General features: G+C 61.2%; 53 protein-coding genes (2 of these 53 running past the window's edge). 24 read left to right on the forward strand and 29 right to left on the reverse strand.

Translation table 11 applies throughout. The annotated features are described in order from the left end of the window. The 9 genes from AC1UK9_RS00280 to AC1UK9_RS00320 all read left to right on the forward strand — a co-directional run. Positions 1-1,237, forward strand: partial view of a CitMHS family transporter gene (locus tag AC1UK9_RS00280; protein WP_007954069.1) — the 3' portion only. It extends 71 nt beyond the left edge of the window; 1,237 of the gene's 1,308 nt are visible here — the last part of the coding sequence; its start codon lies off the left edge, out of view; it ends in the stop codon at positions 1,235-1,237. A gap of 70 nt (positions 1,238-1,307) precedes the next feature. Then, complete coding sequence (locus AC1UK9_RS00285; RefSeq protein WP_025112283.1) at positions 1,308-2,075, forward strand: TerC family protein; 768 nt, start codon at positions 1,308-1,310, stop codon at positions 2,073-2,075. A 316-nt stretch (positions 2,076-2,391) separates the two neighbouring features. After that, positions 2,392-4,050: a Na/Pi cotransporter family protein gene (locus AC1UK9_RS00290; RefSeq protein ID WP_473014044.1), complete on the forward strand. Its 1,659-nt coding sequence runs from the start codon at positions 2,392-2,394 to the stop codon at positions 4,048-4,050. A 163-nt stretch (positions 4,051-4,213) separates the two neighbouring features. Continuing rightward, positions 4,214-5,602: a M16 family metallopeptidase gene (locus tag AC1UK9_RS00295; protein WP_482578945.1), complete on the forward strand. Its 1,389-nt coding sequence runs from the start codon at positions 4,214-4,216 to the stop codon at positions 5,600-5,602. A gap of 103 nt (positions 5,603-5,705) precedes the next feature. Continuing rightward, entirely contained in the window at positions 5,706-6,734 is a 1,029-nt protein-coding gene (locus AC1UK9_RS00300; protein ID WP_025112286.1) for a DUF5924 family protein, read from the forward strand. A 55-nt stretch (positions 6,735-6,789) separates the two neighbouring features. Then, positions 6,790-7,938, forward strand: coding sequence for an ABC transporter permease (locus AC1UK9_RS00305; protein WP_025112287.1), 1,149 nt, complete (start codon positions 6,790-6,792; stop codon positions 7,936-7,938). Beyond that, positions 7,935-8,738: an ABC transporter ATP-binding protein gene (locus tag AC1UK9_RS00310; RefSeq protein ID WP_482578946.1), complete on the forward strand. Its 804-nt coding sequence runs from the start codon at positions 7,935-7,937 to the stop codon at positions 8,736-8,738. The genes AC1UK9_RS00305 and AC1UK9_RS00310 overlap by 4 nt, the downstream gene beginning before the upstream one ends. Position 8,739: 1 nt before the next feature. Then, positions 8,740-9,678 carry an MlaD family protein gene (locus AC1UK9_RS00315; protein ID WP_482578947.1) on the forward strand — a complete coding sequence of 313 codons (939 nt, stop codon included), beginning with the start codon at positions 8,740-8,742 and terminating at the stop codon, positions 9,676-9,678. After that, a complete protein-coding gene (locus tag AC1UK9_RS00320) occupies positions 9,675-10,304 on the forward strand; it encodes an ABC-type transport auxiliary lipoprotein family protein (protein WP_473014049.1) in 630 nt (209 codons plus the stop codon). The genes AC1UK9_RS00315 and AC1UK9_RS00320 overlap by 4 nt, the downstream gene beginning before the upstream one ends. 120 nt (positions 10,305-10,424) lie before the next feature. On the opposite strand, the gene AC1UK9_RS00325 is transcribed toward AC1UK9_RS00320, so the two are convergent. The 5 genes from AC1UK9_RS00325 to AC1UK9_RS00345 form a co-directional block, all read right to left on the reverse strand. After that, on the reverse strand, positions 10,425-11,654 hold the full coding sequence (locus AC1UK9_RS00325; protein WP_025112290.1) for a nucleoside recognition domain-containing protein: 1,230 nt from the start codon (positions 11,652-11,654) through the stop codon (positions 10,425-10,427). Positions 11,655-11,858: 204 nt separating this feature from the next. After that, positions 11,859-13,190, reverse strand: a complete 1,332-nt coding sequence (gltP, locus tag AC1UK9_RS00330; RefSeq protein WP_025112291.1) for a glutamate/aspartate:proton symporter GltP — start codon at positions 13,188-13,190, stop codon at positions 11,859-11,861. 700 nt (positions 13,191-13,890) lie between these two features. Beyond that, a complete protein-coding gene (locus AC1UK9_RS00335) occupies positions 13,891-14,355 on the reverse strand; it encodes an inhibitor of vertebrate lysozyme family protein (RefSeq protein ID WP_025112292.1) in 465 nt (154 codons plus the stop codon). A 2-nt stretch (positions 14,356-14,357) separates the two neighbouring features. After that, positions 14,358-14,522 carry a DUF1328 domain-containing protein gene (locus tag AC1UK9_RS00340; RefSeq protein WP_003177151.1) on the reverse strand — a complete coding sequence of 55 codons (165 nt, stop codon included), beginning with the start codon at positions 14,520-14,522 and terminating at the stop codon, positions 14,358-14,360. A gap of 72 nt (positions 14,523-14,594) precedes the next feature. Beyond that, the gene (locus AC1UK9_RS00345; RefSeq protein ID WP_482578948.1) at positions 14,595-14,876 is read right to left on the reverse strand and encodes a hypothetical protein; all 282 of its coding nucleotides are present in this window, start codon (positions 14,874-14,876) and stop codon (positions 14,595-14,597) included. Between the two features lie 427 nt (positions 14,877-15,303). Between AC1UK9_RS00345 and algB the strand changes: the two genes are divergently transcribed. Together algB and AC1UK9_RS00355 are read left to right on the forward strand one after the other, a co-directional pair. Further along, complete coding sequence (gene algB / locus AC1UK9_RS00350; protein ID WP_025112294.1) at positions 15,304-16,650, forward strand: sigma-54-dependent response regulator transcription factor AlgB; 1,347 nt, start codon at positions 15,304-15,306, stop codon at positions 16,648-16,650. A gap of 10 nt (positions 16,651-16,660) precedes the next feature. Next, complete coding sequence (locus tag AC1UK9_RS00355; protein ID WP_025112295.1) at positions 16,661-18,451, forward strand: KinB sensor domain-containing domain; 1,791 nt, start codon at positions 16,661-16,663, stop codon at positions 18,449-18,451. On the opposite strand, the gene AC1UK9_RS00360 is transcribed toward AC1UK9_RS00355, so the two are convergent. The 7 genes from AC1UK9_RS00360 to AC1UK9_RS00390 form a co-directional block, all read right to left on the reverse strand. Then, positions 18,448-20,061 carry an EAL domain-containing protein gene (locus AC1UK9_RS00360; protein WP_482580533.1) on the reverse strand — a complete coding sequence of 538 codons (1,614 nt, stop codon included), beginning with the start codon at positions 20,059-20,061 and terminating at the stop codon, positions 18,448-18,450. The two genes, AC1UK9_RS00355 and AC1UK9_RS00360, sit on opposite strands and share 4 nt — an antisense overlap. Before the next feature lie 76 nt (positions 20,062-20,137). Beyond that, a complete protein-coding gene (locus AC1UK9_RS00365; RefSeq protein WP_482578949.1) occupies positions 20,138-20,917 on the reverse strand; it encodes an N-acetylmuramoyl-L-alanine amidase in 780 nt (259 codons plus the stop codon). A 100-nt stretch (positions 20,918-21,017) separates the two neighbouring features. After that, the gene (locus AC1UK9_RS00370) at positions 21,018-23,117 is read right to left on the reverse strand and encodes a GGDEF domain-containing protein (protein WP_482578950.1); all 2,100 of its coding nucleotides are present in this window, start codon (positions 23,115-23,117) and stop codon (positions 21,018-21,020) included. After that, complete coding sequence (locus AC1UK9_RS00375; RefSeq protein ID WP_025112299.1) at positions 23,114-23,992, reverse strand: endonuclease/exonuclease/phosphatase family protein; 879 nt, start codon at positions 23,990-23,992, stop codon at positions 23,114-23,116. The genes AC1UK9_RS00370 and AC1UK9_RS00375 overlap by 4 nt, the downstream gene beginning before the upstream one ends. 14 nt (positions 23,993-24,006) lie before the next feature. After that, on the reverse strand, positions 24,007-24,648 hold the full coding sequence (gene dsbA, locus AC1UK9_RS00380; RefSeq protein WP_025112300.1) for a thiol:disulfide interchange protein DsbA: 642 nt from the start codon (positions 24,646-24,648) through the stop codon (positions 24,007-24,009). Between the two features lie 200 nt (positions 24,649-24,848). Then, positions 24,849-25,460 carry a c-type cytochrome gene (locus AC1UK9_RS00385; RefSeq protein ID WP_025112301.1) on the reverse strand — a complete coding sequence of 204 codons (612 nt, stop codon included), beginning with the start codon at positions 25,458-25,460 and terminating at the stop codon, positions 24,849-24,851. 32 nt (positions 25,461-25,492) lie between these two features. Continuing rightward, positions 25,493-25,798 carry a c-type cytochrome gene (locus AC1UK9_RS00390; protein WP_025112302.1) on the reverse strand — a complete coding sequence of 102 codons (306 nt, stop codon included), beginning with the start codon at positions 25,796-25,798 and terminating at the stop codon, positions 25,493-25,495. 191 nt (positions 25,799-25,989) lie between these two features. Between AC1UK9_RS00390 and yihA the strand changes: the two genes are divergently transcribed. After that, complete coding sequence (gene yihA / locus AC1UK9_RS00395) at positions 25,990-26,640, forward strand: ribosome biogenesis GTP-binding protein YihA/YsxC (protein WP_025112303.1); 651 nt, start codon at positions 25,990-25,992, stop codon at positions 26,638-26,640. A gap of 412 nt (positions 26,641-27,052) precedes the next feature. Here yihA and polA read toward each other — a convergent pair whose 3' ends face one another. Then, the gene (gene polA, locus AC1UK9_RS00400; protein ID WP_482578951.1) at positions 27,053-29,857 is read right to left on the reverse strand and encodes a DNA polymerase I; all 2,805 of its coding nucleotides are present in this window, start codon (positions 29,855-29,857) and stop codon (positions 27,053-27,055) included. A 74-nt stretch (positions 29,858-29,931) separates the two neighbouring features. Between polA and AC1UK9_RS00405 the strand changes: the two genes are divergently transcribed. Both AC1UK9_RS00405 and AC1UK9_RS00410 read left to right on the forward strand, forming a co-directional pair. Next, a complete protein-coding gene (locus AC1UK9_RS00405; RefSeq protein WP_025112305.1) occupies positions 29,932-30,222 on the forward strand; it encodes a DUF2782 domain-containing protein in 291 nt (96 codons plus the stop codon). A gap of 60 nt (positions 30,223-30,282) precedes the next feature. Beyond that, positions 30,283-31,236 carry a homoserine kinase gene (locus tag AC1UK9_RS00410; RefSeq protein ID WP_473014054.1) on the forward strand — a complete coding sequence of 318 codons (954 nt, stop codon included), beginning with the start codon at positions 30,283-30,285 and terminating at the stop codon, positions 31,234-31,236. 113 nt (positions 31,237-31,349) lie between these two features. Here the strand turns inward: AC1UK9_RS00410 and AC1UK9_RS00415 are convergent, their stop codons facing one another. Further along, positions 31,350-32,270 carry a zinc ABC transporter substrate-binding protein ZnuA gene (locus AC1UK9_RS00415; protein WP_025112307.1) on the reverse strand — a complete coding sequence of 307 codons (921 nt, stop codon included), beginning with the start codon at positions 32,268-32,270 and terminating at the stop codon, positions 31,350-31,352. Positions 32,271-32,336: 66 nt separating this feature from the next. Between AC1UK9_RS00415 and AC1UK9_RS00420 the strand changes: the two genes are divergently transcribed. From AC1UK9_RS00420 to AC1UK9_RS00435, 4 genes are read left to right on the forward strand one after another with little or no spacing between them, the layout of a single operon-like run. Then, positions 32,337-32,819, forward strand: a complete 483-nt coding sequence (locus tag AC1UK9_RS00420; protein ID WP_025112308.1) for a Fur family transcriptional regulator — start codon at positions 32,337-32,339, stop codon at positions 32,817-32,819. Beyond that, the gene (znuC, locus tag AC1UK9_RS00425) at positions 32,819-33,604 is read left to right on the forward strand and encodes a zinc ABC transporter ATP-binding protein ZnuC (RefSeq protein WP_482578952.1); all 786 of its coding nucleotides are present in this window, start codon (positions 32,819-32,821) and stop codon (positions 33,602-33,604) included. Before AC1UK9_RS00420 ends, znuC begins: the two co-directional genes overlap by 1 nt. Then, positions 33,597-34,385 carry a zinc ABC transporter permease subunit ZnuB gene (gene znuB, locus AC1UK9_RS00430; RefSeq protein WP_025112310.1) on the forward strand — a complete coding sequence of 263 codons (789 nt, stop codon included), beginning with the start codon at positions 33,597-33,599 and terminating at the stop codon, positions 34,383-34,385. The genes znuC and znuB overlap by 8 nt, the downstream gene beginning before the upstream one ends. A 37-nt stretch (positions 34,386-34,422) precedes the next feature. Next, positions 34,423-35,136, forward strand: a complete 714-nt coding sequence (locus AC1UK9_RS00435) for a PA5502 family lipoprotein (RefSeq protein WP_482578954.1) — start codon at positions 34,423-34,425, stop codon at positions 35,134-35,136. 105 nt (positions 35,137-35,241) lie between these two features. Here the strand turns inward: AC1UK9_RS00435 and katE are convergent, their stop codons facing one another. Then, complete coding sequence (gene katE, locus AC1UK9_RS00440) at positions 35,242-37,383, reverse strand: catalase HPII (RefSeq protein ID WP_482578956.1); 2,142 nt, start codon at positions 37,381-37,383, stop codon at positions 35,242-35,244. Between the two features lie 263 nt (positions 37,384-37,646). Here katE and AC1UK9_RS00445 point away from each other — a divergent pair, with 263 nt between their 5' ends. From AC1UK9_RS00445 to AC1UK9_RS00455, 3 genes are all read left to right on the forward strand, one after another. Further along, positions 37,647-38,654 (forward strand): methionine ABC transporter ATP-binding protein, encoded by a 1,008-nt coding sequence (locus AC1UK9_RS00445; RefSeq protein ID WP_025112313.1) that lies wholly within the window; start codon positions 37,647-37,649, stop codon positions 38,652-38,654. After that, positions 38,654-39,328 (forward strand): methionine ABC transporter permease, encoded by a 675-nt coding sequence (locus AC1UK9_RS00450; RefSeq protein ID WP_025112314.1) that lies wholly within the window; start codon positions 38,654-38,656, stop codon positions 39,326-39,328. Before AC1UK9_RS00445 ends, AC1UK9_RS00450 begins: the two co-directional genes overlap by 1 nt. A gap of 78 nt (positions 39,329-39,406) precedes the next feature. Continuing rightward, positions 39,407-40,177, forward strand: a complete 771-nt coding sequence (locus AC1UK9_RS00455; RefSeq protein ID WP_025112315.1) for a MetQ/NlpA family ABC transporter substrate-binding protein — start codon at positions 39,407-39,409, stop codon at positions 40,175-40,177. A gap of 171 nt (positions 40,178-40,348) precedes the next feature. On the opposite strand, the gene AC1UK9_RS00460 is transcribed toward AC1UK9_RS00455, so the two are convergent. From AC1UK9_RS00460 to AC1UK9_RS00480, 5 genes are read right to left on the reverse strand one after another with little or no spacing between them, the layout of a single operon-like run. Next, the gene (locus AC1UK9_RS00460) at positions 40,349-40,984 is read right to left on the reverse strand and encodes an SCO family protein (protein ID WP_025112316.1); all 636 of its coding nucleotides are present in this window, start codon (positions 40,982-40,984) and stop codon (positions 40,349-40,351) included. Beyond that, positions 40,981-41,880, reverse strand: a complete 900-nt coding sequence (gene cyoE, locus AC1UK9_RS00465) for a heme o synthase (RefSeq protein ID WP_007962774.1) — start codon at positions 41,878-41,880, stop codon at positions 40,981-40,983. The genes AC1UK9_RS00460 and cyoE overlap by 4 nt, the downstream gene beginning before the upstream one ends. After that, positions 41,868-42,947: a COX15/CtaA family protein gene (locus AC1UK9_RS00470; RefSeq protein WP_473014061.1), complete on the reverse strand. Its 1,080-nt coding sequence runs from the start codon at positions 42,945-42,947 to the stop codon at positions 41,868-41,870. The genes cyoE and AC1UK9_RS00470 overlap by 13 nt, the downstream gene beginning before the upstream one ends. A 10-nt stretch (positions 42,948-42,957) precedes the next feature. Beyond that, complete coding sequence (locus AC1UK9_RS00475; protein ID WP_025112318.1) at positions 42,958-43,551, reverse strand: hypothetical protein; 594 nt, start codon at positions 43,549-43,551, stop codon at positions 42,958-42,960. Further along, complete coding sequence (locus AC1UK9_RS00480; RefSeq protein WP_482578961.1) at positions 43,517-44,257, reverse strand: SURF1 family protein; 741 nt, start codon at positions 44,255-44,257, stop codon at positions 43,517-43,519. The genes AC1UK9_RS00475 and AC1UK9_RS00480 overlap by 35 nt, the downstream gene beginning before the upstream one ends. Before the next feature lie 71 nt (positions 44,258-44,328). Here AC1UK9_RS00480 and AC1UK9_RS00485 point away from each other — a divergent pair, with 71 nt between their 5' ends. Next, complete coding sequence (locus tag AC1UK9_RS00485) at positions 44,329-44,532, forward strand: twin transmembrane helix small protein (RefSeq protein ID WP_482578963.1); 204 nt, start codon at positions 44,329-44,331, stop codon at positions 44,530-44,532. Positions 44,533-44,545: 13 nt separating this feature from the next. Here AC1UK9_RS00485 and AC1UK9_RS00490 read toward each other — a convergent pair whose 3' ends face one another. From AC1UK9_RS00490 to coxB, 4 genes are all read right to left on the reverse strand, one after another. Next, a complete protein-coding gene (locus tag AC1UK9_RS00490) occupies positions 44,546-45,433 on the reverse strand; it encodes a cytochrome c oxidase subunit 3 (protein WP_102355453.1) in 888 nt (295 codons plus the stop codon). A gap of 25 nt (positions 45,434-45,458) precedes the next feature. Then, entirely contained in the window at positions 45,459-46,010 is a 552-nt protein-coding gene (locus AC1UK9_RS00495) for a cytochrome c oxidase assembly protein (RefSeq protein ID WP_473014063.1), read from the reverse strand. A 117-nt stretch (positions 46,011-46,127) separates the two neighbouring features. Then, complete coding sequence (gene ctaD, locus AC1UK9_RS00500) at positions 46,128-47,714, reverse strand: cytochrome c oxidase subunit I (RefSeq protein ID WP_025112323.1); 1,587 nt, start codon at positions 47,712-47,714, stop codon at positions 46,128-46,130. 82 nt (positions 47,715-47,796) lie between these two features. After that, entirely contained in the window at positions 47,797-48,924 is a 1,128-nt protein-coding gene (gene coxB, locus AC1UK9_RS00505) for a cytochrome c oxidase subunit II (RefSeq protein WP_025112324.1), read from the reverse strand. 369 nt (positions 48,925-49,293) lie between these two features. On the opposite strand from coxB, the gene AC1UK9_RS00510 reads away from it, so the two are divergent. Then, the gene (locus AC1UK9_RS00510; RefSeq protein ID WP_007962790.1) at positions 49,294-49,926 is read left to right on the forward strand and encodes a hypothetical protein; all 633 of its coding nucleotides are present in this window, start codon (positions 49,294-49,296) and stop codon (positions 49,924-49,926) included. A 76-nt stretch (positions 49,927-50,002) separates the two neighbouring features. On the opposite strand, the gene AC1UK9_RS00515 is transcribed toward AC1UK9_RS00510, so the two are convergent. The 3 genes from AC1UK9_RS00515 to AC1UK9_RS00525 all read right to left on the reverse strand — a co-directional run bounded on the left by AC1UK9_RS00515 (position 50,003) and on the right by AC1UK9_RS00525 (position 53,648). Beyond that, positions 50,003-51,529 carry a SulP family inorganic anion transporter gene (locus AC1UK9_RS00515; protein ID WP_482578967.1) on the reverse strand — a complete coding sequence of 509 codons (1,527 nt, stop codon included), beginning with the start codon at positions 51,527-51,529 and terminating at the stop codon, positions 50,003-50,005. A gap of 90 nt (positions 51,530-51,619) precedes the next feature. Further along, entirely contained in the window at positions 51,620-52,351 is a 732-nt protein-coding gene (locus tag AC1UK9_RS00520; RefSeq protein ID WP_473014065.1) for a carbonic anhydrase, read from the reverse strand. Between the two features lie 238 nt (positions 52,352-52,589). Next, entirely contained in the window at positions 52,590-53,648 is a 1,059-nt protein-coding gene (locus AC1UK9_RS00525; protein WP_482578969.1) for a PA0069 family radical SAM protein, read from the reverse strand. Positions 53,649-53,873: 225 nt separating this feature from the next. Here AC1UK9_RS00525 and AC1UK9_RS00530 point away from each other — a divergent pair, with 225 nt between their 5' ends. Beyond that, the gene (locus AC1UK9_RS00530; protein ID WP_482578971.1) at positions 53,874-54,176 is read left to right on the forward strand and encodes a hypothetical protein; all 303 of its coding nucleotides are present in this window, start codon (positions 53,874-53,876) and stop codon (positions 54,174-54,176) included. Positions 54,177-54,253: 77 nt separating this feature from the next. Here the strand turns inward: AC1UK9_RS00530 and AC1UK9_RS00535 are convergent, their stop codons facing one another. Together AC1UK9_RS00535 and AC1UK9_RS00540 are read right to left on the reverse strand one after the other, a co-directional pair. Further along, positions 54,254-55,555 carry a c-type cytochrome gene (locus AC1UK9_RS00535; protein ID WP_482578973.1) on the reverse strand — a complete coding sequence of 434 codons (1,302 nt, stop codon included), beginning with the start codon at positions 55,553-55,555 and terminating at the stop codon, positions 54,254-54,256. A 12-nt stretch (positions 55,556-55,567) separates the two neighbouring features. Further along, positions 55,568-55,689, reverse strand: partial view of a GMC family oxidoreductase gene (locus AC1UK9_RS00540; RefSeq protein WP_482578975.1) — the end only. Its footprint extends 1,663 nt past the window's final position; the window shows 122 of its 1,785 coding nt (coding positions 1,664-1,785); its start codon lies off the right edge, out of view; its stop codon occupies positions 55,568-55,570.

A 55,689-nucleotide genomic window follows, 5' to 3' on the forward strand; every position in this document is an offset into this window, starting at 1 on the left:
GCTGATCGCCCTGATCATCATCCCGATTCTGTTCGCCCTGTTCGGTGGCTTTGCACCGAAGATCGGCCCGATGATGCTCGAAGGCATCACCAAGCTCGCGCCGACCGGCGTGATGCTGATGTTCGCCATTCTGTACTTCGCCCTGATGATCGACTCCGGCCTGTTCGACCCGGCCGTGCGCAAGATCCTCAAACTGGTCAAAGGCGACCCGTTGAAAGTTTCGGTCGGTACCGCCGTGCTGGCGCTCGTCGTTTCCCTGGATGGTGACGGCGCGACCACTTACATGATCTGCGTGGCCGCCATGCTGCCGCTGTACAGCCGCATCGGCATGAGCCCGCGAATCATGGCCGGTCTGATCATCCTCGCCGGTGGCGTGATGAACATGACCCCCTGGGGCGGCCCGACCGCCCGTGCCGCCAGCGCGCTGCATGTCGATCCGTCGGACATCTTCGTGCCGATGATCCCGGCGATGGCCGCCGGTGTGGTGGCGATCCTGATCATTGCCTATTTCTACGGCAAACGTGAACGTGCGCGTCTGGGTGAGTTGCACCTGATCGGCGACGAGATCGACCACAGCGAAATCAGCGTGTCGCAGTTCCCGGATGCCCGTCGTCCGAAGCTGATCTGGTTCAACGGCCTGCTGACCCTGGCGCTGATGTGCACCCTGATCGCCGGCCTGTTGCCTCTGCCGGTGCTGTTCATGGTGGCGTTCAGCATCGCGATGATCGTCAACTACCCGTGCCTGCAAATGCAGAAGGACCGCGTTGCGGCCCACGCCGGCAGCGTGCTGTCGGTGGTCAGTCTGATCTTCGCTGCGGGCATCTTCACCGGTATCCTGTCCGGAACCGGCATGGTCGACGCCATGTCGAAAAGTCTGCTGGCGGTGATTCCGGACTTCCTCGGCCCGTACCTGGCGGTCATCACGGCGCTGGTGAGCATGCCGTTCACCTTCTTCATGTCGAACGACGCGTTCTACTACGGCGTGTTGCCGGTGCTCTCCGAAGCGGCCAGCCATTACGGCATCACCGCGGTGGAAATGGCCCGTGCCTCGATCGTCGGTCAGCCCGTCCACCTGCTGAGTCCACTGGTTCCGTCGACTTACCTGCTGGTGGCGTTGGCCGGTATCGAATTCGGTGATCACCAGCGTTTCACCCTGAAGTGGGCAGTGCTGGTCTGCCTGTGCATACTGGTGGCCGCCTTGCTGCTGGGGACTTTCCCGCTGTTCAGCACGTTGTAACGGCATTAACTCACCCTGACGCCAGCTGCTTGCTGGCGTCATGGTTTAACACTCGCTCAAAGGAATACACATGGATTGGCTGACCAACCCCGAAATCTGGGTTGCCTTCTTTACCCTGACCGCCCTGGAAATCGTTCTGGGCATCGATAACATCATCATGATTTCGATCCTGGTCAGCCGCATGCCCAAGCATATGCAGCAGCGCACGCGGATCTTCGGGCTTGGTCTGGCGATGATCACGCGGATCCTGTTGCTGCTGTCGATCACCTGGGTCATGCGCCTGACGGCCGACCTGTTCGTGGTGTTCGGCCAGGGCATTTCCGGTCGCGACCTGATCCTGTTCTTCGGTGGCCTGTTCCTGTTGTGGAAGAGCTCGCAGGAGATGTACCACGCGCTGGAAGGCGAAGACGAAAGTGGCGACGAGCCTTCGGGCAAGGGCGGCAACTTCCTCTACACCATCATCCAGATCGCGATCATCGACATCGTGTTCTCGCTGGACTCGGTGATCACCGCTGTCGGCATGGTGTCCCACGTGCCGGTGATGGTGGCGGCGATCGTCGTTGCGGTGCTGGTGATGATGCTGGCCTCGGGCAAGATCAGCGAATTCATCGACAAGCACCCGTCGCTGAAGATGCTGGCGCTGTCGTTCCTGCTGGTGGTCGGTACCGTGCTGATTGCCGAGTCGTTCGACGTGCATGTACCGAAGGGTTACGTCTACTTCGCCATGGCGTTCTCACTGGCGGTGGAAGCGATCAACATCAAGATGCGCACCGCGATCGCCAAGAAGAAAAAACAGCAAGACCCGGTGAAGCTGCGCAAGGACATCCCGGGGCAGTAATCCGGTAATCCGCAACACCCTTGTGGGAGCGGGCTTGCTCGCGAAGACGCGGGATCAGTCGACGATGAGGTTGACTGACCCACCGCTTTCGCGAGCAAGCCCGCTCCCACATTGTTTTGTGGTGTTGCCGGATCGGGTTCATTCCGGGTGTTCGGCTGAAGTGTTTTTCATGACGCTTTTGTTTCAATCCACTGTTTAGCTGTGCAATGCTGGCGCCCAGACCGTTAGCCAACTACAGCTTAAGTATCAAAAACGTAGAAACCGCGCGGTACCGTCAACTTGCTCCTCTGGGGCGCTGCAACTACAGGGGGTCTGCATGCTCACCCTGCTCAATCTGCTTTCTGCCGTGGCCCTGCTGATCTGGGGCACGCACATCGTCCGAACCGGCATCCTGCGGGTGTACGGCACCAACCTGCGCCATGTGATTGGCCAGAATATGTCCAAACGCTGGCTCGCGTTCGTGGCCGGTATCGTCGTGACCGCGATGGTCCAGAGCAGCAACGCCACCGCCATGCTCGTCACCTCCTTCGTCGGCCAGGGCTTGATGGCGCTGACCCCGGCGCTGGCGACCATGCTCGGCGCCGACGTCGGTACTGCGCTGATGGCGCGGGTGCTGACGTTCGACCTGTCGTGGCTGTCGCCGCTGCTGATTTTTCTCGGGGTGATTTTCTTCCTGTCGCGCAAACAGACGCGGCTCGGCCAGATGGGCCGGGTGGCGATCGGTCTGGGGCTGATCATTCTCGCGCTGCAACTGATCGTCGAAGCCGCCGCACCGATCACCCACGCCCAAGGGGTGAAAGTCATCTTCGCCTCGCTGACCGGTGACATCCTGCTCGATGCCCTGGTGGGCGCGCTGTTCGCAATGATTTCCTACTCCAGCCTCGCCGCCGTGCTGCTGACCGCCACGCTGGCCGGCGCCAGTGTGATCAGCCTGCCGGTGGCGATCGGTCTGGTGATTGGCGCCAACATCGGCAGCGGCGTGCTGGCGTTCATGAGCACCAGCATGCAGAACGCGGCCGGGCGGCAAGTGGCGTTGGGCAGCCTGCTGTACAAACTGATCGGCCTGCTGTTGATCATTCCGGTACTCGATCCGCTGGTGCACTGGATCGACAGCCTCGATTTCAGCCCGCAGGAAATGGTCATCGGCTTCCACCTGCTCTACAACACCGCGCGTTGCCTGATCCTGTTGCCGAGTGTCGGGCCGATGGCGCGGCTGTGTGCCTGGCTGCTGCCGGAGCGTCCGGAGGTCAATGGCACCGCCAAACCCCGGCATCTGGACCCGACAGCGCTGGTCACACCGAGTCTGGCACTGGCAAACGCCGCTCGCGAGACCCTGCGCATGGGCGACCTGATCGACAACATGCTCGATGCCACGCTCGATGTGCTGCGCGGCAAGCAGACATCGGTCACCCTCGAAATGCGCCGCATGACCGATGATGTCGAAGCACTGTACAGCGCGATCAAGCTGTATCTGGCGCAAATGCCGCGCGAGGATCTCGGCGAGCAGGACAGTCGGCGCTGGGCAGAGACCATTGAGCTGGCGATCAACCTGAAACTGGCCAGCGACCTGATCGAACGCATGCTGCGCAAGGTGCAGCAGCAGAAAACCTCGCAACGGCGCTCGTTCTCCGAGGACGGCCTGGAGGAACTGGCCGGGCTGCATCAGCAACTGATCGCCAACCTGCGGCTGGGGCTGTCGGTGTTTCTCAGCGGCGACAAGGAAAGCGCCCGTCAGTTGCTGCGCGAAAAACGTCGCTTCCGCGCACAGGAACGCCGTTTGGCCCATGCCCATGTCAGCCGTTTGCAACGCAAGATCGTGCAGAGTCTGGAAACCAGTTCGCTGCACCTTGAGCTGATTGCGGATATGAAGCGCTTGAATTCGCTGTTTTGCAGCAGTGCTTATGTGGTGCTGGAAACGGCGGATACCGGGGCGTTGGAAGCGGATGATATTGCCGACATTACGCATTCGCCTTGAACGTCTGTGGCTGAGGTCAGTCAGTACCATTGATTCAGCCGCAAGATATTCGCGAGCAGGCTCGCTCCCACAGGGAATGAATTTCAAGGTGGGAGCGAGCCTGCTCGCGAAAGCGGTCTGAATAGCGACACGGATCTCCAAATCAGCCGTACGGAAGCCTGTTATGCGTTGCCTGTTGTTCGCCTGTCTGTTGCTCGGTTCCCTGCCCGCCTTCGCCGTTGATCGATTTCAGGTCGAAGGCTATGCGCTGCCCAACGGTTTGCAGCTATTGCTCAAGCCCGGCACCGAACGCGGGCATGTGGCGATCCGCCTGGTGGTGGGCGTCGGCCTCGACGATTTCGACTGCGATGAAAAAGAGCTGCCGCACCTGCTCGAGCACCTGCTGTTCAGCGGTGTCGATGCCACCGGCGAAGGCGGCCTTGAGGAGCGCATGCAGGCGTTGGGCGGCGAGTGGAACGCGTTCACCAGCAACGCCGACACCACGTTCGTCATCGAAGCCCCGGCGAAGAACCAGCGCAAGGTTCTCGACCTGCTGCTCGGCCTGCTGACCCAGACCCGCATCGACGACAATGCGATAAGCGCTGCCAAACGCGTGGTCGAGCGTGAAGACGGCGGCCATTACACGCGCCTGCAGCGCTTTCTCGACCGTCAGGATCTGGGTCACACCGCGAGCAACCAACTGGCGGTGGAGCTGGGCCTGAAATGCCCGCAACGGGCCGAGGTCGGTCACTTGACCCAGCAGCAACTGGAGAAGGTACGCAAGACCTGGTACGCGCCGAACAACATGACCCTGATCGTCGTCGGCGAGCTCGACAAACTGCTGCCGGCCTATCTGGAACGCACCTGGGGCGCACTCGAAGCAGTCGACCCGGCCGAGCACCGTGAGCTGCCGGACATCCGCACCAGCGCGGCCCATGAACGCACCCTCACCCGTGGCTTCATCGGCGACAGCGCCAAGCTGCACTGGCTGGTGCCGGAGCCGATGCTGGACGATCAGTACGACGAGACTTTCGACATTCTCAAGGACTACCTCGACTGGGCGCTGTACCGACAGATCCGCCTGAACCACGGCTTGTCCTACGGGCCATGGGCCGAGCGCGAAGTGTTTGGCGGGGTCGGCTTCATGAGCCTCAATGCCGACGTGGATCGCGATGACCTTGCCGAAGCCAAGCAGGTGCTGGAAGACCTCAAGGCCGACCTGCTGAAAAACGGCCTCGACCCCGACACCTTCGCCCGGATCAAACAGGCCGCCATCGCCCATCAGGCCTGGGCGGTGCAAGGCAACAGCGCGATGGCCGATTACTACTGGAGCGCGCTGGGCGATTACGAAGATGGCCGCTTTGCCAACCCTGCCCGGGAGCTGCAAGGCGTGACGCTGGACACGGCGAACAAGGCCATGCGCGAGTTGCTGTTGCAGCCGGGGTATCTGCGGATCGAGAAGCCGTTGCTCAGTGATGATGAGGTGTTGTGGCTGGTGGCGGGCGGATTGGGCGTCGTGCTGCTCATCCTGGTGGGTTGGCGCCTGCACCGCCGCAAGCCAGCCAAACACTGAACCTGTGGAATCTGTGCTGACTTACTGACCGGGAGCCTCGCCACGTCGCCCGGCGGACGGTACTCTGTCGGGGTTTTTTCCTCTCCAGTCGTGAACCGTCCACATGCCGAAAATACCCCTCCTGATCCAGCGCATTCTCGAACTGATGAAGCGCTACCCCGGGGTCATTGCGCTTGGCGGTTTCATCTCCGGGGTCGGCAGTTTCATTCTGGTCGATCGCCAGCAAGGCCTGGCGAGCTGGATCACCATCATCATGCTGCTCAGCTGGCTCTGGCTGATGCTGGAAAACACCCTGACCGGGTTGTTCACGCGTATCTTCAAGCGGGAAATTCCGCAGCCGCTGCTGCGCTACGCGACGCAGATGATCCACCAAGAAAGCCTGTTTTTCGTTCTGCCGTTCTTCTTCATCACCACCACCTGGAACAGCGGGCAACTGATCTTCACCGGCCTGCTGTGCATCGCCGCGCTGATCTCGATTGTCGACCCGCTCTACTACAAATGGCTGGCGCCACGGCGCTGGGCGTTTCTCGCACTGCACACCCTGACCCTGTTCGCCGCCCTGCTCACCGCGTTGCCGGTGATCATGCACCTGACCACCGCGCAGAGTTTCAAATGGGCGCTGGGCACGGCGGTGGTGTTGTCGTTCCCGAGCCTGGCGTCAATCTTCCCGATCCGCACTGTGCGCAACGCGCTGGCGATCCTGTGCATCACCGTCGGTATCGGCGCGGTCGGCTGGACCCTGCGCTCGTGGGTGCCGCCGGCCACGCTATGGATGACCGACGTGGCAATCAGTACCCAGTTGCAGGACCGCACCCCCGGCGCCAGTCTCGACGAGGTCAGTGCCGAGCAGATCCGCAACGGCGGGCTGTACGCCTACACCGCAATTAACGCGCCGCGCGGGCTGGATGAGCGCATTTATCACGTGTGGCAGTTCAACGGTCAGGAAGTCGACCGCATCGCCCTCGATATCCATGGCGGGCGCAAGGAAGGCTACCGGGCCTGGACGCACAAGCAGAACTTCCCCGCCAATCCGGTGGGCAAGTGGCAGGTGCGAGTGCTGACCGAGGACGGCCAGGTGATTGGCGTGCTGCGATTCGAAGTGACGGACAGCACAGCGATCAAAGAAAAGTAATCCGGTTCGTGCTATTACGTATGCCTGCGTATTTAGCCGAACAAGCACGGAGCTTATGACCAGCAGCTCGATGACCGGTAATGCCCGACTGGACACGTCGCTCAGCCCTGCCCGCCTGCGGGTGTCCGGGGACTGGACGCTTGCCCATTACGCCGAACTCAAGCACCTGACCGAACAACTCCACGGCCAGTACGACGCCAATACCGTCGTTGACCTCAATAGCCTTGGTGCCCTCGACACCGCGGGCGCTTCCCTGCTGGTGGAGCTGCTGGGTGCCGAGCGTCTGGGCAAATCCGCCGAACATCCCGACTGCTCGATCTCCCAGGCTGACCGCGCGTTGCTGCAAACCGTGTATCGCTCGCTGACTGACTTCTGCGTGCCGATCAAGGAGCCGGAAGTCAGCGTCAGTGTGCAACTGCTGACCCGCATCGGACGCGCGGTGGAAACGGTCTGGCAGGACACTCTGCAGGTGTTGGGTTTCATCGGCCTGATCCTCGAAACCATCGCCCGCAACCTGTTCCGGCCCAAGCGCTGGCGGGTCACGCCAGTCGTTGCGCACATCGAACAGACCGGCCTCGACGCTGCGCCGATCGTGGCGCTGCTGACCTTTCTGGTCGGCGCGGTGGTGGCGTTTCTCGGTGCGACGGTGCTGGCCAGCTTCGGCGCGACGATCTTTACCGTGGACCTGGTGGGCTTCTCGTTTCTGCGCGAGTTTGGCGTGTTGCTCACGGCGATCCTGATGGCTGGCCGCACTGCCAGCGCATTCACTGCGCAGATCGGCTCGATGAAGGCCAACGAGGAGATCGACGCGATCCGCACCCTGGGCCTCGACCCGATGGAGCTGCTGGTGGTGCCGCGCGTGTTGGCGATGCTGGTGGCGCTGCCGATGCTGACGTTTCTGGCGATGCTCTGCGGGATCATCGGCGGTGGCGTGGTGTGTGCGGTGTCGTTGGGGATTTCGCCGGCGATGTTCCTCTCGCTGCTGCAAAGCGACATCGGTATCCAGCACTTTCTGGTCGGCCTGGTGAAGGCGCCGATCTTTGCCTTCCTGATCGCGACGATTGGTTGCCTGGAGGGCTTCAAGGTCAGCGGCAGCGCCGAGTCGGTCGGCGCGCACACCACGTCCGCCGTGGTGCAGTCGATTTTCGTGGTGATCGTGCTTGATGCGGTGGCTGCGCTGTTTTTCATGGAGATGGGCTGGTGAGTCGTCTACCCCGCGCGCCCTCGCAGGCGGTGATCGAAGTCCGTGGCCTGTGCAATCGCTTTGGCAGCCAGAGCGTGCACGAGAACCTCGATCTGGACTTGTACAAAGGTGAAATCCTCGCCGTGGTCGGCGGCTCCGGCAGCGGCAAATCGGTGCTGCTGCGCAGCATTGTCGGTTTGCGTCGGCCCAGCGAAGGTAATGTGAAGGTGTTCGGCCAGAATCTGCCGAGCCTGTCCGAACACGAGCGCTCGCTGGTCGAGCGACGCTTCGGCGTGCTGTTCCAGAAAGGCGCGCTGTTCTCCTCGCTGACGGTGACCGAGAACGTCGCCCTGCCGCTGATCGAACACGCCGGCCTGAGCCGCAACGACGCCGAGCATCTGGCGGCGGTGAAACTGGCGCTGGCCGGGCTGCCGCTGTCGGCGGCCGACAAGTACCCGGCCTCGCTGTCCGGCGGGATGATCAAGCGCGCTGCACTGGCCCGGGCGCTGGCGCTGGATCCGGACATCCTGTTTCTCGACGAACCCACCGCCGGCCTCGATCCGATTGGCGCGGCGGCGTTCGATCAACTGATCCTGACCCTGCGCGACGCGCTGGGCCTGAGCGTGTTTCTGGTGACCCACGACCTCGACACGCTCTACACCATCACCGACCGTGTGGCGGTGCTGGCGCAGAAGAAGGTGCTGGTCGCCGGTCCGATCGACGTGGTCTCGGAAACCGATGACGCGTGGATTCACGAATACTTCCACGGCCCGCGCGGCCGCTCGGCGCTGGACGCCGCCAAATTGCTCAACGAGGTCTGACATGGAAACCCGAGCCCATCATGTGTTGATCGGCCTGTTCTCAGTGATTGTCGTGGCGGGCGCCCTGCTCTTCGGCCTGTGGCTGGCCAAGTCCAGCGTCGACACCGAGTTCAAGGATTACGAAATCGTCTTCAACGAGGCGGTCAGCGGCCTGTCCAAAGGCAGCCCGGTGCAGTACAGCGGGATCAAGGTCGGCGACGTGGTCAGCCTGCGCCTTGATCCGAAGGACCCACGGCGGGTATTGGCGCGGATTCGTCTGGGCGGCGATACGCCGGTCAAGGAAGACACCCAGGCCAAACTGGCCTTGGCCGGGATCACCGGGACCTCGATCATCCAGCTCAGCGGCGGCACCCCGCAGAGCCCGAAATTGCGCGGGCATGACGGCGAACTGCCGACCATCGTCGCGGCACCTTCGCCGATCTCGCGCCTGCTCAACGACAGCAACGACTTGATGAGCGGCATCACCGCGCTGCTGAGCAACGCCAACCAGATGTTTTCCCCGGAGAACGTCGAGCGTGTGAGCAGCACCCTGGCGCATCTGGAGCAGACCACCGGCTCGATCAACGATCAGCGCGGCGACCTGCGCCAGGCCATGCAGCAACTGGCGAGCGTCGGCAAACAGGCCGGCAGCATGCTCGAACAGACATCGCTGCTGATGCGCAACGCCAACGGCCTGCTCAACGATCAAGGCAAACAGGCGCTGGGCAGTGCCGAGCAGGCGATGAAGTCGCTGGAGCAGAGCAGCGCCACCATCAACGGCCTGCTGAGCAAGAACCAGAACTCCCTCGACAACGGCATGCAGGGCCTCAACGGCCTGGCCCCGGCCATCCGCGAACTGCGCGAAACCCTGACCTCGCTGCGCGCCATTTCTCAACGCCTGGAGGCCAACCCCAGCGGTTACCTGCTGGGCAGTGACAAGAACAAGGAGTTCACGCCATGAAGCTGACTCGCCTCGCCCTCTTCGCCGCCAGCCTGACGCTGCTCTGCTCGTGCTCGATTCTGCCCAAGGCCGAGCCGTCGGATGTGTACCGCCTGCCATCGACTCAGGCGCCCGCCTCGGCCGGTTCGGCCGCGACTCAGCACTGGTCGCTGCGGTTGAACAAATTGCAGGCCAGCGAAGCGCTGAACCGGCCGAACATCGCGGTGATCGCACAGGGTGACGTGATCAGCAGCTACAAGGCGTCGCGCTGGAGCGATCCGGCGCCGGTGCTGGTACGCAATCGGCTGCTCGATGGCTTTGCGCGTGATGGCCGGGTGACGTTGCTCAGTACCGATGACAGCAATTTTGCGGCGGATCTGGAGCTGGGCGGCAGCTTGCAGGCGTTTCAGACCGAGTACCAGGGCAATCAGGCCAGCGTCGTGGTGCGGGTCGATGCGTTGTTGGTGCGCGGCTATGACCAGAAGATTCTCGCCAGCCAGCGCTTCGAAGAGCGCCAGCCACTGAGCGATGTGCAGGTGCCGGCGGTGGTTGCGGGGTTTGGACAGGCCAGTGATCGCCTTACTGCGAAAGTCGTGGCGTGGGCCGTTCAGCAAGGCCAGAAACTCGCCCCACAACCCAGACCTTAAACCTTATGCATAACCCCTGTGGGAGCGGGCTTGCTCGCGAAGGCGGTGTGTCAGTCAATGTGTTGGTCGACTGACACGCCCTCTTCGCGAGCAAGCCCGCTCCCACATTTTGATTTGTGGTTAACCGAAGAACCAGTAGCAGACGCCAATCGCGCCGAGCACGCCGGCCAGCTCCGCCAGCAACGCACACCCCACCGCATGCCGCGCCCGCTGAATCCCCACTGCGCCGAAATACACCGCCAGCACATAGAACGTGGTTTCTGTACTGCCCTGAATCGTCGCCGCCACCAGCGACGGGAAACTGTCGACGCCCGAGGTCTTCATGGTCTCGATCAGCATTGCCCGCGCGGCGCTGCCGGAAAACGGTTTGACCATCGCCGTTGGCAACGCATCGACGAAGCGTGTGTCCCACCCGGCCCATTGCACCAGATGGCGGATACCATCCAGACCAAAGTCCAGCGCCCCGGAGGCGCGCAGCACGCCGATGGCGCAGAGCATCGCCACCAGATACGGCAGCAGGTTTTTGGCGACGTCGAAGCCCTCTTTGGCGCCCTCGACAAAGGCCTCGTAGACCTTGACCTTGCGTAACGCGCCAATCACCAGGAACAGCATGATCAGGCCGAACAGCGTGAGGTTACCGAGGATCGACGACAGCCCGGCCAGCGCCGTGGCCGACATCGTCGCCAGCAGCGCCATGAAGCCGCCAAGGATCAGCGCCCCCGGGATCAGGTAGGCCAGCACCACCGGGTCCCAGATGCGCAGGCGCTGCATGAACGCCACCGAGAGGAAGCCGACGATGGTCGAGCAACTGGTCGCCAGCAGAATCGGCAGGAACACCAGGGTCGGGTCCGGCGCACCTTGCTGGGCGCGGTACATGAAGATCGTCACCGGCAGCAGGGTCAGCGACGAGGCGTTGAGCACCAGGAACAGGATCTGCGCGTTGCTGGCGATGGTTGCGCTGGGGTTGAGTTCCTGCAGCGCCTTCATCGCCTTGAGGCCGATCGGTGTGGCGGCGTTGTCCAGCCCGAGGCCATTGGCGGCGAAGTTGAGGGTGATCAGGCCCAGCGCCGGGTGCCCGGCCGGGACTTCCGGCATCAGCCGCAGGAACAGCGGCCCGAGGACCTTGGCCAGCCACTCGACGATCCCGGCTTTCTCGGCAATGCGCAGAAAGCCCAGCCACAGGGTCAGGGTGCCGAACAGCAGTACCATCACCTCGACCGACAGCTTGGCCATGGCAAAAATGCTTTCCACCATCGCCGCGAAAATCCCGGCGTTGCCGCCGACCAGCCACTGCACCAGCGCAGATATTGCTGCCACGACAAAGAAGCCAAGCCACAGGCCATTAAGCATCAGTCAAATCCCCCGGAAGATGCGGCGAATGATAGCGGTGTCGCCAGAAACGACAAACCCCGGATTTCTCCGGGGTTTGTCTATTCGGCATGCGCCGATCCAAAGTGGGAGCGGGCTTGCTCGCGAAAGCGGTGGGTCAATCAACAGGAATGTTGAATGTGCCGGCCTCCTCGCGAGCAAGCCCGCTCCCACAAGGGGGTTGCATTACTGCTTCGAGATTTCACCAGCCGGCAGTTTTTCCTTGCTGCGCCAGTGCGGCAGGGAGTTCCAGTAGCGCTGGCCCTTGGCGTCGTCGTACATGCCTTCCCAACGCGCGATAACCAGTACTGCCAGAGCGTTGCCGATCACGTTCAGTGCGGTACGCGCCATGTCCATGATGCGGTCGACACCGGCGATGAACGCCAGACCTTCCAGTGGGATGCCGACGCTGCCCAGCGTCGCCAGCAGCACCACGAAGGACACGCCCGGTACGCCGGCGATGCCTTTGGAGGTGACCATCAGGGTCAGCACCAGCAGCAGTTGCTGGCTGATCGACAGATCGATGCCGTACAACTGGGCAATGAAGATCGCCGCGATGGACTGGTACAGGGTCGAACCGTCGAGGTTGAACGAGTAACCGGTCGGTACCACGAAGCTGCAGATGGCTTTCGGTGCGCCGTAGGCTTCCATCTTCTCGATCACGCGTGGCAGCACGGTTTCCGAGGAGGCGGTGGAGTAGGCCAGGACCAGCTCATCCTTGAAGATGCGCATCAGCTTGATCACCGAGAAGCCGAACAGCCTGGCGATCAGGCCCAGCACCACGAAGGCGAAGAAGGCGATGGCGACGTAAACCAGGATCACCAGCTTGGCCAGCGGCAGCAGCGAGGCGAAGCCGAAGTTGGCGACGGTCACCGCGATCAGTGCGAACACGCCGATCGGGGCGTAGTTCATGATCATGTGGGTGACCTTGAACATGCTTTCCGAAACGCCCTGGAACATCTTCACCAGCGGCTCGCGCAGGTCCGACTGCAGGCTCGACAGGCCGAGACCGAACAGCACGGAGAAGAAGATGATCGGCAGCATTTCGCCGCGGGCCATGGCCGCGAAGATGTTCGACGGGATCAGGTTGAGGATGGTCTCGATGAACGCGTGTTCATGCTGTACTTCGGCAGCGGTCGCCTGGTACTTGGAGATATCCACCGTGCCCAGGGTGCTCATGTCGATGCCGGCGCCCGGGTGGAACACGTTCGCCAACACCAGACCGACGAGGATAGCGATGGTGGTGACGACTTCGAAGTAGATAATCGTCTTCAGGCCGATACGCCCGAGTTTCTTGGCGTCGCCCACGCCGGCAATGCCGACGATCAAGGAGGAGATGACGATCGGGATCACGATCATCTTGATCAGACGGATAAAGATATCGCCTGCCGGTTGCAGGACGTTACTGATCCACCAGGCTTTCTCGGCACTGAAATGGTTGAGCAACGCACCAATTGCAATCCCTAAAACCAGACCGATGAGGATCTGCCAGGCGAGGCTGAGTTTTGCCTTCTTCATTATCTTTACCCTTACTTGCGTTTGACTCAGGCACATGCAGGAACTGGAACGCTCTTTAGCGGAAAAGTCTGTGCATCTGCCTCCGTATAAGGTGCCCCGAAGCGCGTGTTTACGGCTCTTCGGCAGGCGAAAAAAGGCGCAACTATTCCGATGCAAGGTTGCGCCGTCTAATGCCGTAAACGCCTACCCTATGCCGAATCGGCATGAGCTTTTTTAAATGAAACTGGCGTCCCAACCGGTTCGATTACGACATTTCAGCCGGCATAAGTGCCGTGAACCGGCCATTACAGCTTAGGTTGGTTATTTTTTGAACGAGTGAATTCGGCGAAAAATTCAAGAAAAAGCCTGCATTTGCAGACTAGAAGTCCCACTGTTTGAAAGGACTCTTTCTCGATATACGGTCGCCAGGAAACACGGCGAAATGTTTTCGCGCGCAGTCTGAACCATAAAAAGGCGAGCAGGACGCTCTGGATCAATGTTTTGTATCGCGAAAAGCTCAGCGCAAGTCCGTCGAGCCACTGGGGGCCGGCGAACCTGCGTCGCAGCTTTTACCCTGACCCGGCCCTTGCGCAGGCACTCCCTGTACCCGTAGGTCACTCCGACCCTGTAACAGTCAGAACGTCCCGGCCCCTTGGTCATGCGCCGACCTTCCTCGGGCGGGCGCAATAAAGGGCAGCGGGGCGCTGCCCTCATGTTCGAATCAGTACCAGTTCGGATCTTTCTTCAGCGTTTCCATCAACAGGTTCTGCATGCCCTGATTGGGTTTGCCGAGGAAGCGGTAGGTGGCATGTCGCGTAGGCGACTTGTCGGCCGGCAATCCTTCGGGCACATCAACGAGCATGGCGTAGGCATCTTTCTTGTCGAAGCTGAACGCTACGATCAATCGGTGGTTCAGGCACTTGTCTGCGGATTCACAGAGCGGCCCGACCAGATACTTGTCGCCATCTTCCGTCACGGCATTCATCTGCTGGTCTGGTGTCCCGGACAGGTTCATCACCCATTCCGGCAGGCGCTCTTCATGCTTTACCACGCCTTGCCAGGTTTCCCGGTATTGCGGGTCGGAGCTGAGCAGCTCGTTGACCCGCGCCTGGCCATCATTGGCCGCCATCGCCATGGCACTACCGCCCAGAAGCAGGGCGGCTGCCAGTGTCTTTAAACCAGTCATCGTTAACCTCGGCCGCGACGGCCAAAGAAGAAGGAAGCGATGAACATCACCAGGAACACGACAAAGAGAATCTTGGCGATACCCGTGGCGGTGCCCGCGATACCACCGAAGCCCAGTACGGCGGCGATGATGGCAATGATCAAGAATGTAATTGCCCAGCTCAACATGGTGATTCTCCTTACTTCTCTATTTAGGGGTGTTGCGTGTCCCGGCGCGATGCGCCCGAATTCGTCGGTTCGTCAGAAAACCCAGCGCTCTTCACGTGGCAGTTGATCGAGCGGCTGCGCCTGGTCGACTTCCATCATGCGCATCGAGGTGCTCTCGGCGTGGCTGCTGACGGCGCTGAAGTGCGTCTGCGTGCTGTGTTGAATCGAGATCAGCGGCTCAGGCTTCTGGCTGTTCTCCCAGCTCAGGTATTGCTGGCAGGCGATCAGGGTGATCAACAGAGCAAGTACGCCAAACAGACCTTGTTGGATATGCAGTGGCGAGATACGCACTTGGGCGGCACGTTGGCGAGTCATCCTGGGTTCCTCACTCTTATTCGGTTGGGGCAGTCGGATCTGCCCGGGCTGAATGAGTTATTGCAGCCTGCATGCCAGTTTTTTATTTGAAAAATATTCAATAAAATCAATGTGTTATGGCTCAATGAAAAATCTGCTTGGACGCATCCTGCACGATGAGTCATCTACGGTCGTGCGTAATGCACGATTATTTCGTAGCAGATTTCATTCTTATTGAATTGAGAGCACGTCTCGGAGGTCAGAAAAGTACGCGGGCAACCATCGGCAGGTCGGTAATTGTTTAGAAACTCAACAAAATCAATGGATTGGCTGTCAGGGCAGGAGAGAGCTACCCTGCTATGGCTGACATCGTTCAGAATCGACCATGCAACTTGCCCGATTTTTCCGGGACTAATCCAAGACCAATCACATAAGGAGCGTAGGAAAAATGGAATCTGCCACTGAGCATCAAGGCCGCATTCTGCTGGTGGACGATGAGTCCGCCATCCTGCGTACCTTCCGTTACTGCCTCGAAGACGAAGGCTATACGGTGGCCACTGCCAACAGCGCGGCGCAGGCCGACGCTTTGCTGCAACGCCAGGTCTTCGACCTGTGCTTCCTCGACTTGCGGCTGGGCGAAGACAACGGTCTCGACGTGCTGGCACAGATGCGTATCCAAGCGCCGTGGATGCGCGTGGTGATCGTCACCGCGCACTCGGCCGTCGACACCGCCGTGGACGCGATCCAGGCTGGCGCCGCCGACTATCTGGTCAAGCCGTGCAGCCCTGACCAGTTGCGTCTGGCCACCGCCAAGCAACTGGAAGTACGTCAACTCTCGGCGCGTCTCGAAGCCCTCGAAGGCGAGATCCGCAAACCCAAGGACGGTCTGGATTCTCACAGTCCGGCGATGAAAGTCGTGCTGGAAACCGCACGCCAGGTTGCCAGCACCGACGCCAACATTCTTATTCTGGGCGAGTCCGGCACGGGTAAGGGCGAGTTGGCCCGGGCCATTCACGGCTGGAGCAAGCGCGAGAAAAAATCCTGCGTGACCATCAACTGCCCGTCGTTGACCGCCGAGCTGATGGAAAGCGAGCTGTTTGGCCACAGCCGCGGCGCATTTACCGGGGCCAGCGAAAGCACCTTGGGTCGCGTCAATCAGGCCGACGGTGGCACGCTGTTTCTCGACGAAATCGGCGATTTTCCCCTGACATTACAGCCAAAGTTGCTGCGTTTCATTCAAGACAAGGAATACGAACGGGTAGGGGATCCGGTGACTCGCCGCGCCGATGTGCGCATTCTTGCAGCGACCAACCTCAACCTTGAAGACATGGTGCGCGACGGGCGTTTCCGCGAGGACCTGTTGTACCGCCTGAACGTGATCACCCTGCATCTGCCGCCGCTGCGCGAGCGCGCCGAAGACATCCTGACCCTGGCCGATCGCTTCCTCGCCCGTTTCGTCAAAGAATATGCGCGTCCGGCCCGGGGCTTCAGCGACGAGGCACGTGAAGCGTTGCTGGGCTATCGCTGGCCGGGCAACATCCGTGAGCTGCGCAACGTGGTGGAGCGGGCAAGCATCATCTGCCCGCAGGAACGCGTGGAAATCAGTCACCTGGGCATGGCCGAACAACCGGCGAACAACGCACCACGGGTCGGCGCGGCGCTGAGCCTCGATGAACTGGAAAAAGCCCACATCGGCGCGGTACTGGCGACGGCTGGCACCCTCGATCAAGCGGCCAAGACCCTCGGCATCGACGCCTCGACCCTCTACCGCAAGCGCAAGCAGTACAACCTGTGAGCGCGCGGCGATGAAACTGGCGATGAAGTTGCGCACGCGCTTGTTCCTGAGCATCTCCGCGTTGATCACGGTGGCGTTGCTCGGGCTGTTGCTCGGGCTGGTCAGTGTCATGCAGATGGCCGGGACTCAGGAAGCGCTGATCCGCAACAACTTCGTCACCCTCGATCTGGGACTCAAGCTGCGCCAGACCCTCGGCGATCAACTGATCATGATGCTTGCCGAAAAGCCCGATAACGCTGCGTTCGAAGCCTCGAAGCAGCATTATTTACAGCTTCTCGATCAAGGCATTGCCCAGGAGGAGGTTGGTGATGGTCGCCAATACAGCTTCAGTCAGGCCAAGGCCGATTACCAACGTTTCCTTCAGGCGTTCGATCAGGTACGTGACCCGGCCACTGCGTTGAGTGGCACCGGCGATTTGCGTGAGCGCTTCAACACGCTGCGCAACGGCCTGATTGCCGAACACAAGCATGCGCTCGACAACATCAACTCGGTGCAGCACGCCGCCCGTGACCGAGCGCTGTTGGTTGCCGGCCTGCTTGGACTGGTCGGGTTGGCCGTGTTGATCATCGGTTTTGTCACGGCGCATGCCATTGCCCGGCGCTTTGGTGCGCCGATCGAGGCGCTGGCCAAGGCCGCGGACAACATCGGCCAGGGTAATTTCGACGTGACCCTGCCGATTTCTTCGGCGATGGAAATGAACCAGCTGACCAAGCGCTTCGGCTTGATGGCCGAGGCGCTGCGTGAGCATCAGGCGACCAACGTCGACGAACTGCTGGCCGGCCAGCAGCGTTTGCAGGCGGTGCTCGACAGCATCGACGATGGCTTGCTGATGATCGATCGCGATGGGCGTCTGGAGCACCTCAATCCGGTTGCCCAGCGCCAACTGGGCTGGGACAGTGATCGCTTGGGGCAGGGCTTGGGCACAGCGCTTGAGCGACCGGAACTCGACGCGCAGCTGCAACTGGTGCTGCGCGGTGGCACGCTGGAGCGTGCCCCGGAAGATTTGAGCATCGAAGTCGACGGCGAATCGCGCCTGCTGACTTACAGCCTGACCCCGGTCAGCCACACCCAGGGGCATATCCTCGGCGCGGTGATGGTGCTGCACGACGTCACCGAACAACGTGCTTTCGAGCGAGTGCGCAGTGAGTTCGTGCTGCGGGCCTCTCATGAGTTGCGCACACCGGTCACCGGCATGCACATGGCCTTCGGCCTGTTTCGCGAACGTGCGAAGTTTCCCGCGGATTCCCGCGAGGCGGATCTGCTCGACACGGTCAACGAAGAGATGCAGCGCCTGATGCAGTTGATCAACGACCTGCTCAACTTCTCGCGCTATCAGAACGGTTTGCAGAAACTCACGCTGGCCCCATGTTCCATCGAAGACTTGCTGGCGCAGGCGCAATTGCGTTTTGCCGATTCGGCCGCGGGCAAAGGCATTGCCCTGAACGTCGAAGTGCAGGGACCGTTGCCGCGCTTGCAGGCCGATCAGACGCAACTCGACCGGGTGCTCGACAATTTGATCGACAACGCACTGCGCCATACTGCCCGCGACGGGCAGATTCGCCTGCAGGCGCGTCGGCATGGCGAACGGGTGATCATCAGCGTCGAGGACAACGGCGAAGGCATTGCCTACGGTCAGCAAGGGCGGATCTTCGAGCCGTTCGTGCAGGTCGGGCGCAAGAAGGGCGGCGCCGGGCTCGGGTTGGCGCTGTGCAAGGAAATCGTCCAGTTGCACGGCGGGCGGATGGGCGTGTATTCGCGGCCGGGGCAGGGCACGCAGTTCTACATGGCGCTGGCGGTCTAGGCTTCGTCGTCCAGTCGACGGCCGGCAAGGCGCCGTCCACGGGTGATCAGCTCGATGAACTGCACCGCACTCAGGGCCTGGGCGAACAGCCATCCCTGACCGAATTTCACGCCTTCACTGCTGAGAAACACGGCTTGCGCTTCGTGCTCGATACCCTCGGCAATCACTTTCAGATCCAGTGCCTGCGCCATGTGGATGATGTGCGGCGCCACGCCGCTGCTGGCCGCGTCATGGCCGAGTGCGTCGATAAAGGCCTTGTCGATCTTCAGGCAATCCACCGGTAGCGTCTGCAGGTAGGCGAGGCTGCAATAGCCGGTGCCGAAGTCGTCGATCAGCACCTGATGGCCGACGTCGCGCAAGGCTTGCAGGTTCTCCCGTGCCACCACCACGTCGATCAACCCGCGCTCGGTGACTTCGAAGGCAATCTGCCGTGCCGCGACCCGGTGCAGGGTCAACAGTTTGGCCATGACCTGACCGATGCGCGGCACCATCACGTCGCATGCTGCGAGGTTGACCGAGATGTACAACTGCGGGTTGGCACGCAGCACCGGCCCCAGTTGCTCCAGCAGCCGCTGCAGGACGAAGTCGGTCATCTGGCGGATCTGTCCGGTGTTTTCCGCCATGGGAATGAACAGATCGGGGCTGGTCAGCGTGCCATCCGGACGGCGCCAGCGCAGCAGGGCTTCGGCGCCCACGCAGTTGCGGCTGTCGAGATCGAAAATCGGTTGATACAGCACCTGCAGCTCGCCACGACGGATCGCGCCCTGGAGCTCGGCGTCCAGCGACTGGCGCTGACGCACCAGCAAAAACACGAAGAACCCGGAAAATGCTCCCAACAGCAGGCAGCCGGGGACCATCCACCACCACACCGTCGGAATGTGCATGCCACTGCGCGGGGTGATCAGCACCAACTGGTATTCCGGGTTGTTGGTGGGCATGCGGTAGATCAGCCGTGATTGAGTGACCTGCAGGGCCTCGCGGCTCTTCGGTGGCCAGACCTCGGTGGGTGGCCACGCCTGAGCAATGCCGAGTACCGGAATCGCCCGCTTGCCGTGATCCAGTACGACCAGCAGGCTGCTGTCCGGTGGCAGGTCGACCATGTCAGTCAAATGCCCGCGGGAGGTCGCCACACGGAAATTGCCGCGGCCGAGCATCAGGGCGGCACGGTTTTCATCGGGTTCGGTGGTGGTGTTGAGCCAGTAGCTGTAGGTCGGACCTTTGATGTCCGGCGCACGGACGACCGACAGCCCCTCTTGCCGGGGGCGGTTGGAGCAGATTCGTGTGCCGTCCATGTAGGCCGCTTCATAGACGAAGCGATAATTGAAGGTGACCTGTCGCAGGGTGGCGATCATTTCGTCATCGCAACTGCGCAACGGCTGCGCTTCAAGGTCATCGAGGCTTTCGCGCAATTGCCCGAACAATTGTTCGAGGCGGGCCAGAAAACGCTCGCCCTGAGCGTTCATCTCCTGGCTTTCGTTTTGTTCTATCTGGCGCATGGCGAAGAACGTTCCGCCGGCGATCAACAGCGCAGCACTGAGGACAGCCGCGATCATCGCCAAAAACCAAGGGCGATAAAACCAGCTACGCAGCGTCTCTCGGGTAGCAACCATCATGGAATATCCGAAGAATTACCAATGAGTTATAGCTGCTGATTGCGTTTTCGCCCTGACCGTCGGGCGGGCGTCATTATTTTGTCTGGTTGAGTACCAGCAACAACGCGGCCGTTTGCGCGTCCGGCGTGCCGTCGAAGCGCGAAGGGCGGTAGTGCATCTGGAAGGCAGCCAGTACGTGGCGGGTCGCGACGTCCAGCTCGCCGGTTTGCGGAGTGTCGTAACCGACGCGCGCCAGTTGCGCCTGGAACCAGCTGATGCTCGGCAGCTCGGCGTTGAACTGCGCCTGCTGACGCGCCACCGCTTGTTCATTGGGCCACACACCCAGGCCTTCGGCCGCCAGGCGTTTCCATGGGAACAACGGGCCCGGGTCGAGTTTGCGCAGCGGCGCGATGTCGCTGTGGCCGATGATGTGGCGCGGGCTGATGCCCTGACGCTTGCTGATGTCCTTGAGCAGGACGATCAGTGATTGAATCTGCGCTTCGCTGTACGGGAACCACAGGCGTCCGGTCGGCGTGTCCTTGAAGCCCGGGTTGACGATCTCTATGCCGATCGAGCTGGAGTTGAGCCAGGTCCGGCCCTGCCATTCGCTCTCTCCGGCGTGCCACGCGCGCAGGTTTTCATCCATCAGTTGGTAGATGGTGCCGCTCTTGTCGTCGCCGATCAGGTAGTGGCTGCTGACTTCGCCGTGGGTCAGCAGTTGAAGCGAGCGGGCGAGAGAGGCGGAGGTGTAGTGCACGATCACGAACTGGACGCGGCTGTCGTGATTGGCCGAAGGATGGCTGGTGTCGTAACGCGGGCCGCTGGCACAACCGGCCAGGACGAGCAGCGACGCGAGGAGGGCAAAAAATTTCATGGCGGAAGGCAGTACACGCAAGACAATAATGCAACAGTGTAACGTACTGCCTTGCCTATCGACGGCCAACGGGCTGATTTAAACAAAATGGAACAATTGCTCAGCCCAGCTCGACCCGGTTGCGCCCGGCATTTTTCGCCCGATACAGCGCCTGATCGGCTCTTTTGAGCACCAGATCGCTGTGTTCTCCCGGTCGGAATGACGCCAGCCCCATGGAAATGGTGATCGTCACCCGTTCACCCTTGAAGTGAAACGGGCAGGCCTCGATTGCTGCGCGCAGGGTTTCCAGCAGTTTGGCGCCTACGGCAGGGGGGGTGGCCGGCAACAGCAAGACAAACTCCTCACCGCCAAAGCGGGCAATGAAGTCTGAGCTGCGCAGGCGTTTGCGCAACACCGTGGCGATGATCTTCAGCACCTTGTCACCGGCCAGATGACCGTAGTTGTCGTTGATCCGCTTGAAATGATCGAGGTCGAGCATCGCCAGGCTCAAGGTGTTGCCGTGTTGCTGCCACTGCTTGATCTCGTGTTCGAGCCGTTCGCTCCACGCGGCGCGGTTGGGCAGGCCGGTGAGCGGGTCGATCAAGGCTTTCTGGCGTTGCTCTTCCAGGTGCTCACGGAAACCCAGGGCTTCCTGCTCCATGTGCGCCACGCGCTCGGCCAGGCCCTTGAGGCGTGCAGCCACTTCCTGCTCGCGGGCATCGCGTTGTTTCTGGTGCTGGTCCATGGTGCCGAGCAGACCTTCGAGATGGTTTTCCAGCACTTGCTTGAGGTCATCCAGATCGGCGGCTTCCTGCACGCTGGTCTGCAGGCCGTCGACCTGTTCGCGGATCTGCGTGTCCATCGCCCGTGCCGCCGAGCTGTTGTCGGCGTGGCCTTCACTGGCGGCCTGCAGATTGCTCTGGAATGCTTCGAGGCGTTCATTGAGCTGTTGCAGATAGACTTCGAATTCATGCTGGCCGCTGTCGGTGATTGCCAGCATCAACGTCGCAAGATCGTCGAGAATTGGCAGCAGTTCGTACCAGTTCAGACCATTTTTCAATCGATCGCGCATTGCCTCTGCCTGCGGGCGATGGCGCTCGGGCAGGGTCAGGTCGTCGAGTAACCCGATCAGTGTGTCTTCGATGTGCTTGGCCACCGAGCTGTACGACGGTTCGGGCGAGTCGGGCAGGGCGTAGAGGATGTCCTGCTCGGACTGCTCCGGATCGATGGCGGCCAGTGCCTGGGCAATAGGTTCGGGCAGAGGCAGGCTGTCGAGCAGCAGCGGTGTCGGGATCGGATGGTCTGCGGGGTGGATCAACTCGTCGGGATTGATCGCAGTCGCAGGGATTGGCGCTGCAATCGGCGCGGCTGGTGCTTCGGCCTCGGCTTTCAGCTCGGGTGCCGAGAGCGTGGGGGCGACAACGGGTTGGGTGACCGTCTCGACAGCAATGACCGGCGGCACGAAAGAAACGATGGGCGGTTCGGTGTGAGCTTGCTCGGCGGGCGCCTGCCGAGGGTTGGCCTCCGGCGTTTGCGCGACGGGGGCTGCCAGGTTCGGTACGGGCAGAGTCGGCTCGACGGGTGCTGTCTGCACAGTTTCGGACGCCATGTGTTCAGCGCCGGTTGGAGTTGGCACAGGTGCTTGAGGCTGATCCGCTACCGGCGGCGTTTCTTGCGTTGCGGGAGTCTCTTCATTGTCGCGACTGCCGAACAAACGCTGCAGAAAACCCGGGCGATCTGGTTCGGCGGGCGTTTCCAGCTGGTGCAACGCCTTGCCCTGCAAGCCACTGAGCTCGCTCAGCAGCAGTGGCATCTCCCGCGCCTGGCCGACCCGGCTGTCGAGTTGCTTGGCAAATTTTTTCAGCGGCTGCGCCACTTCCCGAGGCAATGGCAGGGCTTGCAGTTGGCTGACCAGCGCGGTCAGCGCGGTGCTGACCTGATCGATGCGGGTCTCGCGCCGCTGTTCGGAGTCGAGCACAGCCTTTTCCAGGCGCGGCAACAGGGCGGCGAGGCCGGCGTCCATGTCGTCCGTGCGCACCACATCGCGCATCTCTTTCATGCACTGATCGACGACCTTGTCGGTGCCTTCGGCTGCCAGGGTGCTGCGCACCAGGCCGCGACGCAGCAAGTCGAGCCTTGCGGCCCAGCGCCGTTCGAGCTTGTCCTGCTGTTCGATGCTTTTGAGGTACTTCTCTTTCCAGCGCTGGGCTTCGTCGCTCATTCAGGGGTTCCGCGAGGGGCAGGACTCAACGCGGGCAATGCATCGGCCGTGAGCGAACCCGGCAGACGAATCTCTACCGCGACCGGCAGGTGATCGGAAATCGGCTGCGCCAGCACTTCGACCTTTTCCAGGGTCAGGGTCGGGCTGAGCAGAATATGATCAAGGCAACGCTGCGGGCGCCAGCTGGGAAAGGTCGCTTCCAGCTGCGGGGCCAACAGGCCGAGATCGCGTAACGGTGACTGTTGTAGCAGATCGCTGGCATGGGTGTTCATGTCGCCCATCAATACCTGGTGCTTGTAGCCACTGATCAGGTCGCGAATGTAGGCCAGTTGCAGGCTGCGCACCCGGGCGCCGAGGGCCAGATGCATCATCACCACCACCAGCGCTTCCGGGCCTTCGCCGAAGCGCAGCAGGATGGCGCCGCGACCTTTCGGGCCGGGCAGCGGATGATCTTCGATCGCCCACGGCTTCAGGCGACTGAGCACGCCATTGCTGTGCTGGGCCAGTCGACCGAGGTTGCGATTGAGTTGTTGATACCAGTAGGGAAAGGCGCCGAGGTGGGCCAGATGTTCGACCTGATTGACGTAGCCTGAACGCAGGCTGCCGCCATCGGCTTCCTGCAGGGCGACCAGATCGAAGTCGCCAAGCAGGTCGCCGATCTTCTGCAGGTTGCCTGAGCGCCCGGTGTGCGGCAGCAGGTGCTGCCAGCTTCGGGTCAGGTAATGCCGATAGCGTTCGGTGCTGATGCCGACCTGGATGTTGAAGCTGAGCAGGCGCAGACGATGGTCTGCGGGCAGGCCCGTGGACTCCAGGTGATGCTCGTTGACCTGCGGATCATGCAGGCCAACGATGCGTTCGGTTCCCCAGCGGCGCATGGCGATTACCGCGCTTAGTTGGCAGCTGCCTTGTTGGCCGCTCGCTCTTTGGCGACCAGTTGGTCAGCCAGTTTCAAGGCTTCTTCGGCACCACCGGCAGAGCCGATGTCGAAGCGGTACTTGCCGTTGACGATCATGGTTGGCACGCCAGTGATTTCATACTTCTTGGCCAGCTCACGCGCCTTGACGATCTGACCCTTGATGGCGAACGAGTCGAAGGTGGCGAGGAACTTGTCCTTGTCCACGCCCTGAGTGGCGAGGAAGTCAGCCATCTCGTTCTTGTCGGTCAGGCGCTTGTGCTGCTTCTGGATGGCTTCAAACACGGCGGCGTGAACCTTGTGCTCGACACCCATCGCTTCGAGGGTCAGGAACATCTGGCCGTGAGCGTCCCACGGGCCGCCGAACATCGCAGGAATACGCACGAAGTTGACGTCGGATGGCAATTTCTCAACCCATGGATTGATCACCGGCTCGAATGCGTAGCAGTGCGGGCAGCCGTACCAGAACAGCTCGACCACTTCGATCTTGCCAGGCTCTGCCACCGGCACCGGGTTGGCCAGCTCGACGTAAGGGGCGGCCGGTGCTTCAGCGGCCTGGGCGGTCACGCCGAACAGGCTGGCAGCGACGAGAGCGGCGCTGATGATCAGATTACGCATGCTTTACTCCTGGACAATTTTGGTCGCCTCGCGCGACCTGTTTTCAGACAGATCCTGGCGGGCATGAGTTCTGTAGTGTAACGGCAGCGGCCACAAAAAAGGGCGGCCAAAGCCACCCTTTTTATACTTGCTGCGACGGATTAATCGAGCGTTAACGTTGCAGGAGATGTCCATCACCGGCAACGCTCGATTCAGGCTGCTTAGTGCAGGCCCTGGATGTAGCTGGAGACCGCGGCGATGTCTTCGTCGCTCAGACGCTTGGCGATCGTTTGCATGGTCATGGTGTCGCCGTCGTTATTGCGGCCGCCTTCTTCCTTGCGGAAATCGGTCAGTTGCTTGGCGATGTATTGAGCGTGTTGGCCACCCAGGTGCGGGAAGCCGGCGGCAGCGTTGCCGGCGCCATTGGGCGAGTGGCAGCCGGTGCAGGCTGGCAGGCCCTTGGCCAGATTACCGCCCCGGAACAGCGCTTCACCACGGGCGACTATTTTCGGATCAGCTGCGCCGACGCTGCCTTTCTGGCTGGCGAAGTAGGCGGCGATGTCGGCCAGGTCCTGATCGCTCAGGTTGGTCAGCAGGCCCGTCATTTCCAGAACGGTGCGCTTGCCCGACTTGATGTCGTGCAGTTGCTTGGTCAGGTAGCGTTCACCCTGGCCTGCCAGTTTCGGAAAGTTGGGTGCCATGCTGTTCCCGTCCGGGCCATGGCAGGCTCCACATACGGCGGCTTTTGCCTGGCCGGCTGCTGCATCACCTGCAGCATGGGCCATGCCGGAGATTCCCACGGTCAACAGCAGACTCACGATCAATTTGTTCATCAGCTAATCCAACTACGGCTAAGGGTTAAGAGTTATGGACCGGGTTTACTCTCGCTCATCCAAAGGATGATGGCCTGGTAATCCTCGGCACTGCAGTCCATGCACAAACCACGCGGCGGCATCGCCTTGAAACCCTGGGTCACGTGTTGCACCAGCGTCTCCATACCTTTCGCCAACCTCGGCGTCCAAGCTTCCTGATCGCCTCTTTCGGGCGCCATGGGTAGTTGGCCGGAATGACAGGCACCACAAACACGGTTGTACACGGCTTCCGGTTCCTGTGTAGCCTGTGCGCTGTAAAGCGGTATCAGGACTCCGGCAGCCAGCAGCCATTTCGTCATAAAACGACCTTTTCAGGGTTGAGAGCGTTCTGCGTTCTGATGCGCAATCAAGGTCTTTGGCTCTCGTGAACTTCATCCTTCGCTGGGACAAAGCACACACAAAATCTGCGGCATTATATACTGGCGTCACTGAAACGGAAGCGACACCGCGTTCCGCGCCCAATCCCGGCGCCGCCCACATCGGAAATCCCATGCAACTCAAGAATCCCATCCTCGGTCTGTGCCAACAGTCCACGTTCATGCTCAGTGCCGCCAAAGTCGATCAATGCCCTGACGACGAAGGCTTCGAAGTGGCGTTTGCCGGTCGTTCCAACGCCGGTAAATCCAGCGCACTGAACACCCTGACTCACGCCAGCCTGGCGCGCACCTCGAAAACCCCGGGTCGCACACAGCTGTTGAACTTCTTCAAGCTAGACGATGAACGGCGTCTGGTCGACCTTCCGGGCTACGGTTATGCAAAAGTACCGATCCCGCTCAAGCAACACTGGCAGCGTCACCTCGAGGCTTACCTCGGTGGCCGGGAGAGTTTGAAGGGTTTGATTCTGATGATGGACATCCGTCATCCAATGACCGACTTCGACCTGCTGATGCTCGACTGGGCCGTTGCCGCCGGCATGCCGATGCACATCCTGCTGACCAAGGCCGACAAACTGACCTACGGCGCAGCCAAGAACACGCTGCTGAAGGTGCAGTCGGAAATCCGCAAGGGCTGGGGTGATCTGGTGACGATCCAGCTGTTCTCGGCGCCAAAACGCATGGGCCTGGAAGAGGCCTACACTGTGCTGGCAGGCTGGATGGAACTGGCAGACAAAGGCACGGAAGTGCCGCCAGAGGCAGAGTAAGGGGATTTCAAAACTGTCTATGGTGCTGTCAGGCAAGGCAAAAGTGCGGTTAAAAAGCAGAGTTCAGGGGGACCTGAATGAGCATTTTCAACTGCGCTTTTAACGCAGTCTGACGTCGCCACAGCGAGTTTTGAGGCAAAAAAAAGCCCCGGACTTCGTTTGGGGAGGGAGAAGTTCCGGGGTTCAAGTTCCGAACCGCTAGGGCGGGGTTCAGATATCTGCCAACACTTAACACAACATAGGAGCATCGAAGGGCTTCACCAGCCATTCAGTAACTCTGAGTAGTGAGCTGTCAGATTAGTTCAGATTTTTTTCAAAAAGCTTTGGAATAAGACCAAGCGCGTTTCGAAATAAGCCCTGTTCAGGCGTTTGCCGCGACAGTGTGTCGCGGCAAACGCCCGGCCCAGACGCCTTAGTGCGCCTCATCCCAGTTGTTGCCGACGCCGACTTCTACCAGCAACGGCACGTCCAGCTTCGCCGCTTCGCTCATGTGCAGGCGGATTTCCTGGCTCACCTGATCGACCAGATCCTCGCGAACCTCCAGCACCAGTTCGTCGTGCACCTGAAGGATGACTTTGGCGTCCAGCCCTGACGATGCCAGCCAATTATCCACCGCTACCATGGCTTTCTTGATGATGTCTGCTGCAGTGCCCTGCATCGGCGCGTTGATCGCTGTGCGTTCAGCGGCGGCGCGCTCTTGCGGCTTGTTGGAGTTGATCTCCGGCAGGTACAGGCGGCGACCGAAGAACGTTTCGACGTAGCCCTGATCGGCAGCCTGCTTGCGGGTGCGCTCCATGTATTCGCGCACGCCGGGGTAGCGGGCGAAGTAGGTGTCGATGTAGGCCTTGGCGGTCTTGGTGTCGACGCCGATGTCCTTGCCGAGCTTCTGCGCACCCATGCCGTAGATCAGGCCGAAGTTGATCGCCTTGGCGCCACGGCGCTGGTCGGAGGTCACTTCGTCGAGTTCGACCTTGAACACTTCGGCAGCGGTCGCGGTGTGCACGTCCAGGTTGTTGCGGAAGGCGTTCATCAGGCCTTCGTCCCTGGACAGGTGGGCCATGATCCGCAGTTCGATCTGCGAGTAGTCCGCCGCCAGCAGTTTGTAGCCTTTTGGTGCGACGAAGGCCTGGCGGATGCGTCGGCCCTCAGCGGTACGCACCGGAATGTTCTGCAGGTTCGGATCGCTGGAAGACAGGCGACCGGTGGACGCCACAGCCTGATGGTACGAGGTGTGGATGCGCCCGGTGCGCGGGTTGATCTGCTCCGGCAGACGATCGGTGTAAGTGCTTTTCAGCTTGCTCATGGAGCGATGCTCCATCAGCACTTTCGGCAAGCGGTGATCGTCCTCGGCGAGTTTCGCCAGCACTTCCTCGGCGGTCGATGGCTGGCCCTTGGCGGTTTTCTTCAGCACCGGCAGGCCGAGTTTTTCGTAGAGGATCACGCCCAGTTGTTTCGGCGAGCCGAGATTGAACTCTTCCCCGGCAATCTCGAACGCTTCGCGCTCCAGCGCAACCATCTTTTCGCCCAGTTCGATGCTCTGCACGCCCAGCAGTGCGGCGTCGACGAATGCGCCCTGGCGTTCGATGCGCGCCAGTACCGGCACCAGCGGGATTTCGATGTCGGTCAGCACACTGGCCAGGCTCGGGATCGCGCTGAGCTTTTCGAACAGGGTCTGGTGCAGACGCAAGGTGATGTCGGCGTCTTCGGCGGCGTACGGCCCGGCCTGTTCCAGGGCGATCTGGTCGAAGGTCAGTTGCTTGGCGCCTTTACCGGCGATGTCCTGGAAGCTCACGGTGGTGTGGTCCAGGTACTTCTGCGCGAGGCTGTCCATGTCGTGGCGGGTGGCGGTGGAGTTGAGCACGTAGGACTCAAGCATCGTATCGAAGGCGATGCCGCGCACATTGATACCTTGGCTCTGATCGCCGCCGATGGCGCAGTTGGCCAGGATGTTCATGTCGAACTTGGCGTGCTGGCCAACCTTGAGTTTGTTCGGATCTTCGAGAATCGGCTTCAGCGCGCGCAGCACGGTGTCGCGATCCAGTTGCTCGGGCACGCCGATGTAGGAGTGGGTCAGCGGGATATACGCCGCTTCGTTGGCCTGCACGGCGAACGACAGGCCGACCAGTTGCGCCTGTTGCGCGTCGATGCCGGTGGTTTCGGTGTCGAAGGCGAACAGCTTGGCGTTCTGCAGTTTTTCCAGCCAGACGTCGAAACGCGCCTGATCGAGGATGGTTTCATAAGCGGCTTCAGCGGGGGCGGCTGGCGTTTGGGCCGCAGGTGCGCTGAACAGATCGCCAGCCGGCGCAGGCTCGATGGCCGCGCTCAGTTCCTGGCGCTTGGCGTCGCGGTCGAGGTCATTCAGCCAGCTCTTGAATTCCAGCAGGGTGTAGAGCTCGTAGAGTTTGGCGGGATCTTCCGCGCCCATTTGCAGATCGTCGAGTTCGACGTCCAGCGGCACGTCGACCTTGATGGTCGCCAGTTGATAGGAGAGGAACGCCATCTCCTTGTGCTCTTCGAGCTTGGCCGGCAGGGTCTTGGCCCCGCGAATCGGCAGGGTCGGGACGATATCGAGCTGGGCATAGAGCTCGGTCAGGCCGCCGTTGACGCCCACCAGCAGGCCGGATGCGGTCTTCGGGCCGATACCGGGAACGCCGGGGATGTTGTCGGAAGAGTCGCCCATCAGCGCCAGATAATCGATGATCTGCTCCGGAGCGACGCCGAATTTCTCCTTCACGCCCTCGACGTCCATCGAACTGCCGGACATGGTGTTGACCAAGGTAATGTGGCCGTCGACCAGTTGCGCCATGTCCTTGTCGCCGGTGGAGATGATCACCGGGCGATCCGCCGCCGCGCTGCTGCGCGCCAGAGTGCCGATCACGTCGTCAGCTTCGACGCCTTCCACGCACAGCAGCGGAAAACCGAGGGCGATCACGCTCTGGTGCAGCGGCTCGATCTGCACGCGCATGTCGTCGGGCATGCTCGGCCGGTTGGCCTTGTATTCGGCGTACATCTCATCGCGAAACGTCCCGCCCTTGGCGTCGAAGACCACGGCGAACGGGCTGTCCGGGTACTGCTTGCGCAGACTCTTGAGCATGTTCAGCACACCTTTGACCGCGCCGGTCGGCAGGCCTTTGGAGGTGGTCAGCGGTGGCAGTGCGTGGAAAGCGCGGTACAGGTAAGACGAACCGTCCACCAGGACGAGGGGGGCTTGGCTCATGAGCAGAATCAACCTTTTCGGCGGGCCCGGCGCTAGAATAGCGGGACCGTTGACGACAAAGGGACAAGGTTATCATGCGTACGTTAAATCGCTTGCTGCTGGTCAGTTTGATTGCAATCTCACCGTTGGCGGCGATGGCCGCGGATGATGCGCCGTCGGCCGATCCGGAAGTTACCATCCGCACGGAAGGCGACAAGACCATTCAGGAATACCGCCAAAACGGTTTCCTGTATGCGATCAAGGTTACCCAGAAGGGATTTCCTCCCTATTTTCTGGTGCGTGCGGACGGTACCGATGCAAACTTCATCCGCTCGGATCAGCCGGATATGCTGATCCCGTCGTGGAAGATTTTCGAATGGAAGTAGTCTCTTAATTTTAATCGGCGCTGCTGTGCTGGCGGCGCCCGAACTGAGCAGTTTTTAACCATGTCTGTGTTCACCCCCCTGGCTCGGCCCGAGCTGGAAACCTTTCTCGCCCCTTACGGGCTTGGCCGTCTGCTTGATTTCCAGGGGATCGCCGCCGGCAGCGAAAACACCAATTTCTTTGTCAGCCTGGAGCAGGGCGAGTTCGTCCTGACCCTGGTCGAGCGCGGTCCGGTGCAGGAGATGCCGTTCTTCATCAACCTGCTCGATGTGCTGCACGAGGCCGATCTGCCGGTACCTTACGCACTGCGCACCACTGACGGTGTGGCGCTGCGTGAGCTCAAGGGCAAGCCGGCGCTGCTGCAACCGCGCCTGTCCGGCAAACACATCAAGGTCGCCAACGCCCAGCATTGCGCGCAGGTCGGTGAGTTGCAGGCGCACCTGCACCTGGCGACCCAGGGCGAGCGCATGATCAAGCGCAAGACCGATCGTGGCCTGGACTGGATGCTGGAGGAAGGCACGGAGTTTCTCTCGCACCTGAGCGACGAGCCGCGTGCGCTGTTGCACAAGGCACTGGAGGAAATCACTGCGCAGAAAGACAGGATTCTTGCGCTGCCACGGGCCAACATCCACGCCGACCTGTTCCGCGACAACGCGATGTTCGAAGGCACGCACCTGACCGGGCTGATCGACTTCTACAACGCCTGCTCGGGGCCGATGCTCTACGACGTGGCGATTGCCTTGAACGACTGGTGTTCGGACGAGGACGGTTTGATCGATGGGCCGCGTGCCCGCGCATTTCTCGGCGCCTATGCCGCGTTGCGGCCGTTCACGGCAGCGGAGGCCGAGTTGTGGCCGACCATGTTGCGTGTGGCGTGTGTGCGGTTCTGGCTGTCGCGATTGATCGCCGCCGAGCAGTTTGCCGGGCAGGACGTGCTGATTCACGATCCGCGGGAGTTCGAGCAGCGATTGGCGCAGCGGCAGCAGGTGCATACACCGCTGCCGTTCGCCCTCTGAGTTAATTCTGGAGGCCACCACGAACCTGTGGGAGCGGGCTTGCTCGCGAATGGGGCGGCACATTCAGCATCTATGTTGACTGGCACACCGCTTTCGCGAGCAGGAGTCGGGGGTTACAGCGATTCCAGGCACCCGGCCAGATCATTGCCCAGCTTCTCCAGCACCTGCTCATATCCCTGAGCCGTCGCTGGCGTGTAACCACCCAACGCATCCAGCTCCGCCAGCTTCACCGGCAGACCCGCTACCAGTGTCTCCGCCAGGCGCGGACGCAGCGGTGGCTCGCTGAACACACAGGTCTTGCCCACTTCCTGCAGGCGTTTGCGCATCGCCGCCACATGCTGCGCGCCCGGCTGCACTTCCGCCGCCACGCTGAACACACCGGTGTGCTTCAGGCCGTAAGCGTCCTCGAAGTAATCGAAGGCTTCGTGAAACACGAAGTACGGTTTGCCTTCAATACCGGCCAGACGCTTCTTCAAGCGTGCATCCAGCGCATCCAGGCGCTCATCGAAGGCCTTGGCGTTGCTCTGATAGCGCTCGGCGTTGGCCGGATCGGCGGCGCTCAGGTCGGCAGCCATTTTGTCGGCAATCACCCGCGCATTCACCGGCGATAACCACAGATGCGCGTCCAGGGTGCCCGGGCGGTGGTCGTGGTCATGCTCGTCGGCGTCTTCGGCGTGGGAGTGGCTGTCTTCGGCAAAGCGGCGCAGTTTCATGCCCGGCAGATCTTGCACGGCCACGCTCGGCAGGGTCCGACCGTTGAGCACGCGCGGCAGGAAACCTTCCATGTCCGGACCGATCCAGTACAGCAAGTCCACCGATTGCACCTTGCGCACATCCGAGGGGCGCAGCGCGTAGTTGTGCGGCGAAGCGCCCGGCGGCAGCAACACTTCGGGAATCGCCACGCCGTCCTGCACCGCCGCTGCAATCAACTGCAACGGTTTGATGCTGGTGAGGACCTTGACCTCGGCCTGGGCCGAACCGATCAGCAGAAAACTGGCGACAAAAGCCACAAAAACAGAAAAAAGTCGGGACACGATGACCACTCAAGGAGGCGAGAACGGGTAACATAATAACGTCTCTATCAAAACTCGTCGCCGCCCATGCCTATTACACCGATTGCCAGCCGTCCCCACGACCACTCTCATTGCGTGCACAGCGCACTGACCGAGGCCGATGCCTTGTGCGCCCAGAAAGGCCTGCGCCTGACTGCGTTGCGCCGGCGGGTGCTGGAACTGGTGTGGCAGAGCCACAAGCCGCTGGGCGCCTATGACATTCTCGCGGTGCTGAGCGAGCAGGACGGCCGCCGCGCCGCGCCGCCAACCGTCTACCGCGCGCTGGATTTTCTCCTGGAAAACGGCCTGGTGCACCGCATCTCGTCGCTCAACGCCTTCGTCGGTTGCGTGCATCCGGAGCATGCGCATCAGGGCCAGTTCCTGATCTGCCGCGACTGTCACGCCGCCATCGAGCTGGAACAGAAAGCCATCAGCGACGCGATCATCAACAGCGCCAAAGACGTCGGTTTCATCGTCGAAGCGCAGACCGTTGAAGTGGTCGGCCTGTGCTCCGGTTGCCAGGGGGCTTGATGAGCAACCCGTTGATCCGTCTTCAGCACGTCGCCGTCACCTTTGCCGGGCAGACCGTGCTGGACAACATCGAGCTGAGCGTCGAGCCGGGGCAGATCGTCACGCTGATCGGCCCCAACGGCGCCGGTAAGACTACTCTGGTGCGCGCCGTGCTCGGGCTGTTGAAGCCGGACAGCGGCAGTGTCTGGCGCAAGCCGAAACTGCGTGTCGGCTACATGCCGCAAAAACTCCACGTCGATCCGACCTTGCCGCTGTCGGTGCTGCGCTTCCTGCGTCTGGTGCCCGGTGTAGACCGCCCGCGTGCATTGGTGGCGCTCAAGGAAGTCGGCGCCGAACACGTGATCGACAGCCCGGTGCAAAGCGTTTCCGGTGGTGAGATGCAGCGGGTGCTGCTGGCGCGGGCGCTGCTGCGCGAGCCGGAACTATTGGTGCTGGATGAGCCGGTGCAAGGCGTCGATGTCGCCGGGCAAGCCGAGCTGTACAGCCTGATTACCCGCCTGCGTGACCGTCACGGCTGCGGCGTGTTGATGGTTTCCCACGATTTGCACCTGGTGATGAGCACCACCGATCAGGTGGTGTGCCTGAACCGTCACGTCTGCTGCTCCGGGCATCCGGAGCAGGTCAGCGGCGATCCGGCGTTCGTCGAGCTGTTCGGCAAGAATGCGCCGAGTCTGGCGATCTATCACCACCATCACGACCACGCCCACGACCTGCACGGTTCGGTGGTCAAGGCGCCCGGCGCGGGCCACACCCACGTTCACGGAGACAACTGCAAGCATGGCTGATTTTCTGTTGTATGCCCTGCTTGCAGGTCTGGCACTGGCGGTGGTCGCCGGGCCGTTGGGCTCGTTTGTGGTCTGGCGACGGATGGCCTATTTCGGCGACACCCTGTCCCACGCAGCACTGCTTGGCGTGGCGCTGGGCTTTCTGCTGGATGTCAGCCCGACCGTTGCGGTCACGGTTGGCTGCCTGCTGCTGGCGGTGCTGCTGGTGACCCTGCAACAGCGTCAGCCGCTGGCCTCCGACACGCTGTTGGGAATTCTTGCACCGAGCACGCTCTCTCTCGGGCTGGTGGTACTAAGCTTCATGCATGAAGTGCGGATCGACCTGATGGCCTATCTGTTCGGCGACCTGCTGGCGATCAGCCCGACCGATCTGATGTGGATCCTCGGCGGCAGCGCGGCGGTGCTGGTGTTGCTGGTGACATTGTGGCGGCCGCTGCTGGCGATCACTGTGCATGAGGAATTGGCCAAGGTCGAAGGCCTGCCGGTGGCGGGCCTGCGCATGGCGCTGATGCTGTTGATCGCAGTGGTGATCGCGGTGGCGATGAAAATCGTCGGCGTGTTGCTGATTACCTCGCTGTTGATCATCCCGGCGGCTGCGGCACAACGTCACGCCCGCTCGCCGGAGCAGATGGCCCTGGGCGCGAGCCTGCTGGGCATGCTCGCGGTGTGTGGCGGGCTGGCGCTGTCATGGTTCAAGGACACCCCGGCGGGGCCGTCAATCGTTGTGACGGCGGCCGCACTGTTTCTGCTGAGTTTTGTTCTGCCCCGTCGAGGGGTGTAGACTTGCTCGCTTTTTGCGCAATTAGAGAGTCGCAGGAATGAAGCCGTTCGCCTCCCGTTATCTGCTCCTTGTCGCATTTTCCGTGCTGCTGGGCGCCTGCCAAAGCACGCCGCCGGTGGCCGAAGCCCCCGACGCGCGGGCCACGGCCATCGCACAGCTGGAGCAAAGCCTGGCCAGCAGCGAACTGGCCACGGCCGAAGACCAGTTGTCGGCCTTGCAGGCTGAAACTCCCAACGATCAGTCCCTGGAGCAATACCAGCGCCAGTTGGCCGAAGCCTACCTGCGTCGCAGCCAGATCGTGTTGCAAAAGGGTGATGTGAACGCCGCAGCCACCGCGCTGAGCCGTGCCCGCGCCCTGATGCCCAAAGCCCCGGCGCTGACCGGCGGGGTCAACGGCGCCATCACCGAAGCCCGTAAAGCCGAGCTGGAAAAAGCCGAAGCGGCGTTGCTGGCAGCTGAAGCCAAACCGAAAGCCAAGGTGATCGATCCGACCGCCGAGAGCACCACGGTGGCGCTGAACATCACCGATAGCCGCAAACTTCGCCGCCAACTGGATGCGATCGCCGCCGATGTGGTGAATTACGAATGTGCCGTGACCATTCAGGCGCCACGGACCAATGATTACCCTTGGCTGGCGACGTTGCTGACCAAGCGTGTGAAGAAACTGAATCCGGATTTCGATCTGCAGATCGAGAAGCAGATCGTGCGTACAGTCCCGGCGCAGATGGTTCTGATTCCTGCCAAGCCCTGAAAGCTTCTCGAGCAAGCCCGCTCCCACACTGGATCTGTGTCGTACACCAATCCAATGTGGGAGCGGGCTTGCTCGCGAAGGCATCCTGCCAGTCAGCGAAGACCTTTAGGCCGGAATGGCCTTGGCCTTAGGCTCCCGCGCCCACACCCGATGCTGCCCGATCGCGGCAAAGAACGGCTTGGTCAGCCCCGGCACATCCTTGCCCTGCAGCAACCCTGCATCCGCCTCCAGCTTCAACAGGTCCTGCAGCTGCTTGGCCTCGCCGTGCAGCGCAATCGCCTTCAGATGCTTATAGGCCTCCAGCAGGTAGTGCAACGCCACGCCGTCGCCGCTCAACGCCTTGATCGACGCCGCGCCACCCGGCACGAACACCGCATCGAAGATCACCGAAGGCATGCCCTCCATGGATGCATCCACCGCCAGGGTTTTGCCGTCGGCAGTCTTCACCGGCGCTGAGGTTGGCCCCAGCAGCTTGGCGTGCGCACCTTCAGCCGCCAACGCCTTCTTCATCGCCTCAATCGCAGCACCATCGACGCCGTTGGCTGCAAGAATCGCCACTTTGCGGGTTTTGATGTTTTCCGGCAGCAGATTGGCCTGACTCAGCGCCGGCGAATGATCGAACGAGGTTCGACGCACCTCGACCGTGCCTTTGGCTGGCGCCGGCAACCCCAGATTGGCCGCGACACGCTTGGCCAGCTCCAGGTCGATGTTGGCCAGGATCTCGTTCACCTCCCGCGCGCGGATAAACTCACGTTCGACCTTGCCCAGCTCGAAGCTGTAGGCGGCGATGATGTGCTCCTTCTCGTGCTCACTCATGCTGTTGAAGAACAGCCGTGCCTGAGAGAAGTGGTCGCTGAACGACTCGCTGCGCTGGCGGATCTTGTTCGCATCAATGCGTTCAGGGTAGCTCTCGAAGCCGCCGTCTTTGGCCGCCGGAGGGGTTTCTTTCGGCCAGCCGCCATCAATCGAGTTCGGCTCATAAGAGGCGCGGCCCTTATCGATTACGGAGCGGTGCTGCGCATCACGCTGACCGTTGTGGAACGGCGCCACCGGGCGGTTGATTGGCAACTCATGAAAATTCGGTCCGCCGAGTCGGCTGATTTGCGTATCGGTGTAGGAAAACAGCCGACCTTGCAGCAGCGGGTCATTGGAGAAGTCGATGCCCGGCACGATATGACCGGGACAGAATGCGACCTGCTCGGTCTCGGCGAAGAAGTTGTCCGGGTTACGGTTGAGGGTCATCTTGCCCAGTGGGGTGATCGGCACGATTTCTTCGGGGATCAGTTTTGTCGGGTCGAGGATGTCGAAATCGAAGTCGTGCTCGTTTTCCTCCTCGATGATCTGCACCCCCAGTTCCCACTCCGGATAGTCGCCCATTTCGATGGCTTCCCAGAGATCGCGGCGATGGTAGTCGGTGTCTTTACCCGCGAGCTTCTGCGCTTCGTCCCACACCAGCGAGCAGGTGCCGGCGGTCGGACGCCAGTGGAATTTGACGAAACGCGATTTGCCCTCGGCGTTGATCAGGCGGAAGGTGTGGATGCCGAAGCCCTGCATGCTGCGCAGGCTTTTCGGGATCGCCCGGTCGGACATCGCCCAGATCACCATGTGTGCCGATTCCGGCACCAGCGAGACGAAGTCCCAGAACGTGTCGTGGGCCGAGCCGCCGGTGGGTATTTCGTTGTGCGGCTCGGGTTTAACCGCGTGGACGAAATCGGGAAACTTGATCGCATCCTGGATGAAAAACACCGGCATGTTGTTACCGACCAGGTCGAAGTTGCCTTCATCGGTGAAAAACTTCACGGCGAAACCGCGCACGTCGCGAACGGTATCACCAGAGCCGCGCGGCCCCTGCACTGTGGAAAAACGCACGAACACCGGAGTCTTTTTCCCCGGATCCTGCAGGAAACCGGCCTTGGTCAGCGCCGAATGGTTCTCGTACGCCTGAAAGAAGCCATGGGCGCCGGTGCCGCGCGCGTGAACGATGCGCTCCGGAATGCGTTCATGGTCAAAGTGCGTGATTTTCTCACGCATGATGAAGTCTTCCAGCAGCGACGGCCCGCGCGGGCCGGCCTTGAGGGTGTTCTGGTTATCGGCGACCTTGACTCCCTGATTGGTGCGCAGGGCCTGGCCAGTGGCGTCGGAGCGAAATTTCTCCAGGCTGTCGAGTTTGGCGTTGGTGTTGGCGCGATCCTGGGTATCGGTTCCGGCCATCTGGCTTTTGTCGGTCGTAGGTTTCTTGCTGCTCATCAGACGTAAACTCCTCGTTTGACCCCGATACGTGTCGGGGACTCTTGAGTGGTTCCCGGGCACGGTACCCAGGGTTTTCAAGTCGCTTACTTAGTGACTGATGAGGGTCTCGGGGCGTTCCTTTTTTATGACCTTTGATCTTGTTATTGCCAAATCGAAGGTTAATTGCGAAATAAATGCTAAGAACCTCTATACGGACAGGCTAAAATGCGCGCCCGGCTAACCGCTGATCCTTTTCTAACGCGCCCCACAAGGTTCGCTACGTGATCGAGTTTCAAAACGTCCACAAAACTTACCGCGTCGCCGGTAAGGACATTCCCGCCCTGCACCCGACCAGTCTTTCGATTGAAAACGGTCAGGTCTTCGGCCTGATCGGCCATTCCGGTGCGGGGAAAAGTACCCTGCTGCGTCTGATCAATCGCCTGGAAGACTCCAGCGGCGGCAAGATCATCGTCGACGGCGAAGAAGTCACCGCGCTGGACGCCAACGGCCTGCGCCGTTTCCGCCAGCAAGTCGGGATGATCTTCCAGCACTTCAACCTGCTCGCCTCCAAGACCGTGGCCGACAACGTCGCGCTGCCGCTGACCCTGGCCGGTGAACTGTCCACCAGCGAGATCAACCAGCGCGTCGCCGAGTTGCTGGCACGGGTCGGTCTGTCTGATCATGCCAAAAAGTACCCGGCACAATTGTCCGGCGGCCAGAAACAGCGCGTCGGCATCGCCCGCGCCCTGGCGACCAAGCCGAAGATTCTGCTGTGCGACGAGGCCACCAGCGCCCTCGACCCGCAGACCACCGCGTCGGTCCTGCAACTGCTGGCCGAGATCAACCGCGAACTGAAACTGACCATCGTCCTGATCACCCACGAGATGGACGTGATCCGTCGCGTCTGCGATCAGGTGGCCGTGATGGATGCCGGCGTGATCGTCGAGCAAGGTTCGGTGGCCGATGTGTTCCTGCATCCGAAGCACCCGACCACCAAGCGTTTTGTGCAGGAAAGCGAGCAGATCGACGAAAGCGAACAGCGCGATGACTTCGCTCACGTGCCGGGTCGCATCGTGCGTCTGACCTTTCAGGGCGAAGCGACCTACGCGCCGCTGCTCGGTACTGTCGCCCGGGAAACCGGCGTCGACTACAGCATCCTCGCCGGTCGCATCGACCGGATCAAAGACATTCCTTACGGGCAACTGACCCTCGCCGTCACCGGTGGCGACATGGAAGCGGCCTTCGCCCGCTTCACCGCCGCTGACGTTCACATGGAGGTGTTGCGCTAATGGCAGACCTGATGAGTTTCTTCACCAATATCGACTGGTACGAAATCTGGCTGGCCACCGGCGACACGATGCTGATGCTCGGCGGTTCGCTGCTGTTCACCGTGCTGCTCGGTCTGCCGCTGGGTGTGTTGCTGTTTCTCTGCAGCCCGCGTCAGCTCCTGGAAAACCGTGGCCTCTACGCTTTCATGTCGCTGGCAGTGAACATACTGCGTTCGCTGCCCTTCATTATTCTGTTGATCGTGATGATCCCGTTCACCGTGCTGATCACTGGCACCTCGCTTGGCGTGGCCGGTGCGATCCCGCCGTTGGTGGTGGGAGCGACCCCGTTCTTCGCGCGTCTGGTGGAAACCGCGCTGCGTGAAGTCGATCGCGGCATCATCGAAGCGACCCAGTCGATGGGCGCGACCACCCGGCAGATCATCATGAACGCTTTGCTGCCAGAGGCCCGTCCCGGCATCTTCGCAGCGATTACGGTGACGGCGATTACACTGGTGTCCTACACGGCAATGGCCGGTGTGGTCGGCGCCGGTGGTCTGGGTGACCTGGCGATCCGTTTCGGCTATCAGCGTTTCCAGACCGACGTGATGATCGTCACCGTGGTGTTGCTGCTGATTCTGGTGCAAGTGCTGCAGATGGTGGGCGACCGCCTGGTCGTGCATTTCTCGCGCAAATAACCGGTTTTTGTAATCAAGAGATGAGCCGGCCATTCGCTGGCAGGCGCCATACGGGCGCTTTGAAAAGGAGTTAGCTGAATGAAAAAACTGATCGCTGCTTTCGCTGCCGTAGCTGCTTTTTCGGCCCACGCTGAAACCCTGACCGTTGCTGCCACTCCGGTGCCGCACGCAGAAATCCTCGAATTCGTGAAGCCGGCTCTGGCCAAAGAAGGCGTGGATCTGAAGGTCAAGGTGTTCACCGACTACATTCAGCCGAACGTACAGGTCGCTGAAAAGCGTCTGGACGCCAACTTCTTCCAGCACCAGCCGTACCTTGATGAGTTCAACAAGGCCAAGGGCACCCATCTGGTCGCGGTGACCGGTGTGCACCTGGAGCCACTGGGTGCGTACTCGAACAAGATCAAGGATCTGAAGGACCTGCCAAGTGGCGCGAACGTGGTGATCCCGAACGACGCCACCAACGGCGGCCGTGCGCTGTTGCTGTTGGACAAGGCTGGCGTGATCAAGCTCAAGGACTCGAAGAACATCCTGTCGACTGTCAAAGACATCGCCGAGAACCCGAAAGACCTGAAAATCCGTGAACTGGAAGCTGCGACCATCCCGCGCGTGCTGACCCAGGTCGATCTGGCGCTGATCAACACCAACTACGCGCTGGAAGCCAAGCTCGATCCGTCCAAGGATGCGCTGGTGATCGAAGGCAACGACTCGCCGTACGTGAACATCCTGGTGTCCCGCGAGGACAACAAGGACAGCGACGCGATGCAGAAACTGGCTGCCGCCCTGCACAGCCCGGAAGTGAAGAAGTTCATCACCGAGAAGTACAAAGGCGCGGTATTGCCGGCGTTCTGATTCGGTTGGTTGTGCACAAAAAGGGAGCCCTGGTGGCTCCCTTTTTTTGGCCTGACACAAATCCCCTGTGGGAGCGGGCTTGCTCGCGAATGCGGTGTGTCAGTCGCCATATCTTTATCTGTCCCACCGCATTCGCGAGCAAGCCCGCTCCCACTTTGGGACAGCCTGCTCTTACTTGCGGTTGAGCATTACCGGGAGTTGCGCCACCAGTTTGGCGTTGTTCAACGGCGCCCGAATAAACCCGCGCTGCGTCCCGTCCGGCCCGATCACCGCCAGATTCCCACTGTGATCAACGGTGTAATTCGGCTTGCTGGTATCGGCCGGAATGAACGGAATACTCACCGCGTTCGCCACCTTCTGCAGTTCTTCGATCGACTTCGGCGTCAGGCCGATGAACTGCGGGTCGAAGTAGCCCAGGTACTGCTTCAACTGCTGCGGGCTATCGCGGTTCGGGTCGACGCTGACCAGCACGATCTGCAATTTATCCACAGCGTCTTTTGGCAACTCGCTCTTGATCTGCCGCAGTTGCGCGAGGGTAGTCGGGCAGATATCCGGGCAGAAGGTGTAGCCGAAGAACAGCAGGCTCCACTTGCCTTTCAACTCGTCGATGGCGACCGGTTGGCCATCCTGATTGGTCATCGTCACGCCCGGCAGGGTACGGCTCTGCGGCAGCAGGATGATGCCGGCGTCGATCAGCGCGGTGGGGTCGCCCTGGCCTTTGCCACTCAGCACTTTGTTGACGGTAAGTCCCAGGATCAGCGCGATCACGGCGACGAGGATGAAGACGGTTTTCTGGGTTCGAGTCATAGGTTCAACAGTAAGTAGTGGTCTACGAGCAGGGCGATGAACAGCAGGAACAAGTAATAAATAGAGTACTTGAAGGTGTTGATCGCCGCGTGCGGCCGAGTGCCACGGTACAGCACCACGGCCCATTGCAGAAACCTTGCGCCGAGGGCGAGGGCGCAAATCAGGTAGAGCACGCCGCTCATGTGGATCACGTACGGCAGCAGGCTGACCGCCAGCAGGGCAAAGGTGTACAGCAGAATGTGCACTTTGGTGTAGTGCTCGCCGTGGGTGACCGGCAGCATCGGGATGTCGGCCTTGGCGTATTCCTCCTTGCGATGAATCGCCAGCGCCCAGAAGTGCGGCGGAGTCCAGGCGAAGATGATCAGTACCAGCAGCAACGGTTCGGCGCTGACATGGCCGGTGGCGGCGGTCCAGCCGAGCAGCGGTGGTGCTGCGCCGGCAAGGCCGCCGATGACGATGTTCTGTGGCGTCGCACGTTTGAGGAAGCCGGTGTAGATCACCGCGTAGCCGAGCAGGGAGGCGAGGGTCAGCCAGGCGGTCAGCGGATTGGTGAAGGTCAGCAGCAAGGCCTGCCCGAGCAGCGCCAATACCAGTGCGAAGGTCAGTGCCGCCGCTGGCGAAACACGGCCTTCGGCCAGCGGCCGTTTGTGCGTGCGCGCCATTACCGCATCGATGCGCCGGTCGACCACATGATTGACCGCCGCCGCCCCGCCGGCACACAGCGCAATACCCAGATTGCCGAACACCAGCACCGTCCACGGCACCCCGGCGCGGGTCGCGAGGAACATGCCGACCAGCGAGGTGATGAGCATCAGCACCACCACTTTCGGCTTGGTCAGCTCCAGATAGTCACGCCACAGCGCTTGCGCGGGACGTTCGCCGATCAGAAGCGCCATGGCGTTTCTCCTTTTATCGTTATAGGCGCGGCCACGTGTTTGCGCGGGCTGAGGCGCCAGCGCGCGAGCACCGGCTGTTTGACCCGGACCAGACTGGTTCGCGCGTGGTAATTGACCAGCACCATGGTCAGCAGCAGTGCTGCGCCGCCGGCGTTGTGCGCCACGGCCACCGGCAGCGGCAGGTGAAACAGCACGTTGCTGATGCCAAGGGTGATTTGCGCGCCGAGGGCGACCAGCACCAGCCCGGCGAGCCGGGTCATGCCGACGCCCCTGAGTTGCCAGGCCAGACCGAGCAGCACCAGCGTGACCAACAGGGCGCCGATGCGGTGGGTCAGGTGAATGGCCGTGCGCGCATCGCTGTCGAGCTGGCCGCCGAGGTAATTCGGGCCGATGTGCTGGGTCAGGTGAAAGCCGTTGGCAAAATCAGCGGGCGGCAACCATTGACCGTGACAGGTCGGGAAGTCGATGCAGGCCACCGCCGCGTAGTTGGAGCTGACCCAGCCACCGAGGGCGATCTGGCCGATCACCAGCAACAGCCCGGCAGTCGCCCAATACTGCAAGCGCCTGGGCACGGTCAGCGCCGGCAACACGCCGGATAATCTCAAGGTCAGCAGGAACAGCAGGCTCAATGTCGCAAAGCCACCGAGCAAATGCCCGGTCACCACTTGCGGCCAGAGTTTGAGCGTCACCGTCCACATGCCGAACGCCGCCTGGGCGAACACCACGGCCAGCAGAAACAGCGGCAGCTTCAGCGGCTGTCCCGGATGCCGGCGATTGACCCAGGCGCGCCCGGCCAAAATCGAAATCAGCAGGCCGAGGGTGCCGGCGAAGTAGCGGTGGATCATCTCGTTCCAGCCCTTGTGCGCCACCACCGGCGAATCGGGGTAATGCAGTTCGGCATGGGCCAGCTGGGCTTCGCTTTTCGGCACGCTGATAAAGCCATAGCAACCTGGCCAGTCCGGACACCCAAGGCCGGCGTGTGTCAGGCGGGTGTAGGCGCCGAGCAGCACGACGATCAGTGCCAGCAGGGTGGCAAACAGCGCGAGGCGAAATCCAGGTTTGGCCATGACGATGCCCTTATCCGATGTTCGACAGTTTCAGCAGGTGGCGCAGGTCGTTTAGCAGATCCTTGCCTTTCACGCTCGGGTCGTAGCGCAGCACGAGATTGCCGTGCGGGTCGATGATCCACAGTTGTGGTGTGGCCTTGTCGCCGGTGGTCTTGCTGAAGGCTGCGGCGTCCAGCGGATAGCGTTGCAACTGCGGGTACTCGCGGCTCAACTTGGCTTCGTAGTCGGCGTTCAGCGGTTGGGCGGCGGCGAGGGCGTGGCTGGCGCGCCCGGCATCGCGGCCGAGGCCGATCTGGATCTGCCGGGCGAGGTACACCAGCTGCTGGCAATCAACCGCGCAGTCCTTGGGCGCGGTGACCAGCATCTGCCAGCGCTGTTCATCGGCCTGCACCCCGAGGTCGGCGCGGGACTGGCCATTGCCGATCAGTTCGCCGTGGTAGCTGCGGCCGTCCGGCACCCAGAACTGCAGTTTGTACATGCCGGTGGCGAGCATCATCGGGCCGACCACGCCGAGCAGAATCAGCAGCAGTTGGATCCGTCCACGGCGGCGGGTGGCGGCAGGTTTCGCCTCAGACATGCTGGGTGGATTCATGGCCGTTCCCATGGGTTTTCTCCTTTGCGTTGTGCAATCCAAGGTAGAGGTAGAGGCCGAGCAGGGCGGTGGCCATGGCGAACCACTGCACGGCGTAACCGAGGTGTTTTTCCGGGCCCATGGCGACGACCGGCCAGTCGGCCTCATAGCTGGCAGGGCCGGGTTCGGCGCGCAGTTCGTAGGCGAAGCCGTCGCGCTCAAGGGTTTTCCACAGCTTGGCGGGTTCGACGGCGGTGATGGTTTGCGGCCAGGTGCTGCTGGCCGGGTCGGCGTGCAACTGGAAGGTGGCGCCGGGGGCGACGTAGACCCAGGCGTCGAGACTCAGCGCGGCAGTCGGGGTGGTGAATTGCGGGGTTACGCGGCGGTCTGGCCACGGTAGCCAGCCACGATTGACCAGCAACCACAGGCCGCTGGCGCGGTCCTGAAACGGTTGCAGCAGTTCGATGCCGACCTTGCCGTTGCGCTGGCGGTTATCGAGCAACAGGCTGTGGGCGCCATCGAACTGGCCGTAAAGATGCACCCGGCGATAGGCCGGGTCGGCGCTGTGCAGCAATTCGCTGCTCGCCATCGGTTCGGCGGCGCGGCGTTCGGCGTAACTGGCGAGCAGGGCGGTTTTCTCCGCGCCCCGGCCCAGTTGCCAGAAGCCCAGCGACACCAGCAGCGGCAGCAACAACGCCACCACCAGCGTCGGCACGACGCCCGGCCGGAAGCGCTTCATGGCCGCGCCAGAAAAGCAGTGAATGCGACCGCTATACTTGATTGCATCGCCTGTACCCCCGGAGTCTTCCCATGCTCAAAGCAGCGATCGTCCTGATGCTGATTGCCACGGTGATCAGCCTGTTCAGCGGCCTGTTTTTCCTGGTCAAGGACGACAGCAGTTCAAATCGCCTGATGATCGCCTTGAGTGTTCGGGTGGCACTGGCCGCTGCCACCGTCGGCTTGATCACCTGGGGCTTCTACAGCGGCCAACTGGTATCCCACGCGCCCTGGTAGCTCTGTCCGATCCTCAGAGCACGTAAACGAAGATGAACAAGCCGATCCACACCACATCGACGAAGTGCCAGTACCAGCTCGCCGCCTCGAAACCGAACTGATGCTCGGCATCGAAATGGCCCTTCATGATGCGCATCAGCATCACGAACAGAATGATCGTGCCGATGGTCACGTGGGCGCCGTGGAAACCGGTGAGCATGAAAAACGTCGCGCCGTAGATGCCTGAACCCAGGGTCAGCCCCAGTTCGTGGTAGGCGTGCATGTATTCCTCGGCCTGCAGGGCGAGGAAGCCGCAGCCCAGCAACACGGTGATCGCCAGCCAGATTTTCAGCGCACCGCGATGGCCCTTCTTCAAAGCATGGTGGGCGATGGTGATGGTCACGCTGGAGCTGACCAGCAGGATCGTGTTGATCAGTGGCAGGCCCCACGGGCTGATGACTTCCTTGGGCGGTGGGAACAGTTTCGGGTCAGGCGTGTGCAGCAGCGGCCAGGTGAACTGGAAGTTCGGCCAGAGCATGTGCGCGATGCCTTTCGGGCCTTCGCCACCCAGCGCCGGGCCGGAAATGTGCCGCACGTAGAACAGCGCGCCGAAGAAGGCGATGAAGAACATCACCTCGGAGAAGATGAACCAACTCATGCCCCAGCGGAACGAGCGATCGAGCTGCGGGCTGTACAGCCCGGCGCGGCTTTCCTTGATCACCGCACCGAACCAGCCGAACAGCATGTACGCCAGCAACAGCCCGCCGACGAAAAAGATGTACGGGCCGTGGGATTCCGGGCGCGCAGCCTTCAGATCGTTGAACCAGGTGGCCAGCCCATACACGGTGATGACCATGCCGAACGTGGCGATGATCGGCCATTTGCTCTGGGCCGGGACGTAATAGTGCTCATGACTTGCCATTTATTGTTCTCCTTATCGGGCACGCTTAACCGCCAGTGTTTGCAGCCACCGGAGGATGTCGGGCGGTGATATCGAACAGCGTGTAGGACAGCGTCAGGTGCTTCACGTCCTTGGGCATGTCGCGGTCAACGATGAAACGCACCGGCATTTCGATCTGCTGACCCGGCTGCAGCACCTGCTGGGTAAAGCAAAAGCATTCGGTCTTGTGGAAGTACGCCGCTGCTTCGCTGGGCGCGATACTCGGCACGGCCTGGGCGCTCATCGGTTTGTCGGTGGGGTTGCGCGCGATGAAGATCATCTCGTTGACGCCGCCGGGGTGGGTCACCAACTCCTCACCCTTGGGGTAGAACTCCCACGGCATGTCGGCGTTGTTCATCGACAGGAACTGCACGCGCACCTGGCGCGTGTTATCCACCACCTGCTCGCCCTCGTACTGCCCGGCGGTCTTGCCGTTGATGCCGAACGCCTTGCACATCACGTCGTAGATCGGCACCAGGGCGAAGCCGAAGACAAACATTGCGACGACGACGCCCAGCAGCCGGGTGACCAGTTTTTTCAGCGAGATCGAGTCAGCCATGATTCCAACCCTCTACACCACCCCCTGTAGGAGTGAGCCTGCTCGCGATGGCGGTGTGCCTGACACACCGCTTCCAGCTCATCGCGAGCAGGCTCACTCCTACAAAGGCCAGGCGTTTCATTTCACTTCCGGTGGCGTAGTAAAGGTGTGATACGGCGCCGGTGACGGCACGCTCCACTCCAGGCCTTCGGCGCCATCCCAGGGTTTGGCCGGGGCCGCCGGGCCGCCACGAATGGTCTTGATCACGATGAACAGGAAGAAGATCTGCGTGGCGCCGAACATGAACGCGCCAATCGAGGAGACCATGTTGAAGTCGGCGAACTGCAGGTTGTAGTCCGGAATCCGCCGTGGCATCCCCGCCAGTCCCACGAAGTGCATCGGGAAGAAGGTCATGTTCATGCCGACGAACGACAGCCAGAAGTGCAGCTTGCCGAGGGTTTCGTCGTACATGTGCCCGGTCCACTTCGGCAGCCAGTAATAGGCCGAGGCGAAGATCCCGAAGATCGCCCCCGGCACCAGCACGTAGTGGAAGTGCGCCACCACAAAGTAGGTGTCCTGGTACTGGAAGTCCGCCGGGGCAATGGCCAGCATCAGTCCGGAGAAACCACCGATCGAGAACAGGATCACGAACGCCACGGCAAACAGCATCGGCGTCTCGAAGGTCAGCGAGCCTTGCCACATGGTGCTGGCCCAGTTGAACACCTTCACCCCGGTCGGCACCGCGATCAGCATCGTCGCGTACATGAAGAACAGTTCGCCCACCAGCGGAATGCCCACTACGAACATGTGGTGCGCCCAGACGATGAACGACAGGAACGCGATGCTCGCCGTGGCGTAGACCATCGAGGTGTAGCCGAACAGCGGCTTGCGCGAGAAGGTCGGGATGATCTGGCTGACGGCGCCGAAGGCCGGCAGGATCATGATGTACACCTCGGGGTGGCCAAAGAACCAGAACACATGCTGGAACAACACCGGGTCACCGCCACCGGCGGCACTGAAGAAACTGGTGCCGAAGTGGATGTCCATCAGCATCATCGTCACGCACCCGGCCAGCACCGGCATCACTGCGATCAGCAGGAACGCGGTGATCAGCCAGGTCCAGACGAACAGCGGCATTTTCATCAGGGTCATGCCGGGGGCGCGCAGGTTGAGGATGGTGGCGATCACGTTGATCGCGCCCATGATCGAACTGATCCCCATCAGGTGGATGGCGAAGATGAAGTAGGTGACGCTTTCCGGCGCGTAGGTGGTGGACAACGGGGCGTAGAACGTCCAGCCGAAGTTCGGCCCGCCACCGGCGGTGAACAGGGTCGAGACCAGCAGCAGGAACGCCGCCGGCAGCAGCCAGAAGCTGAAGTTGTTCATTCGCGGCAGGGCCATGTCCGGCGCGCCGATCATCAACGGGATCATCCAGTTGGCGAGGCCGACGAACGCCGGCATCACCGCCCCGAAGACCATCACCAGGCCGTGCATGGTGGTCATCTGGTTGAAGAACGCCGGTTCGACGATCTGCAGGCCGGGCTGGAACAGCTCGGCGCGGATCACCATGGCGAACGAGCCGCCAAGCAAGAACATGCAGAACGCAAACCACAGGTACAGCGTGCCGATGTCCTTGTGGTTGGTGGTCAGCACCCAGCGCATCAGGCCTTTGGCGGGGCCGTGGGCGTGGTCGGCATGACCGTGGTCATCGATTACAGCGCTCATGGCCGGTCTCCTTTACGTGAGTGGGCTGGGCTGGCCGGGGCGCGCTGCCCCGGCCGGTTCACGAAGTACGCGATGGACCGGCTCATTTGCTTTCCGCCTGTTTGAGCTCCAGCACTTCTTTTGGCGTGACCATGTCGCCCTTGTTGTTGCCCCAGGCGTTACGTTCGTAGGTCACGACCGCTGCGATATCGACTTCCGACAACTGTTTGCCGAACGCCGCCATGGCGGTGCCGGGCTTGCCGAAGTACACGCGGTGCAGGTGGTCGGCTTTGGGGCCGGTGGCAATCGGCGAGCCTTTGAGCGCCGGGAACATCGGCGGCAGGCCCTGGCCTTCGGCCTGGTGACAGGCCACGCAGGTGGTGTGGTAGATCTTGTCGCCGCGCTCCTTGAGCTCGTCCAGTGTCCATTCCTTGCTGGTCAGCTCCTTGAGCTGCGCCGCTTCAGCCTTGCGGTCGGCCAGCCATTTTTCGTAGTCGGGCTTCTCCTTGACGTCGACCACGATCGGCATGAAACCGTGATCCTTGCCGCACAGCTCGGCGCACTGGCCACGGTAGATGCCGGGCTTGTCGATCCGCGTCCAGGCCTCGTTGACGAACCCCGGGATCGCATCGCGCTTGACCGCGAACGCCGGCACCCACCACGAGTGAATGACGTCGGCGGAGGTCACGAGAAAGCGCACCTTGGCGCCGACCGGCAGCACCAGCGGCTTGTCGACTTCGAGCAGGTAGTGCTCGCCCTTGGCTTCCTTGTTGTGAATCTGTTCGGCAGGGGTGGCCAGGTTGCTGAAGAACTCGACGTCCTGGCCCAGGTATTTGTAGTGCCACTTCCACTGGTAACCGGTGATCTGGATATCGATATCCGGCTCACTGGTGTCGTACATGCGGATCAGGGTGGCGGTCGCCGGAACGGCCATCGCCACCAGAATCAGCAGCGGCACGACGGTCCAGAGAATTTCGACGGTGGTACTTTCGTGGAATTTTGCGGCGACCTGCCCGGTGGAGCGGCGATGCACGATCATCGACCAGAACATGGCACCGAAGACGATGATCCCGATCACCACACAGATCCAGAAAATGGTCATGTGCAGGTCGAATACTGCGTGACTGATTTCAGTCGCTCCAGGCGCCATATTCACAGTCCAGGCAGCGTTGGCCTGGCTGAAAATCGACCACAACAGGAGGCCCATCCAGACGTGTGGATGTCGCATCATTGCGGGTTCCCCTTATCGTTCTTGTTATCCCGCCGGCTTTCGCCTGCGGCAAGGGAGCGGCTGCATCAGACTACGAACTTGAATCGCCGGGCCTTGCTGCGGGTGCAGTCGGGCGTCATCAGCTAACTCCATTCAATGGCGAGTATAGACAGCCACCGGGAATTGCAACGCGATCGCGTAAATCATCTGAAACAGCTGGCACTTGCGTTCCGGACCACGAATGGAGAAGGATGCAGACGAGTGGTGGCAAACCGATATAACGCCGGTGCATCAAGGATGAAATAATTATGACAAATGCGTCTTAGCATTTTTCGTAAGCCAGCTAAGTTATGTCTTCCCTATTTCATTGCCTTGTACCCTGGAGTTTTCATGAACACCGCCGCATTGCGCGAGCAGATCCAAAAAGCCCGACAAACCGAAAACGAAACCGGACGGCTCAAGCGTCAGCTGGAAGCCAAGTTGCCTCATCTGCATTCGGCCATCCAGTTGCCGGACGCCAACCGCGAAGAAGCGTTGACGAGTTTCGTCACCGCTTATATCGACGAAGTACCAGACATGCTGGATGCAGCCAATGAAGTCGCCAGGGAAGCGGGAATCGAGTCGCAGATCAAACCGGTGCTGAAAATCGCCGAGCAGTACTTCCTCCAGCCGCCGGTCGGCCTGGACAGCCTGCTTGACGAAGCCTATCTGGCGCACCGCTTTGTCGAAGAGGTCAATGACCTGTACATCAAGCATCTCGGCCAGCCACTGATCCCCTTGGACATGACGGTCGCCAATCTGATTGCTCACCAATTGCTCGGTGAGGAATTTGCCAATCAACTGGACGAAGTCGTGCATCACACTATCGACGAGATGCTCGACGACGAGAGTTTTGCGCTGGAGTCGGTAGAGGCCTATCGCGACAAATTGAGTAGCCCCGATACCGGTGCCGCGTGGAAGCGCTGGCCGTGCATGGGCCGCCGCCTGGGTGTGGGCCTGGAGCTGGATCAACCCGCCGCTTGATTCAACGCCCGGTACAAATCCCAATTGTGGGAGGGGGCTTGCTCCCTCCCACAGGGTTTCTTTGCCAGCGCGGGATTTATCCGGCCGCGCCGATGCCGGTGTTAGTGCGAACCCTTCCTTCAAGCCGTCGCTTCAACCCACGCGACTCGATCAACAGCTTCGACCCCTTCGCCGCATTCGCCCGGCCCCACTCCTCCAGCAACTCCAGACACGAATGGTCGATGTAGCTCAGGTTATTGAGCGGCACATGCACCGTCGTACCTGCGGGAATGCTGCCCAGCACCTGGGTCAGTGCCGGAACCTTGAGGAAGGTCGCCGCACCGATCAGGCGCAACTCCATCTCGCCGTCCTGCGGCAGGTCGATCAGGCTGATCTTCAGGCGCGAAGCCTTGAACGCCAGTTTCACCAGGGTCAGACCGAAACCGATCAGCACACCGGTCAACAGGTCTGTGAAAATGATCGCCAGCGCCGTGGCGGCGTAGGTGAACATCGGCATCCGTCCGTAACGGCCCAGACCGCGAAAGGCCTTGAGGTCGACCAGTTTGAAACCGGTGTACACCAGCACCCCGGCCAGACTCGCCACCGGAATGCTTTGCAGCACGCTCGACAGCAGCAGCACGAACGCCAGCAGCCACAGGCCATGGAAGATTGTCGAGTAACGGGTGGTCGCACCGGCCTGAACGTTGGCCGAGCTGCGCACGATCACTCCGGTCATCGGCAGTGCACCGACCAGACCGCAGAGCATGTTGCCGACGCCCTGCGCCGACAGCTCGCGGTCGAAGTCCGAACGCACGCCGTTGTGCATGCGGTCCACCGCCGCCGCTGACAGCAGGGTTTCCGCACTGGCGATAAACGCCACGGCGAAAGCGGCGATCAGCAGTGTCGGATCGGCCAGGCTCAGCAAGTCCACCGGTTTCAGCCAGTCGATGGCTTCGGCCAGATTCGCTGGCACCTCGACCCGTTTGACCTGCAACGCCAGCAGCAGGCTGGCACCTGTGGCCAGGCCGACGCCGAGCAACGCACCGGGAATGAAGCGCAGCGAGTGCGGACGAAATTTCTCCCACAGCCACATCACCGCGATGGTTGCCAGCCCGAGCAACCCGGCCTGCCAGCCGAACGACGGCAACGCTTGCGCCACCGCGCCGGGGAAGGCTGTGAGGTTATCCAGGCCGGAGGGCTGTGGCTTGGCATCGAGCATCACGTGCACTTGCGAGAGCACGATCAGTACACCGATCCCGGCGAGCATGCCGTACACCACCGCTGGCGCCGTCACCCGAAACCAGCATCCGAGCTTCAAACGTCCGGCCACCAGTTGCAGGAAACCGGCGAGTAACAGAATCGGCCCGAGCATCTCGATACCGTGCTGGCGCACCAGCTCGAACACCAGCACCGCCAGCCCCGCCGCCGGCCCGCTGACCTGCAACGGCGAACCCGCCAGCCAACCCACCACCAGACCGCCGATGATCCCGGTGATCAGACCTTTGGCCGGAGGCAACCCTGAAGCAATCGCAATACCCATGCACAACGGCAGGGCGACCAGGAACACAACCACCGAAGCCAGCAGCTCCCGTGGCAGAACCGCTTTCAATTGAGCAGCACGCATGGTGACTCTCCCGACGTTTTCTTCAGGCATGGCTTCGCCGAACCGCTGAAACAGCGGCCGGCGTCAAACCACACAGATTTTTAGGAGGATTTAGAAGCGCGCTTTGGGCGTCGCCACCGGAATCGGATGGCTGCCATCGAGCGGCAGGAAGCGTCCCTGATCCGCGTCGTAAGCTTTGATTTCGCTGGTTTCGATGTTGTAGACCCAGCCATGGATGAACAGATGACCGTTCGCCATGCGCGAAGCTACCGAAGGATGGGTACGCAAGTGCTGCAGTTGGGCGATGACGTTCTCCTCGGTGAGGATCGGCATGCTTTCTTTTTCGTCGGTGCAGTTGCAGTTGTCATGCACCATGGTCTTCGCCACTTCCGCATGACGCAGCCAGGCTTTGACCGTCGGCATTTTTTCCAGGCTGTCCGGATTGAGCACTGCGCGCATGGCGCCGCAATCGGAGTGGCCGCAGATGATGATGTGCTGCACGCCCAGCGCCAGTACCGCGTACTCGATGGCGGTGGAAACGCCGCCGTTCATCTGGCCGTAAGGCGGTACAACGTTGCCGACGTTACGGGTCACGAACAGATCGCCCGGCGAACTCTGGGTGATCAGTTCCGGCACGATGCGCGAGTCGGCACAGGTGATGAACATCGCCTTTGGTGCCTGGGCTGTGGCGAGTTTCTTGAAGAGTTCTTCCTGCTGCGGGAAGACCTCATGATGGAAATGCAAAAAGCCGTCAACGATCTGTCGCAGCGCTGCATCGGCGGATTCCGCCCCAGGGACGGCTTGCGCCGACGCAGCCAACGGCTGTTTATCCTTGTCACTCATGATTCATCCTCTTTGGCGGATTCGGGGAGTCATTCCCGTGTATTCCGGTGTGAAGCCAGTGGCTGTTTAAAACATCCGGGTCATCCAGACCCATCAGTCACTCGATGAACAAGGTAGCCGCCGAAACTTAACTCAAACTGAATCAAGCGCTCTAGAACGTGTGTTCCAGGTCACAAAAAACGTGACTGGGACATTTCGACGGAAGGATTCCAACCCCTCAACCATAGGCTAATTGTCGCTAAATCAACGACATCTGGCGACCCGGCGGACAGAAGGCAGTGCAATCGAGCTCATAGCCCTCACGGTGGTTCAAGCCGAGGCGTTTAATGGCTTTGGCAAAACGTTGCGCCAGCAGGTCGGCGAACGGTCCTTCACCGCGCATGCGGGCGCCGAAACGGCTGTCGTAGAGCTCGCCGCCCCGGCTCTGGCGCACCAGGCTCAACACATGGGCCGCGCGCTGCGGGTAGTGCGCCTGCAGCCATTCTTCGAACAGCGGCGCCACCTCCAGCGGCAGGCGCAGCATCATGTAGGCGGCGCTTTGCGCACCGGCGGAATGCGCCTCGGTCAGCAGGCTTTCGATCTCGCTGTCGTTGATCATCGGGATCATCGGCGAACACAGCACCCCCACCGTAATCCCCGCTTCGCGCATCACCCGGATCGCCCGCAACCGGGCCTTGGGCGCTGCTGCGCGGGGTTCGAGGATGCGTTTGAGCTCGTCATCCAGCGTCGTCAGGCTGATCATCACCGCCACCAGCCGTTGCTGCGCCAGTTCAGTGAGCAGGTCGAGGTCGCGCAAAATCAGTGAGCCTTTGGTGACGATGGTCACCGGGTGCCGATAGCGCAGCAGCACTTCCAGGATTTGACGGGTGATTTTGTGTTCGCGTTCGATCGGCTGATACGGGTCGGTGTTGGAGCCGAGGTTGATCGGCGCGCACTGGTAGCCTTTTTTCCCAAGCTGTTCTTCCAGCACTTGGGCGGCGTTGGTCTTGGCGATCAGCCTGGTTTCGAAATCGAGTCCCGGCGACATGTCCCAATAGGCGTGGCTGGGCCGTGCATAGCAATAGATGCAACCGTGCTCGCAGCCGCGATAGGGATTGATCGAGCGATCGAAGGGCAGGTCCGGCGAGGTGTTGCGGGTGATGATGGTTTTCGCGGTTTCGATCATCACCTCGGTGTTCTGCGTCTCGGGTACTTCCTGATACCAGCCGTCATCCTCGGCCACCGAACGGTTTGGCGCGAAGCGGTTGTGCGGGTTGGTGGCGGTGCCGCGACCGCGTGGTGGCAAGGGCATGTGCATCGCAGGTGTCCTGATGGCTGTATGCACATACAGTATCGCTGGCGCGAGTAAACAGCCAGTGCCGTTCGGCGACTCGGGGTGTCAGATACACGTCATTCCGGTTATTGATTGCAGTTTTTTTATTGCAACCCGGGGACACATCTTTCAAGTAGCAGTACAACTTGCAATGTCGTTAGTATTCGCCTTGTCGTACTTCTGCTATTCAATATTTAAAAGGAATTAAATGTGTCGAACTTCAATCATCGTGGCATCTTTCTGCAGAAACTTGGCCCAACTCCGGTTGATCCAAATGAAGTGCTGGTGTCCATGCAGTTTGCCCTGAAACAATCTGGCTGGGATGCAGAGAATGCCGTGCCGACTGAGTCCCTGCTGGATTCGCAGATAATCATTGCCGCTTCTTACGATGGTGGTAAAACCTTCGATATGCGCAATGAAAAGGATATCGATGGCGACGGTGATATTGATGCAGATGACAAGGCCAAGTTGCTGGCACTGGCCAAGGCTTATGTAAGTATCATGAATCCGTAATATGAATTCATGGCTGCACTGGTTGTGGTGTTAAATAAAAAGCCCTGTGCGAATTAATGCGCACAGGGCTTTTTTAGTTAATGGCTGTGGGTGATCTGACCCAGATCATCTGCCGAGGTGGTCGTCATGTCGCTGGTGCGCAAATGACTGACCTCATCAGCTTTGACCGGCGCCCCTTTGTTACCCCAACTGCCACGGATGAAGCTCACCACGTCCGCCACTTCCTGATCCGACAGGCGCCAGGCGAAGCCCGGCATGGTGAAGGTCGATGGCGCTGTGTGTGTGGCGGGCAGGGTGCCGCCCTTGAGCACGATGTGAATCAGTGAGGTCGGGTCTTCCGATTGCAGCACCGGGTTGCCCGCCAGCGCCGGGAACACTCGGGTGTAGCCGTGGCCGTCGGTGCGGTGACAGGCCGCGCAGTTGTCGATGTACACCGCTGCACCGCGTTGACTGTCGTCGCCATTCCACAGGGCTTTTGCCGCTTTCTCGTCGTACTGGTGCGGCTGATCGTCTGGATCGGTTGCCGGCAGCGATTTGAGGTAGCGAGCAATCGCGGTCAGGTCGGCGTCGGTCATGTATTGCATGCTGTGGGTGACCACATCGCTCATGCCCCCGAATACCGCGCTGCGGTCGCTGCGTCCGGTCTTGAGGAACTGCACCAGTTGCGCTTCGCTCCAGCCGCCGAGACCGTCCTTGTGATCACCGCGCAGGCTCTTGGCGATCCAGCCTTCGAGCGGCGCACTGCCGGCGAGGAAGGTTTTCCCGTCAGCCGCGCTCAGGGATTTTTCCTGCATGGTCAGGGCACGAGGCGTATGGCAGGCGCCGCAATGGCCGAGGCCTTCGACCAGATAGGCGCCGCGATCGATCACCGGATCATCCGAGGTTGCCTTGTAGTCTTCGACCTTCGGCGCGAACATCCAGCGCCAGCCCATCAGTGGCCAGCGCATGCTCAGTGGCCATGGAATGTCGCTGGCCTTGTTCTCCTGCGCGACGGGTTCGACGCCGTGCATGAAGTAGGCGTACAGCGCCTGCATGTCGCTTGTGCTGACACGGGCGTAGGACGGATACGGCATCGCCGGGTACAACGTACTGCCGTTTTTGGCGACGCCATGGCGCACCGCTTTGTCGAAATCCTCGAAGCTGTAATCACCGACGCCGGTTTTGTCCGGCGTGATGTTGGTCGAGTAGATCGTGCCGATCGGGGTTTCCATCGGCAGGCCGCCGGCGAACGGCTTGCCGCCCTTGGCCGTGTGGCAGGCCACGCAGTCACCGGCGCGGGCGAGGTATTGGCCTTGTTTGATCAACGCTTGATCAACTTCGGCCGCTTGAATTGAGGCGCTGCCGAGCAGGGCCAAGGTGGCGATAACGAGATTTTTCATGGTCATCGCTCCTTATGCCTGAACCAGCGGGCCGGGGTTTTTCAGGTACTGCTCGCGGATCGCCTTGGCCGACCAGTAGGTCAACGCCGCCACCAGCCCGGTCGGGTTGTAACCCAGACCCTGCGGGAATGCCG

The sequence above is a fragment of the Pseudomonas sp. AK-TSAG1-1 genome (assembly GCF_056821665.1).

Excerpts from the sequence above, each read along its gene's own strand:
- coxB (WP_025112324.1), bottom strand. The coding sequence starts at position 48,924 with ATGATGCGACATCCACACGTCTGGATGGGCCTCCTGTTGTGGTCGATT.
- AC1UK9_RS00300 (WP_025112286.1), top strand. The coding sequence starts at position 5,706 with ATGCCGAAAATACCCCTCCTGATCCAGCGCATTCTCGAACTGATGAAG.
- AC1UK9_RS00285 (WP_025112283.1), top strand. The coding sequence starts at position 1,308 with ATGGATTGGCTGACCAACCCCGAAATCTGGGTTGCCTTCTTTACCCTG.
- AC1UK9_RS00405 (WP_025112305.1), top strand. The coding sequence starts at position 29,932 with ATGCGTACGTTAAATCGCTTGCTGCTGGTCAGTTTGATTGCAATCTCA.
- AC1UK9_RS00490 (WP_102355453.1), bottom strand. The coding sequence starts at position 45,433 with ATGGCAAGTCATGAGCACTATTACGTCCCGGCCCAGAGCAAATGGCCG.
- AC1UK9_RS00525 (WP_482578969.1), bottom strand. The coding sequence starts at position 53,648 with ATGCACATGCCCTTGCCACCACGCGGTCGCGGCACCGCCACCAACCCG.
- AC1UK9_RS00475 (WP_025112318.1), bottom strand. The coding sequence starts at position 43,551 with ATGGGAACGGCCATGAATCCACCCAGCATGTCTGAGGCGAAACCTGCC.
- algB (WP_025112294.1), top strand. The coding sequence starts at position 15,304 with ATGGAATCTGCCACTGAGCATCAAGGCCGCATTCTGCTGGTGGACGAT.
- AC1UK9_RS00480 (WP_482578961.1), bottom strand. The coding sequence starts at position 44,257 with ATGAAGCGCTTCCGGCCGGGCGTCGTGCCGACGCTGGTGGTGGCGTTG.
- AC1UK9_RS00390 (WP_025112302.1), bottom strand. The coding sequence starts at position 25,798 with ATGACGAAATGGCTGCTGGCTGCCGGAGTCCTGATACCGCTTTACAGC.
- katE (WP_482578956.1), bottom strand. The coding sequence starts at position 37,383 with ATGAGCAGCAAGAAACCTACGACCGACAAAAGCCAGATGGCCGGAACC.
- AC1UK9_RS00385 (WP_025112301.1), bottom strand. The coding sequence starts at position 25,460 with ATGAACAAATTGATCGTGAGTCTGCTGTTGACCGTGGGAATCTCCGGC.
- yihA (WP_025112303.1), top strand. The coding sequence starts at position 25,990 with ATGCAACTCAAGAATCCCATCCTCGGTCTGTGCCAACAGTCCACGTTC.
- AC1UK9_RS00485 (WP_482578963.1), top strand. The coding sequence starts at position 44,329 with ATGCTCAAAGCAGCGATCGTCCTGATGCTGATTGCCACGGTGATCAGC.
- AC1UK9_RS00365 (WP_482578949.1), bottom strand. The coding sequence starts at position 20,917 with ATGAAATTTTTTGCCCTCCTCGCGTCGCTGCTCGTCCTGGCCGGTTGT.
- AC1UK9_RS00295 (WP_482578945.1), top strand. The coding sequence starts at position 4,214 with ATGCGTTGCCTGTTGTTCGCCTGTCTGTTGCTCGGTTCCCTGCCCGCC.
- AC1UK9_RS00495 (WP_473014063.1), bottom strand. The coding sequence starts at position 46,010 with ATGGCTGACTCGATCTCGCTGAAAAAACTGGTCACCCGGCTGCTGGGC.
- AC1UK9_RS00340 (WP_003177151.1), bottom strand. The coding sequence starts at position 14,522 with ATGTTGAGCTGGGCAATTACATTCTTGATCATTGCCATCATCGCCGCC.
- AC1UK9_RS00515 (WP_482578967.1), bottom strand. The coding sequence starts at position 51,529 with ATGCGTGCTGCTCAATTGAAAGCGGTTCTGCCACGGGAGCTGCTGGCT.
- gltP (WP_025112291.1), bottom strand. The coding sequence starts at position 13,190 with ATGAAGAAGGCAAAACTCAGCCTCGCCTGGCAGATCCTCATCGGTCTG.
- AC1UK9_RS00345 (WP_482578948.1), bottom strand. The coding sequence starts at position 14,876 with ATGACTCGCCAACGTGCCGCCCAAGTGCGTATCTCGCCACTGCATATC.
- AC1UK9_RS00510 (WP_007962790.1), top strand. The coding sequence starts at position 49,294 with ATGAACACCGCCGCATTGCGCGAGCAGATCCAAAAAGCCCGACAAACC.
- AC1UK9_RS00320 (WP_473014049.1), top strand. The coding sequence starts at position 9,675 with ATGAAGCTGACTCGCCTCGCCCTCTTCGCCGCCAGCCTGACGCTGCTC.
- AC1UK9_RS00325 (WP_025112290.1), bottom strand. The coding sequence starts at position 11,654 with ATGCTTAATGGCCTGTGGCTTGGCTTCTTTGTCGTGGCAGCAATATCT.
- AC1UK9_RS00460 (WP_025112316.1), bottom strand. The coding sequence starts at position 40,984 with ATGACTCGAACCCAGAAAACCGTCTTCATCCTCGTCGCCGTGATCGCG.
- AC1UK9_RS00450 (WP_025112314.1), top strand. The coding sequence starts at position 38,654 with ATGGCAGACCTGATGAGTTTCTTCACCAATATCGACTGGTACGAAATC.
- AC1UK9_RS00435 (WP_482578954.1), top strand. The coding sequence starts at position 34,423 with ATGAAGCCGTTCGCCTCCCGTTATCTGCTCCTTGTCGCATTTTCCGTG.
- AC1UK9_RS00535 (WP_482578973.1), bottom strand. The coding sequence starts at position 55,555 with ATGAAAAATCTCGTTATCGCCACCTTGGCCCTGCTCGGCAGCGCCTCA.
- AC1UK9_RS00370 (WP_482578950.1), bottom strand. The coding sequence starts at position 23,117 with ATGAGCGACGAAGCCCAGCGCTGGAAAGAGAAGTACCTCAAAAGCATC.
- AC1UK9_RS00375 (WP_025112299.1), bottom strand. The coding sequence starts at position 23,992 with ATGCGCCGCTGGGGAACCGAACGCATCGTTGGCCTGCATGATCCGCAG.
- AC1UK9_RS00305 (WP_025112287.1), top strand. The coding sequence starts at position 6,790 with ATGACCAGCAGCTCGATGACCGGTAATGCCCGACTGGACACGTCGCTC.
- znuB (WP_025112310.1), top strand. The coding sequence starts at position 33,597 with ATGGCTGATTTTCTGTTGTATGCCCTGCTTGCAGGTCTGGCACTGGCG.
- AC1UK9_RS00470 (WP_473014061.1), bottom strand. The coding sequence starts at position 42,947 with ATGGCCAAACCTGGATTTCGCCTCGCGCTGTTTGCCACCCTGCTGGCA.
- ctaD (WP_025112323.1), bottom strand. The coding sequence starts at position 47,714 with ATGAGCGCTGTAATCGATGACCACGGTCATGCCGACCACGCCCACGGC.
- AC1UK9_RS00520 (WP_473014065.1), bottom strand. The coding sequence starts at position 52,351 with ATGAGTGACAAGGATAAACAGCCGTTGGCTGCGTCGGCGCAAGCCGTC.
- AC1UK9_RS00410 (WP_473014054.1), top strand. The coding sequence starts at position 30,283 with ATGTCTGTGTTCACCCCCCTGGCTCGGCCCGAGCTGGAAACCTTTCTC.
- AC1UK9_RS00355 (WP_025112295.1), top strand. The coding sequence starts at position 16,661 with ATGAAACTGGCGATGAAGTTGCGCACGCGCTTGTTCCTGAGCATCTCC.
- AC1UK9_RS00335 (WP_025112292.1), bottom strand. The coding sequence starts at position 14,355 with ATGACTGGTTTAAAGACACTGGCAGCCGCCCTGCTTCTGGGCGGTAGT.
- AC1UK9_RS00420 (WP_025112308.1), top strand. The coding sequence starts at position 32,337 with ATGCCTATTACACCGATTGCCAGCCGTCCCCACGACCACTCTCATTGC.
- znuC (WP_482578952.1), top strand. The coding sequence starts at position 32,819 with ATGAGCAACCCGTTGATCCGTCTTCAGCACGTCGCCGTCACCTTTGCC.
- dsbA (WP_025112300.1), bottom strand. The coding sequence starts at position 24,648 with ATGCGTAATCTGATCATCAGCGCCGCTCTCGTCGCTGCCAGCCTGTTC.
- AC1UK9_RS00360 (WP_482580533.1), bottom strand. The coding sequence starts at position 20,061 with ATGGTTGCTACCCGAGAGACGCTGCGTAGCTGGTTTTATCGCCCTTGG.
- AC1UK9_RS00290 (WP_473014044.1), top strand. The coding sequence starts at position 2,392 with ATGCTCACCCTGCTCAATCTGCTTTCTGCCGTGGCCCTGCTGATCTGG.
- AC1UK9_RS00315 (WP_482578947.1), top strand. The coding sequence starts at position 8,740 with ATGGAAACCCGAGCCCATCATGTGTTGATCGGCCTGTTCTCAGTGATT.
- polA (WP_482578951.1), bottom strand. The coding sequence starts at position 29,857 with ATGAGCCAAGCCCCCCTCGTCCTGGTGGACGGTTCGTCTTACCTGTAC.
- AC1UK9_RS00455 (WP_025112315.1), top strand. The coding sequence starts at position 39,407 with ATGAAAAAACTGATCGCTGCTTTCGCTGCCGTAGCTGCTTTTTCGGCC.
- cyoE (WP_007962774.1), bottom strand. The coding sequence starts at position 41,880 with ATGGCGCTTCTGATCGGCGAACGTCCCGCGCAAGCGCTGTGGCGTGAC.